The organism is Gordonia rhizosphera NBRC 16068, assembly GCF_000298195.1.
In the GTDB taxonomy this organism is placed as follows: Bacteria; Actinomycetota; Actinomycetes; order Mycobacteriales; family Mycobacteriaceae; genus Gordonia; species Gordonia rhizosphera.
The window spans coordinates 1-48271 of record NZ_BAHC01000073.1; the positions used below are offsets into that span (position 1 = coordinate 1).

Consider the following 48271-nt stretch of genomic DNA (forward strand, 5'->3'; position numbering starts at 1 on the left):
CGTGTCTCCCATATGGGTTAGCCAGTTCAGGATGGCGTTGAGCACGACTCCGGCCCGGTAGGTGATGGCGAGCTTGTCGTAGCGGGTGGCCAGCGCGCGCCACTGCTTGGCCCACGCGAAGGAGCGTTCGACGACGTTGCGGTTCTTGTACGCCTCGGAGTCGAATGCTGGAGGCCGGCCACCGGTGCTTCCGCGGTTCTTGCGGACGGTGATCTGGGTGGACTTCTCCGGGATGACCGCACCGATCCCTCTGGTACGCAGCATGGTTCGGTTGACGCCGGTGGCATACGCCTTGTCGGCGAGCACGGTGTCGGGTCGGGTACGCGGGCGCCCGGCGCCGAGACGGGGAACATAGATGTCGGCGAGGACCTCTTCGAGCATCGCGCCGTCGTTGCGTTGTCCACCGGTGACGACCATCGCCAACGGGCGGCCTTTGCCGTCGACGGCGGCATGAATTTTCGTCGTCAAACCACCACGCGACCGGCCGATCCCGTGACCAGCAGGTTCTCCACCATCGGGCTGATCATTCTTGTAATTCGATGATGCCCCCTGTGTCCTGATCGGGGCGCTTCGTGTTCGTTGCGTGCTGATGCGCCCGGTTGATCGTGGCATCGACAGCGACGGTCCAATCGATCTTTCCCTGCGCGTCGGCGTCGGCCAGTATCGCAGCCAGTACCCGATCCCACGTCCCGTCCTGGGCGTATCGGCGGTGGCGTTTCCACACCGTCTGCCACGGTCCGAACACTTCACGAGGCAAGTCCCGCCACGGGATTCCGGTCCGGTACCGATACGCGATACCTTCCACGATCCGCCGATGCTCCCCAAACGGATGCGCCCGCTTACCTGCATTCGACGGCAGCAACGGTTCAACACGCGCCCACTGCTCGTCAGTGAAAACCTGATATCTCGACGTCGTCATCGCCACCGAAACAGAATGCTTGCATCACCCCGTCAGATATGGGAGACACGCCCTAGTTGTTGGAGCGCGCCGGTCCGCGACCCGAAGCTAGGCCGGCCCCTTAGACTCCTGTGATCGGATCCTCTGCACACCATGCCTGCGGCGGCAAGTTCCAACCATGATCAGGGCCGCCCCTGCCGGTCCATCGCCGATTCCCAAGGCACATCAAGAGTCGCGACCTCGTCAGCTGTCGAGCCCGCTTGGCGCAGGACAACGCTCGGCGGGTCGTTGCTCTGGTTGTCCCGCTTGTAGGTCAGCTCTAGCCGGAATGCTCCCCGCTTCACCGCCGTCCCCGCGGTGACTGCGGTGGGGATTACCAGCAGGAACGACGATCCGTCCCGCTGCCGGACGACCTTGGCCGCCACCGGTGAGTAGTCGGCGTCGGCCAGGAACCAGCGCTGGTGGAGCACCGTTCCCCGGGGTGACACCAGCCGCAACTCGACCCCGCTACTGAGGAAGCGGGTGGTGCCGGTCCCACCGGCGCCGGCTACAAACCGCTGCTCCATCCCGGCCTCGGGAAGCGGAGCGGTCGTGGGCGATCCGGCGTAGACCCGGACTCGGGTGCCGGCCGGGAGGCGGGGCTCGGCGCCGAACACATGGTACGGACTCCACTCCGGGTCAGCCACCCGGACTTCGGTGAAGATCGCCTTCATGTTGCCCCAGCAGTAGAGGGCAATCTTCCCCATCGACAGATCGTCGTCGCAGACGTCGAACAGTCCGACCCCGTCGAGATAGCCCCTGAGCCGGCTGCCCTGGCAGTCCACGGTCAGCAGGTAGTCCCGATCGAGCTCGTAGCGTGTGGCTTCCTCCCACAGGAGGGTGAACAAGCCGTTGACTTTCTTCACGAGCCGACGGTATGACCGTTCGCGATCCATCGAGAACCGGTAGTAGTTGTCCCCGTCCTGGTAGCGGAACATGACCCCGATGGCGTCGTCGTCCCCCGAGCGGAGCCGCGTCGAGAACCGGTAGTCCGACCACGAACTCTGGCCGGCCACGGCGTAGGTGCCGGGCTTGTCGATTGGCTTGGGTTGGATCTTGCCGCCGTAGATGTTGCTGGTCTGCCGCAGCTCGCCGCGACCGATGCGCCAGTTGGCCGGGCCCTGCTTCTTGCCGTCCTCGACGAAGGTCCAGCGGCCGGGGATCGCGTGGTCGAACGGCTCGTCGAGCCGCCACGCCGTTCGGGCCTTGGACGCTGGGTAGACCCGAACGGTGGAGAACCGAGCATCGGTGTTGGCCCAGCAGTAGAGGCCTATACGGCCCGCGGCGTGGGCATCATCCTCGACGACGAACATCGGCACACCGTCGAGATAGCCCCGCAGCGTCTTGCCGACGGCGATGATCGTGACCTCGTAGACCCGGTCGAGGTCGATTTCGTGGTCATCGTCCCACAGTTTGTGGAACTTTCCGCCGACATTCTTCACCAGCCGGCGGTAGCGGCGACCCCGGTCCATCGAGAACCGGTAGTAGTTGTCCTGGTCGCTGTACCGGAACATGAGGCCGATGGCGTAGTCGGTGCCCGATCGGAGGCGACTGCTGTAGACCACGTCACCCCAGGTCGGGTCGCCGGCCACCGCGTGGGTTCCTTGCTTGCTGAGAGTGGTGTGGTCGTTGGGCGGGCTGTAGAGGCTGCTGGTTTGGCGAAGGACCCCGTTGCCGACCTGCCACTGGGCCGGGCCCATGGCGGTACCGTCGCTGACGAAGGCGAAGCCCTTGGCGCTCCCCGCGTCGAAAGAGTCAGAGAACAGGGCGTACGCATCGATTGGCGGCCGGAGGACCTCGATCCGATCGAAGCGAACGCCACCATTTTTCCAGCAGTATAGTCCGATCTTGCCTCGCTGATGATCGTCGTCGGTCACGTCGAACAGGCGCTGGCCATTGAGGTAGCTGACGAGCCGGGAGCCGACAGCGTCCACGGTGAGCGTGACGGGTCGGCCGACGGGATAGCCGTCCTTCCGCTCCCACAGCTTGCTGACGACCCCATCGACGCACTTGACCAGCCGCCGGATCTTGCGGTCGGCATCGAGCGACAGGCGGTAGTAGTTGTCGGCGTCGATGTAGCGGAAGAGCAGTCCGACGGCATCGTCCTGGTCGGAGCAGAGCCGGACGGCCAGCCGGACGTCATCCCAGGTCTCGTCGCCGACGATGGCCCAGGTTCCCGGTTTGGGCAGGGCGGCGGCAGTGAGGCTGCCGCCCCAGATGTCGCTGCTCTGGAGCAGCTCCCCCTTGCGCAGTTGCCACACCGATGGACCCGACTCCGTGCCCTGGTCGCTGATCGTCCATCGGCCGACCCGCCTCGTCAGGTCGGTGACAAGAAGCCTATCGAAGTTTGCGCTGGGGTTGCCCCAGCAGTAGGCGGCGACGCGGCCTCGGCTGAGGCTGGAGTCGAAGACCCGGCACACCGGCGAGCCGTCGACGTAGACGGAAAGCTCCGGTCCAACCGCGGTGATCGTCAGGTCGTAGTGGCGGGCACGTTCGTAGAAGTCGCTGTCCTGCCACAGCACACTGACAACGCCACCCACCTTCTTGATCAGGCGCCGATACCGAAGGGTTCGGTCGGTGGAGAATCGGTAGTAGTTGTCCCCGTCCTGGTAGCGGACCATGAAGCCGATGGCGCCTTCGTCGTCGAACCGAAACCGGGTGGCGATCCGGACGTCGGTCCAGGTCGCACTGCCGCCGAGGGCATAGGTCCCCGGCTTGTTGGGAGAGGGGTCGGGGACGTGAGCGTAAGAGGCCTGGCTGAGCGTCCCGCCCTGGGCGGTCCAGTTGGCCGGGCCTTGGACTAGGCCGGTCTCCTGCTCGATCGCAAGGTCAGATAGATCGGTGAGGGGCGGTTGCCACAAGACGACCGGAGCTTCCAGGGCCTCCACGGAGAGGGCCTCGAAGTGGGCACCCTCGCAGGCCCAAGCGTAGAGGCCGACTCGGCCCCATCGCAGGGCGCCGTCCTCGACGTCGAGAAGGAGGATGTGATTCAGCCAGCCAAGAATCCGATCGGCGTGCGCTTCGATGATCAGGTCGTAGGAGAATCCCGAGACGTAGGCGACGTTGTCCTCCCACAGGATGGTTGTCGTCCCGTCGGCGCATTTCACCATCCGTCGGTAGGAGCGCTCCCTGTCCATCGAGAACCGGTAGTAGTTGTCGCTGTCTTGGTAGCGGAAGACCACGCCGATGGCGTCGTCGTCGTCGGAGCGCAGCCGCACTTGGAGGCGGATGTCGTCCCAAAGTCTGTCGCCCACAAGGGCCATCGTGCCCCGGTACTCTGGACCCTCAACTGCGTGGATGTTGGCGGTCTGGACTATGTGGCCGCCGGAGATCTCCCACTTCGATGGCGCAGCCCGATTTCCCTGGTCGACGATGGTGTACCGGCTAATCGTGTTCGCGTCGAAGGTCTCCCGGTACAGCAGGCCACCGACGCCGGTGAAGTCGTCCGTAAACAACACTGGGTCACCGGAGTCGATCGCCAGGGGACCGGGCATCGACCGGTAGGCGAGGCGGTGATTGGCCAGCGAGCCCCGATCCTGGACCAGGACTGTGACGTGCTCATCGTTAGGTGTCGCCGCTCCGACCGACGCGTCGGTCAGCTTAGGCACGCCGCGGCAACACGACCCGGTCGGCGGGGGCGTCGTCGATTCCGCCCGCAGCACCCGCAGAACGGTTCGGCTCCAGTCGATCGGCTCGGAGGCCCGGACAAGGAGCGCTAGCGACGTCTGAGGGCTCCCCCGCTGCAATCGGCTCACCTCGAGGTTCACCGGCATTGTGGTCTCGCGGCCCGACAGGAGCTTGGCTGCCAGGGTGGCGAAGCCCCGCTGCTCCGCCTCGGTCGGCGCCGCGGCCGGCGTCTGGGCCACGGCCATAACGTCGGCGAGGTCGGTGTCTGCCACCGCTCCGCCGCTCGCCGCGTCGAGATCGATGACCCAGATCTCGTCCCGATAGCTGTGCATGGCGTGGAAGAAGTTCGCGTACTGCGAGGTGATGAACTTGAAGCGGTAGACAATGGGGGCGGTCGGGCGATAGTCGTCGACTCGGGCGTCGGTGAAGCGGGCGTCCGTGTTGCCCCAGCAGTACAAGCCGACCCCGCCGTTGCGGAGCGCGCTATCGGTCACGTCGAAGACCAGCGATCGCGACTGGTGGATCCGGATCGAAGATCCGATCGCCTCCACCGTTACCGGGTAGTCGGTGTCGGTGATGTAGACGAAGGTGTCCTCAGCCAGGATCGTATGCACTCCTTTGACCACTCGCACCAGCCGCCGGTACTTGCGCTGCCGATCCATCGAGAACCGGTAGAAGTTCTTGGTGTCCTGGTACCGGAAGACGATCCCGATGGCGTCATCGTCTCCCGAGCCCGAGCGCATCGAGACGGTGAACCGGTAGTCGGTCCAGCCTGGCCCGGCGTGGATCAACATCGTGCCCGGTTTCACTGGATCGGAGCCGTCTAAGGTTCCGCCCCAGATGTTCGAGGTCTGTTGGACGTACCAGCTGGGCGCGCTCGCCCCCGAGATTTTGGTCGATCCGGTTGACCAGGCCGAGGGGACATTGACGGTTCCCTCTTCGACCACTTGCCAGGCCGACAATCCCTGGGAGAAGTCGTCGTGGAACAGAAGGGGGACGAGGCGGGCCTCGTGGACTTTGTCCGCTTCCAGCACCTGGCTTCGCTCGGCCAGAGCCATCGTCTTCGTCTTCGGGAACTCGTTCGCGTCCAGGGTCAGGCAGGTGCTGGCGTTGACGGTCGTGACCCAGAACTCGTCCTTGGCCTCCAGGGTCAGGGTCTCGCCGTCGCCCCAGTGGTTGACCGGTACGATCAGGCCTCCCTCGGCGTCGCGGGCTTGCTGGTTGTTGTTGTCGTAGAGGTAGAGGCCCAGGTCGCGTCCGTCGAGCCGGTACATCAGGTCGACATAGTCCTCATTGAAGTCGACGCCGACGTCGTAGGCCCGGAACACCGGGCGAGGCAGAACGGGCTTCTGGCCGGCCCCGACGACGGTGGCGGGGATCGTCTGAGCCACGTAGCGGCTCAGGGTGTCAAGGCCGCTGTCGAACTCCTGAGGCTTAGGGTGGTCCCGGGGAACAGAGAGCGTGGTCAGGCCCGGGGGCCCCTGGGTTTGGAAGTAGGCGAACTCGGTGTGTTCGTGATTGGCATCGAAGGTTCCTGCGTACTTGTCCCGGCCTACTGCCTTGATTTGGGTGACGATCTTCAACCGGTACTGGGTGTCGGGATCGAGAACGAATCCGGTCTGCTCCCACCGGGCCAACTCGTCGACCATGTGTTTGGTCATTAGCTCCCGCTCGACGGCGTCGGCGTCGGTCTCCTTGGTGACGAGACAGATGGCAGCCAGGCACAAGTGGTAGTTGCCGGTGATCTCGACCTTGGCGATCCGGTCGCCTTTGACCACGGTGCGGAGCTGGGTGGCCTTGCCGCCGGTGGTGGGGCTGAGGATGGCGCCGTCCGAGGTCCACGCTCGCACGGTGAGGCCTTCTTGGTCCCGGGCCACGATCTCGACCTCCTGGTACAGTCCGGGGAGATCGATCGTCACGGGCTGCTGGCCCGGGAAGCACAACGCCCGGCGGTAATGGCCGATCGGCGGGCTTGGTGAGGTTACCGTCTGGGAGGCGGGGCCGGTCCAGGTCAAGATCAGGCCCGATTGGTCGGGGTGGGCCCAGGGCACTGTCAGGGCCGCTCCCGGTGGCAGCTTCTCGAAGTCGTAGCAGACCCGGGTGGTTGGCGGTTGGGGAATGCAGGGGTAGTTGTCGAACCGGTCGGTGAACCACTCGTCCCACTCCCGGCCGGTGCTGCGGGTGTAGTCGAACGGATTCTTCGACCACAGCCATAGTTTGGTTTGGCCGGGGTTCTTGCCTGCACCGTCCGGCATCTGGGGCACCGGGGCCCAGGATCCCCACAGGATGGGGGTGTTCTTGGTCTTGATCGGATGAGCCGGCGACGCGCTGCGGGCCACGGTCTGCCACGTCTCGGACGATGATCGCCAGCGGTCGAGGGTGATCTCGTACAGGCTGAAGCGGACCTCGACTGGGCCGGCCCCGGCGGTCGTCCCCTGCTGGGGCCGTCCCACTACCTCGTATTCCGGCTTCTGGGGTTGTTGGTTGCCGCCGACCTTGGGGTCGTCCTGGACCTTGCGCCCGAACGTGATGTGGGGGCGGCTGTCCATTGGCACCACCGGGGACCCGGCAGGCGGGGGTTTGGCGTCCTGAGTAGCGACGGCCTTTTTGGACGGCCCCGGTTCGTCGCGGAAGCCGTCGCCGTCGGCGTCGTAGTTGGGTAAGAGCAGTGGTTGCTTGCCAGCCCGCTTCAGCGGCCAGCTGGCGGTGCTCTTGAAGTGCTCGATCGCCACCTCTTTCACCGGCACGGGCAGCGGAGGAGGATCCTCGTCACCCTCCCACTCCAGAGTCAGGTCGACGTCGAAATCGGGCAGTGGCCAGGGCAGGTTGATGCCGACGCTGAGCCGGGCCAGCAAATGGAAGGGGTCGAAAACATCGGCCGCGATTTCGGCGTCGGCGCTCAGCCCGATGCCGAAGCCGAACACCGAGAGCTCGGCCTTGCCGTGGAGCCACAGGTCGCCGTGGAGGTGGACCGGCTTCCAGCTAATCAGGGCGTTGTTCTCGATCCACGCTTCGAGTGTGACCCTGAGCGGTCCGAAGCTCCATCGTGCGTCGTAGCCGACCCGTCCCCCGAAGCCGATCGAGTAATAGTCGAGCATGAAGTAGCTGTCGGCATACCACAGGGATAGGATCTGGGCTCTGATCCGCTTCTCTCTAGGGGTCTTCTCACCGAGGTGGAGGTAGAACTTACTGGCATCGCTGAAGTCAAAGAAGGCCTTGGCCGAACCCCGGATGTCGAGCAGCTCACCGCCAGAGCCGTAGAGGTACTGGGCATCGATCCCGATAAGGATCGACCCGGCTTGGGCGTCGAGGACGAACAGGGCCCGGAAGTTCGGGTCGTCCTCCAGTTTGGCCCGTTCCTGGAGCAGGTTGGCCTTGCCCTCGATGAGCAGGATTGGGCCGGGAAACACGATCACGAACAGGAATTTGCCGTTGAAGGCGTAGCCGTTGTCGGCCACCGTTCCCAGGGTGATGCCCGCTCCCAGGGCCAAGCTGTCCTCCTCGTTTTTCCACTTGTTCTTGAGGTCGGTCACCCCGGGAGTCGATCGTTTGTACCAGCCTTCGAACCACTCCTCGTCGCTCTTCTTGTCAGGCTCCATCTGGATGGCGAACAGCCCGGCCAGGCCGTAGAGGCCGAGGCCGGTCGACCACAGCGGGATGCCGGCCGGTAGCTCGGCACCGACATAGATGGCGAAGAAAGTGTAGGAGGAGCCACCCTCGCTAGCGGTCCCCACCACCAGCTTGCCGTCGATTGTCATGTTGAGAGCGGTGAGCTGAAGCTTGATGTCGCCGTCGAAGCGGCGGACGGTCTGGGAGCCGACTGTGAGCTCCCGGTAGGACGCGAAGCCGTTAAACTGCAGCGCCCCGGGTACGGCGAACTCCACACCCACCCCGTTGAGGGTGATGCGGGGTGAGCCGGTGTCGTACCAGATGACTCGCAATCCCTCCACCGAGGCGCCGGCCGGGAGCCCCTCCACCAACTTCAAGCCGCCGGAGAAGCCGAGCCACTTCCCGCCGTCCTCGGTCTTGCCGAATCCGAGCTTGGAGATCTCGAGCGTAAAGCCGTAGAAGTCGAGTGAGTACTGCTCCTTGAGGTTCAGCCAACCGCCTTCAAGCCGGACGTTGCCATCGGAGTCGATCGACAGTTCCTTGACGTCGATGGTTGGCCAGTCCAGTCCCGCGTCCTTGCCGAACAGCGGGGTGAGCTTGCCGCTCATCTTGGCCGCGAACACCCCGCCGTTGTCGACGGCGAAGGCCAAGCTGTCGAGCGTGAACTCGAGCACATCCTTCTTCACCAGCTTGTGAAGCCCAGAGCCGTTCCCGAACTTGACCGAGAAGCTGCCGTCGTAGCCGAGGCCGACCGTCACCGCGACTGCTGCATCGAAGAACGGCAGCGTGAGCTTCCCGCCGATGGAGGCCTTCACTGGCACCGATTGGACGAACTCGATGGCAACCGAGGACACGGTGCCCTTCATGCCCAACACTTCACCAGCGAGAGCCGATCCGCTGTAGCCGATGGCTCCATAAACGCCGCCCGAACCGATCCCGAGATCACTCGCACCGATCGAACCGCTCAGCACGGCCGGGATGTAGACCTTCGCCGTTCCGAGATACAGGCCCTTCCAGCCGGCTGGGGCACTCGCCGGTTTTTTCCCCGATCCATCGAAGTTGAACGCAAGGCTCTTGATGTCGTCCAGCACGACGCCGGTGTCGCCGATCATGACCGGTTGGTCGAAGGCGATGCTCCCGTCGATGCCGAAGGTCGTCATGCCCTGCGAATCCAGGCTGGCGCGCAGCTTGGGGATCTGAACCTCGACCTTGGAACCGGTCGTGTCTGGCTTGAACGCATCGGCGCCCCCCTGCCCTGTGCGTTGCATTGGCTTGATGAGGCTCGAGTCGAGACGCAGGCTGCAGGCCAGGGCTGCCTCAAGACTGACGCCATCGTCGTCCACCGTCAACGTCACCGTGAGTGCACCCTTGGAGTTTGATCCGGCCGAGGCAATGACGAACTCCATGCCGTCGACTCCTGGAAGCTTGAACGAGATCTCGTCCGAGGCCGACAGCGAGAGCTCGACAGAGCCCTTGCGACTGACGTCGGCCTCGGTCCACGTTACGGTGACATCGGCACCTTCGAACTCGTCGTAGAACGTCTCGGTTTGCTCCTTCCCATCATTCACCTGTTCGTCGACCGTCACCTTGGTGCCGACGACACCGATTCGCTCGAGACTCTCGGCCGGGAGGGAAACGAAGCTCAATAACGCGGGGTCCAGATACTCACTGAGTGCGACGAAGCTGTCGGTGGTCATGGGGTCGCGCCCTTCAGGCAGTTGAGATCGAGCTGGCCCCACTTCTCGGTGGGGTCACCGCCGGGCCAGATTCGGACGATCACCGACTCGGACACCTTGGCCGTGTTCCAGCTATCGGAGTAGGAACTCCGGGAGAAGCCGACGTGCCACTGCTGGATAGTCTTCATCTTTCGGGTCGCGACTCCCCCTAGGACCTGACTGCAGCTCACGACCTGATCGATGACGGCGACGTGGCTTAAGCTGGCGATAACGTAGACTCCACCGCCCTGGTTGATGTGATCGTTGATCGCCTTGGCCGTGCATACCTCTTTCGAGCCGAAGACAGTGTAGATCTCGTGGGTGGGTGTCGAGCTACCGCTGCACTTGTCTTGGGACAAGCTGTCATGGTGAATCTTGCCCTTTACTTGAAGTTTTGTCTGGAAGTGCTTCGTCACCACTTTTGGCGAGCAGTACTTGATGAATCGAGGTAGGTGACCTGAGGAGCAGCCTGATATTCCCTGGCCATAGGCCAGGGTTCTTAGGCCGGCTCGGAACAGCATCTCGCCGGCGTAGACATTGCATTTCGCGGATGATTTGTATCCCTGAGCGCCGCCGTCGTAGACGTAGGGGTTCAGGATGCGTTTCTGCACGGATCCATCCGATCCGGTCCAGTTGCCACTGCCGTAGTCGTTGCGGAGGTGCTCCTTGATGTGTTCCCACTTGACCCGTTCGTAGATCCGGAGCGGCGGCCTGAGCCCGAGCCAGGCATCGGTGGGCTGGTTGATGAATGAGCTGGCGGGACCTCGTTTGCCGTCCTCGGCGGTCGACATCATGGACCGGAATAGCGGATGGTCATACGGTGTCGGGTTCGCCTGCAGGATCGGATCGTGTTCGGCCCGCCAGAACAGAAGGCTGAAAAACTCCCGGGGATGCATGGCCTTCGGTTGCTTGGCCGTGCTTCCCGCATATTCCATGGAGATGGTGAGGCGCCGCTTGGACGGATCGGTGGGATGGTTCCCTAGCGATCCAAGGACATCCCCGGCGTCGGCGGTTGTCGAGGTCTTGCTGGCCGTGATGTTCCCGAACACGATCGTCCTGGGGATGGTGCCGGAGGTCGCCCAGCTGTTGAACCAGTCGACCGGCCTCTGCACGGACTTCTTGAGCGTGCCGGACAATGCGTTTGAGGCCCCGAGGGTCGAAAGGAGGTCGGTCTGGAGCGTCAACGAAGTCCCAGAGGTCGAGACGACGCCGGGCATCACTGCCAGCGCGTTGACCTGCTGTCCGGTCTGGATGTCTATCACCAGTTTCTTGATGCCGTTGGCCGACGTATCGAGCGACAAGGAGTAGTTGTGGTCGGGAACCGTGAGCTTCTCGATCGGCGGCGAGAAGAGAACGGCGGGGAGTCCTGTCTTCGAGTCTCTGGGTTTGAGATGGTCGGGCCAGTCCTCGTCGAGATTCCACTTGGGTGCGGTCATGACTTGCTGGCTTCAATCTCGCCGGTGTGGGTCAGCGTTCCCGCCGACCCAGCCAACGTGAGCCGGTAGATGTAGTCCTCAGCAACGTCGATCGAGTAGTCGCGAAAGGACCACTGGTGAACATTGTCTTTCTCCACCCCATCGGCCGAGGTGAACCAGTTCGAGACAGGACTCCACTGCGACTGGCCCTTCGTCCGTCGCTCCACTAGACACATGAATCGAACGTGGGTGGCAGACCACGCCAGCTCGACCCCCGGTATCAGCTGGCCGCTAGATTGACTCCACGGCCAGGCCACCCCCGACTCATCTATCTTGATCCACTTGGCCTCTTCCCATTTCGGCGGAACGGGCGGGGACTCGTCGTAGGCACGGGCTGCCACCGGCTCGGTGGGCGGTGAGGCGTTCTGGGCGTCGTCGACGGCCACCAGACGGTAGTAGTAGGTGACCAGACCTGGGACCGGGTCGTCGCTCCAGGTGACCTCGCCCGGTCGGGTCGAGGGGTCGGTCTGGGTCACAGGCTCGGTATGCACGAGCGTCATCAGCCGGATATCGCGGCCGTCCTCCTCCGCGTCGGTACGGAACACCCGATACTCGGTGAGGTCGGCTTCTCGGTTCGAAGCCCACCCGAGGTTGATCTTGCGGTCACCGCTAGTGACTGAGGTGAGCACCGGTGTGCGGGGCGGAACGACGTTCGGCAGGTGGACGGGCGGGCTGGAGATGCTCAGCTCGCTCCGGTTGTTGGCCCCGTCCACGTAGGCGGCGCGGTAGAGGTAGCGGTTGGTCGACTCTCCGGGCAGCGTGTCGATGTAGGCCCGCAGCGATGGGGAGACAACGAAGGTCGCCGGGTTGTCGGGGCCGAGCCGGTTGGCGGTGGCCGGATCGTCGGGATTGAGGGGGGCGACGGTGATCTGGGAGAAGGCCGCCTCGTTGCTCGGCAGTCCGGCGAGAACCCGGAGGGCGTCGTTAGACAGGATCCGGTAGTACGCTTTGGCTGCGGTTGCCCCCGCCTTGGTCGTCTCGAACGTGTTGAGCTTGTTGAGCTCGGCCGCTACTTGCTTGCGCTTGGCCGCCGTCCATCGGGGTTCGTCGGCCGGGTCGGGAAAGATCGACTTGTCGGTGGCCGAGATTACCTTCCGGGGCCGGGGCCGAGCCCAGTCGGTGCGGAACACGCTGTCGTCCAGGGCCCGAAAGATATGGGTTCTCAGATTGGTCTTCGGCTTCCAACGGTAAGTGTAGAACGAGTCGCCATGGTAGTCGGCGGCGGTGGCGCAAACCTTCTCGGAATCGGCCGGGGCCTCAGGGCGATCTGGCGGGACTCGGCGGACCCGGGCGATCCGAACCGGCCCGGCCACCGGGCCTTCATTCCCGAACCGGGCCTCGCTCGTTCCCGACCACGGGGCCACATCCTGGGTGTGAGTCTTGTCGTCGGCAGCACTGACTCCGATAAGGGCGTAGACGATCGGCTGGGCCAGGGTGGTTGTGAGCGGCAAGCCGTTGCGATCGCTGTCGCTCTGCGTGGGGAAAAAGACTTCATAACGGCGGAGGGGTCGACCCTTCTGGTCCATGGTCACCGTCACGTGGTCGTTCCATCCCACTACAGACAACCGCTTATCCCACTGCCCCGCCCGGCTCAGATCAGGTAGCGCCGACGGCTGGGACGGCAGCGAGAAGTAGTAGATCCGGAACTCCTGGGTGTCCGGGGCCTGTCGCATGTGGGCGTCGGTCCAGTCCCAGCGGACCCGGAGGCCGATTACGGTAGATCGTTCAGGCTCGCTCAACGTCTTGAGCCACGCCTCGTGGGCCTCGTCTCGCACCACGGTCGGATCATCGGGGTCGAGGGCGTAGGCCTCGACCGAGGTCGGAGCCGGGGGCGGGATCTTGTCCAGCAGGCAGACCGCGTAGGGGTGGACCTGGTCGGCCCCGGGCGAGATCGTGTCGTACCACGGAGTAGGGGTCGGCGGCGGCTCCCAGCGCCGCCATGGCGCTGGAGCGCTGTCCATCGTGTGACGACCGAAGATGTCGACACCACTGACCCGGAAGCTGTACCAGCCATCGGCCAGACCACCATCGATGGCATGGAGGGGGAATGGCGGCCAGTCGGGGGCTCGCTCTGGCGTTTCCCCTGGTTCGAGATCTGGCTCCACGACAAGGACCGGGTTCTCGGTCACGAGCGAGAAGGCGTCCTCCTCCGGCACCGCCGACGGCTGGGCGTCACCTAGATCCGCTCGCCAAACGTGGTACATCAGCGGCTGCCCGGGCGGGAGCACACCAAAGGTGGTCGTTGCCAGGTCCCAGCTCAGACCGGCCACATTCTGGGCATCGATGGCCGCTCCGGTCAGATCTGGGTGGACGGCTCCCGGCAGGGCGTAGACGGCACAGTCGGCCGGCGGCGGGAGCGGAGGCTGCCTGACGGCTTCCAGATCGAAGGCGATGACGCCGGTTACGTTGAGTAAGCCCTCCTCTTGGATAAGGAGCAGCAACTGGTGGGGGTCGCTGGGGAGGAGGCCACTCCAGTCACCGACCAAGAGGTAGTCGTACGCCACACCAGGCTCGGCCCTCTCGTCGATCCAATAGAGGCCGAGCATCTGAGCCATGGCCGGATGGAGCGCGGCCAACATCACCAGATCGAGAGGGTGCTGGCGAGGCATCTCTAGGGGTCTCGCTGCCGGATCGCCGCGGAGGTTGACACCCTTCACTGCAGCCGAGACGTCGGCCATCTGGGGCCCTTGCGGCCCTCCCCCCACTAGCAGCTCGAGCTGGTCATGCAGAGCACTGAAGTTGGAGCCCGCCCATCGGGCACGTAGCCCGTATCGCACACGGTCCAGAGCCATGGTCTCGGCGGCGGCGCGGCTGGCTGGGGCGGTAGGGCATGGATACCCCGGGTTTGCGACTGGCAGACAGAGAGAGTAGGGGAAGTCGGGGATGATTTGCCACCCTTGGGTCGCGTCCTGAGCAACCGGGACGTAGCAGAGGTCGACGACCGCTGCTTGTGCGCCCGTCAGTTCCACCCGGTCGATGCGGTCGAACTCGAGCTCGACGTCGACGAGTTCGCCAGATCGCCCAGAGATCTGCTTCAGACAAACCGGCACATCCCGAAAGAATGCTCGCAACTCGATGTCGAAGTCCTCCCGAAACCCAATGGTGACGATTATGTGGCGCACCGGCTCCAGCGGCTCAAAATCGACTCGCACGTTCGTCCGCTCACGGAGATCCAACTCGGCACCAGGCGGTGGGAAGTCGTCCGTGAGCAAGAGTTCGCTGTCACTGCTGATCTTCAGACCAGCGAAGGCGAACTCCATGGCTCCAGCCGCACCCAATGGCATCCCGGCGATATCGGTCTTTAAGCATGTCGGGGCGCCCTCTCGATGATGCCGTCGGAAGAGATGAAAGCCGTACCAGGGAAACCCGAGGTCAGGGCCAAACCCCCAACGTAGATGGATGCCGTCGCACAACGGCGGTTGAAGCGTGCTTGGTGGCTGGTTCGCGAGGATTCCCAGACCGACCAGCGCTAGGTCAGAGCTTTGTAGACCACCCATTGAGCCCGCCATCCAAGTTGCGTCGTAGTACTGCCCCCGTCTCGCTCGTATGCGGGAAGGGGCCGTTGCGCCTCCATGATCGGTCCTTCGCAGCCGGAGCTTTCGCAGTCCGACCGTCCAAGTTAAACACCCTGGACGCACGCGGCATCCTCGAACTGGCATTTTGGCGTGGCTGTTTTCGCGTCCTCTGTGGGCCGAAGTCGGCTTGCACCTTACCGCCCGGCTCACAGTCGGCTACCGGCACCGTGGCCTGGCGGCGACCGAAGTCCAATTCGGTTGTGGCGTAACGATTCAGCGTTCGCGACGACACCACCAAACCCCGTCGCCCCAACAGGGTGTGGATCTCGGTCAACGGCCACACGCCCAAGTCCAGTGAGCGGAGTCCGCGGTGGCCACTGCGGAGCGAATCGCGGCGTCGTCGGTGTCGAGGTAGGGCCAGTGCGCGAAGGCGCCTCTTTGGCTATCGCGATCAGGGCAGTTTCGGAGATCGGATCGGGGCGGCCCACGCGCGCCCAGTCGATGACCACCCCACGACGGCACGCCGAAGTGGATCGGCATGTTCGGCGTCGTCGTATTGCCGCAGCAACTCGGGCGCTCCGGCTAGCTCCGCGCCCAGTCCGGCGCCGAGGTTCATATCGGAGTATGTCTCTCGCGCCGCAGGGGTCTCGGTTGCGTCGTCACTGGTGGAGCCGAGCGGTATCTCACATCTGCCCTCCAACCCGGCCTACGGCATCGAGCTTCCGCGCAGGCACGAGGTCGAGCAGCACTACCTACCCATGAGCAGCTGCATCGGCTCGCAGTCGCGTCGGGACAATTTCGGACGTTGTGCTCATGCTCGGCTACTGCGGCTTGCGGTTCGGTGAGGCTGCCGCGCTGCGTGTCGGTGACGTGGATCTAAGCCTCGATCCACCGATTTGCGTGGAAGCGGGCGGTGCGGGAGACGAAATGCCCTGTCTGAGTGACAGAATGGGACTTCTCTAGGGTTCCATCCGCACGCTCAGAAGGGCATCTCGTAGATGCGATTGTCTCACAGTCATCCGGTCAGGTCTGCATCCTGTGATGACCCGAATCTGCTCGGCGCGGCCGGGTTGGTACCGGTGATGAGCCTGGCGGAGCAGTGTGGGATCTCGGAGCTGGCCCACGAGCATCTGGCGGTGCCGACCGAGAGGGGTTCGAATCCGGATCGGAAGGTGTTCTCGCTGGTCGCGGGGATGGTCGCCGGCGCGGACAGCATCGATGACATGGCGGTGTTGCGACACGGGGCGATGGGCCGGGTGTTCGATCACCCGTATGCCCCGTCGACGTTGGGGTCGTTTCTGCGGGAGTTCTCCTTCGGGCATGTCCGCCAGCTCGATGCGATCGCCGCTCGCCTGTTGTCAGGGCTGCATGCCCGGACCCCGGTCCTGGCCGGGATCGACGGGCCGGTGATGGTCGACATCGACGACTCGATCATCGAAGTGCACGGCCCGGCCAAACAGGGCGCCGGGTTCGGCTACACCCGGGTCCGCGGCCTGAACTCGGCGATCACCACCATCACCACCGCGCAGGTGCACCGGTGATCGCCGCGCAGCGTCTGCGCAAAGGAACCTGTAATTCCGCGCGCGGGGCACACCGGCTCATCGGCGACACCCTGGCCACCCTGCGCCGGCTGCGCTCCGCGGACGCCTCCGGCGCGGTGTTGCTGCGCGCGGACTCGGCGTTCTATGGCCACCGTGCCATCTCCACCGCGATCCGTGCCGGCGCCCAGGTGTCGGTCACCCTCCGTCAGGATTCGCACGTGCGCGCGGCGATCAGCGTGATCGCCGACGATGCCTGGACGGCGATCGAGTACACCGATGCCGTCTTCGACGAGGACAGCGGGCGGTGGGTGTCGCGTTCGAGGTCGCCGAGATCGAGTTCACCGCGTTCACCTCCAAAGCCAAAGCTCTGCAGATTCCCGGGCGGCTGGTGGTGCGCCGCATCCCCGACTTTCAGCCCGACGGGGACGGATTGTTCGAGGTGTGGCGGTTCCATGCGTTCTTCACCACCAGCAACCTCGACACCGTCACCGCCGACACGACGCATCGCGGACACGCGATCATCGAACAGGTCCACGCCGACCTGAAAGGCTCCGCGCTCGCGCATCTGCCATCAGGGAAGTTCTGCGCGAACGCCGCCTGGCTGGTCTGTGCGGTCATCGCGTTCAACCTCACCCGAGCTGCGGCAACCCTCGGCGGGCAACGCCTGGCCAAGGCCACCACGTCCACGATCCGCCGCACCTTGATCTGCATACCGGCCCGTATCGCGTCCTCGGCCCGACGCGTCACGATGCACCTACCGGCCAGGTGGCCCTGGGAACACGAGTGGAACCTGTTGTTCTGCAGCACGATCGGCCGACACGAGCCAGCCTGACCCCTAACCCGCCCGGCTCACCAGCCCTGAACCCGAAATCCAGTGAAACATGCCGAAATCAGAGATCGGCGACTCCCGCACGCCCGCCGCCGGCCCGAACGTGCTCAACACCTTTCACGACACTCCAGAAAGCCGATCGGTGGATCGAGGTTAAAACGTACTTCAGCCAATCGCTGTCAACACAAGAACAGGACGGTTCGAACCGACGCCCTACCCGTGATACAGGAATAAATTGCGAATCCGTGCCTCTCGGAAGCGCACCTGAGACAATGTGACTCGCAAGTCGGACGCATGCTTTCGAGGCCGTCGGCGATGCTGTCTTTCTCGAAGAGGCGCCTCACCGGGAGCTGACTTCTCTCTGCCTGAAAGGCTGAACCATGACCGGATCCGTCGCGGTCGAGCAACGCGGCAATGTCTTGATCGCTACCCTGTCCAATCCGCCGACCGCCCTGATGGACGGCGAGATCGTCGTGGGTCTGCTCGCGCTCGCGCGCCGCGCTGATGCGGACTCCGATGTCGGCGCGGTGGTGCTGACGGGAGACCACCCGACTCGTTTCGTCGCCCACTTCAACGTCGCAGAGATCCTTTCGGGCGCCGAACAGGCGCCGCGCTTGTCGAAGCAGATGTTGCGTGCCGGACTGCGGGCGACAGGGGCGGCGCTGCGTGTGCCCGGCGCCGCCAAGCTCCTGATGCGCGGCCCGTTCATAGGAGCTATCGCCCTGGAGACTTTCACGCAGACTCTGCTCGCCATCGAGTCGTGCTCCGCCGTCTGGGTAGCGGCGCTGAACGGTGACACCGGTGGCGGCGGGTGCGAGCTCGCCCTCGCCTGCGACTACCGGTTCATGGCCGACGGCCCGTACAGCATCGCGCAACCGGAAATCTTCCTCGGATTCCCGCCCGGCGGCGGCGGGACCCAGCGCCTAACCCGGCTGCTCGGTGCAGGCAGGGCCCTCCACATGTGCCTTGAAGGCACCCCGAAGACCCCGGCGGACGCGCTCGCGTACGGCCTTGTGGACCGCGTCGTAGCTCCCGAACGTCTACTCGAGGAAGCCGTGGAACACGCGAGCCGATTGGGTCGACGGCCGAAGACCGGCATCGGCGCCGTCAAGCGCGCGGTTCGCTTCGGTGGCTCGCTACCGCTCGAGGACGGACTGCGCCTAGAGGCTGGAGAATTCCTCGCTGCCATAAGCACGCCGGATTCGATCGAAGCCCAGCGCGCATACGTCGACCGCACTAACGAACTCGGCGACGTGCCGATCGCCAACCCCGACATCCGCGCGGCCGTCATAGAGCGCGGAAGGTTCGTCTGATCGCAAGCCAGCTTCCCGCTTATTGCACGTAACAACACGAACAGCAGTTAATCCCCTAAATGCGCATCGGAGATGTTCGCGTTACTGAGATTGAACTTGGAAACGAAGTGTCCTTCGCGCATCGCCGACAGCCGTTCATGCAGCTAAGAGCTTCCCCTAGAACGTACTTCAGCAATTCGCTGGCATCATCGGATGAAAACGTTTGGCACGGGCTGGCGCGATTACCAGGATGAACTCGGCACGGTGTTCTTCCAGTCCCCGACCGGTCACATGTACCTCGGGAACGCCTACACCGGCCACGACCTGTTCACAGGCCTCAGACCACCACCCGCCGATCCTGACAGCCTCTCCCGAGCGCGCATCGACGACATCCGCGCCTGCCACGCCGGAACGATCAAGCGGGCCGCACGACGCGCCGAAGAGCGGTGGAACGTCGAGAACCCACCGCCGTTCTGACGGGTGCGCCGTCGCGGACGTCCGCCGTACCACCCATAGAATCAACGCCATGTCCACGTCTCCGTCTGCCGCCGACTCCAACGCATCGGCATCCGACGGGGCCCACTCCGAGGTGCGCGTCGAGGTTCTGACCGCGGTTTTCCAGATCCGCGAACTCGAGGCCCGGGAACCCGACGCGGCGCCCGCACTCTGCGTGCTGCTGGACGGCGGCGACGCAGACCGGTGGCACCTTCCAGGGGGCAACGTCGTGCCCGACGAGACACTCGAGGCGAGCGGGCGTCGTCTGCTGGCCGAGAAACTCGACGTCGACAACCTGGCACACCTCGAACAATTGTCGGTGTTCTCGGCTCCGGATCGGGTACCCGACGTCCGGACGATCGCGTCAACCTACCTCGGGCTGATACGCAGCGACGCGGCCAATGCACTGCCGGACACCGCGGCGTGGCATCCGGTCGACGCGCTGCCGCAGCTCGCGTTCGACCACGGCGACATCGTCGCCAAGGCCCGACACCGCTTGGCGGCCAAACTCTCCTACACCAACATCGCCTTTGCGCTCGCGCCGGCGCGGTTCCCGATGTCGCAGCTGTCCGAGATTTATTGCGCCGCTTTGGGTTATCCGGTCGATACGACGAACCTGCTGCGTATCCTGAGCCGGCGCGCCGTCGTGGTGGCCACCGGCACGGTCGGCAAGACGGGCCGATCCGGGGGACGTCCGCCCGCCCTTTATGCGTTCGCGGAGTCGTCGCTGCGTGTCACCGACGAATTCGCGACGCTGCGCCCGCCGATGTGATCTCGATCAGGATCGGCGACCGCGATCGATCTCGCGCTGGATCCGCTCCTCGCTCGGCGGCGACACTCCGACGAACACCCCGAAACCGTGCGCGGCGAGACCGATTCCCCAGCCCAGCAGCGGCCACACCGGCCAGAAGTATCCGCCGGAACCGAGGTACCAAATCAACACCAGGCCGGCGTTCACGACCAGGTAGACGGTCAGGTGCACCCAGAAGCCGCGTCTCGCCCGTATTCGTTCTATTGCCTCGCGTCGCTCTGCATCGGTCATCTCGTCGCTTTCGACCGGCGGTCTCGAACGGCACCTAGTTTACGCGCCACCTGGTCGGGCCGTGTCGGGTCCGGCAATCTGCGTCGGTGCCGGGATATTCGGCGGCTGCTCCCCGCCGAGGTCCCCGCCGAGGTCGCCGACACCGAGGTCGGCGGTCCGGGACGCGAGTGCCAATCCGAGGTAGGCCAGCGCCGCGGCCAGCGGCGCACATACGAAGAGGACCCATTCGCCCCCGGTTCCGCCGCGGACGGCGCCGTCGAGCCAGAGGTCGGGCACCATCTCGAAGGTGGCGCCGATCGGCGTCGACCGCGGATCGGCGAATCGCGCGTCCGCGATCCAGGTTCCCACCAGGGCACCCAGCAGGGAGCCCAGGCCCGTCGCGACCGCGACGGCCACGAAGCCGAACGGACCGCGCTGCCGGCGACACACCATCCAGGTGATCACCACGGCGATCACCCCGTAAGCGAACGCCAGCAGGGCGAAGGTCGCGACGCCGGCGTACTCCTCGGGGAACTGGTCGGCGGGGATGACCGCCGAGTCGTCGCCGGTCACTCGGCCGGACATCGCCGGGGTGATCGCGGCCCAGACCGCACCCACGACCGCACCGAGCAGGATCACCGCACCGACGACGGCGACGAACGGGCCGGCGGGCGGCCGGGCGACCGACCCCCGATCCGTCGTCGGTCCGGTCGTCTCAGGGGTTCCCACCGTCGGTGGGAGGGTCATCGTTGCCCCAGTTCGGCCGAGTCGACCGTGCCGTGACGCGAGCAACGGGCATCCCAGCCGTCGGGCCGTACCTGGACGACCATCCGCCGGCCGCACTGGCCGCAGAACCGCGGCGGTTCCAGCCCCATCCGCGCGGCGGTCGGCACCGCGTCGGGAGACTGCAACTCGAGTTCGAGGCCGGTGTACACGCCGAACCGCATCGGCTGCGCCAACGGACCCGGAATCGGTGTCGTCATCGAGTAGCTCACCTCGTCGAGACTAGATGTCGGGATCAGATGCTGTCGTTGAGTGCCTTGATCGGCATCGACAGATCGGCCAGCAGGTCGAGGTCGTCCTCGGCGGGGCGACCCAGCGTGGTCAGGTAGTTGCCGACGATGACGGCGTTGATGCCGCCCAGGATGCCCTGCTTGGCACCGAGGTCGCCCAGGGTGATCTCGCGGCCACCCGCGAAGCGCAGGATGGTGCGCGGCAGCGCCAGACGGAATGCCGCGACGGCCTTGAGCGCTTCGGACGCGGGCAGCACGTCGAGGTCACCGAACGGGGTGCCCGGGCGCGGGTTGAGGAAGTTCAGCGGAACCTCGTCGGGGTCGAGGGCCGCGAGGTCCGCGGCGAATTCGGCCCGCTGCTCGAGGGTCTCCCCCATGCCGAGGATGCCGCCGCAGCAGACCTCCATGCCGGCCTCGCGCACCATGCGCAGGGTGTCCCAGCGCTCTTCCCAGGTGTGGGTGGTGACCACGTTCGGGAAGTGGCTGCGGGCGGTCTCCAGGTTGTGGTTGTAGCGGTGCACGCCCATGTCGCGCAGCTGGTCGACCTGCTCCTGGGTGAGCATGCCGAGGCTGCAGGCGACCTGGATGTCGACCTCGTTGCGGATCGCCTCGACACCTGCGGCGACCTGGCTCATCAGCCGCTTGTCCGGGCCGCGGACAGCGGCGACGATACAGAACTCGGTGGCACCGGTCTTGGCGGTCTGCTTGGCCGCCTCGACGAGCGACGGGATGTCGATCCACGCGCTGCGTACCGGGGAGGCGAACAGTCCGGACTGCGAGCAGAAGTGGCAGTCCTCGGGGCATCCGCCGGTCTTGAGCGAGATGATGCCCTCGACCTCGACCTCGGGGCCGCACCAGCGCATCCGCACGTCGTGCGCGAGCTGCAGCAGCTCGGTGAGCCGGTCATCGGGCAGTCGCAGCACCTCGAGCACCTGCTCACGGTCGAGGGCCTCGCCGCGGTCGAGGACTTGCGAGCGGGCGATATCGAGGATGTCGGTCGTGGCGGGGGCCTGGGTCACGAGAGAACTCCTTGTGTGGACTGTCCGATGCGGACGGATTCGGTTGCTGTCGGCGGGATTTCGGTTGCTGTCGGCGGGATTTCGGTTGCTGTCGGCGGGATTTCGGTTGCCGTCGGCGGGAATTTGGTTGCTGTCGGCGGGAATTTGGTTGCCGTCGGCGGGGCGGTGGTGGGTGTGCATTCGCGGCGGAGCCACTCCGGGTCGATCCAGGACGGTGCGCAGCGACGGAATACGTCGGGCGCGAGCGCACCGGCGCCGGCAGGGATGACCCCGACGACAGGGAGTCCGGTGACGCGTGGCAGGTCGGTGCGGTTGCAGGTCATCGCCAGATCGGGGGCGGTGGGCCAGGCGCCGATGATCAGGCCGGCGGGGCGCACACCGGCGGCGCGGATCGCCGCGACGGTGAGTTCGGCATGGTTGAGGGCGCCGAGGCCGGCCGGGACGACGACGACCGTGGCCGCATCCGTTGCCCGTGCCACGTCGAGCAGCGTGAGGTCGTCGGCGAGCCGGACCAGGATCCCGCCGGCGCCCTCGACAAAGGTGATGTCATGTCGGGCGGCGAGGCCGTGCACCGCGGAGGTGATGGTGGGCAGGTCGACGGCGGCCATGCCGGCACGGCGCGCGGCGGTGTCGGGGGCCAGCGGCTCGGGATACCGGGCGCACTCGGCAGTGTCGACGGGCCCGGCGAGCGCTTCGACGACGGCGAGATCGCCGGGCTCACCCGGACCGACCCCGGTCTGCGCCGGTTTGCACACCGCGGCCGACCGGCCGGCATCGCGTGCCGCGGCGACGAGGGCGGCGGTGACGATGGTCTTGCCGACGTCGGTGGACGTGCCGGTGACCGCGAGGACCCGTCCCGGGTGGCGGCTCATCGCACACCCACCCGGCGCAGCGAGGCGTTGATGATGTCGGCGACGTGGTCGACGGTCGCGATGTCGAGGTCGGCGCGCACGGTCAGTCGCAGGCGAGACGTGCCCGCCGGTACCGAGGGCGGGCGGAAGCAGCCGACGAAGACGCCGTGCTCGCGGCAGTCGGCCGCAGCGGCCACGGCCGGCTGCGGTTCCCCGACGATCTTCGAGATGACCGCGGCCGCAGGCGCGGGCGCCCCCACCGCGGCGGCCAGCCGATGCGCGTTGTCGCGGAGGCGTTGCGGCAGAGACGGGTCGGCGCGCAGCAGACCGAGCGCGGCGTGGGCGGCGCCGACCGCGGCCGGATTGAGACCGGTGTCGAAGATGAAGGTGCGCGCCCGGTCGATGAGGTGTGAGCGCAGCACCGGCGGTCCCAGCACGACCCCGCCCTGCGCACCGAGCGATTTCGACAACACGGTGGTGACGACCAGGTCCGGTGCACCCGACAATCCCAGTTCGGCGACCAGACCGCGACCGCCCGGACCACGGACGCCCAATGCGTGGGCCTCGTCGACCAGCAGCGCCGCGCGGTGGTCGCGGGCCGCCGCGTACAGTTCCGCGATCGGCGCCGGTTCACCGTCGATGCTGTAGACCGAGTCGGTGACCACCAGCGCCCGCTCCTCGGTGCGCTCACGCAGGGCGTTGCGGACCGCGGCGTGATCGCCCCGCTCGACCACGACGACCCGGGCGCGGGAGAGACGGCATCCGTCGATGAGCGAGGCATGGGTGCCGGTGTCGCTGACGATCAGGTCACCGCGGCCCGCGAGCGCGGTGATCGCCCCGACATTGGCCAGATACCCCGACGAGAACGCCAGGGCGGCGGGGAACCCGAGGAAGTCGGCGAGGTCGTCTTCGAGGTCGATGTGCGCCACAGTGGTGCCGGTGACCAGACGCGACCCGGTCGAGCCCGTACCCCAGGCCTCCACCGCTGCCTGTGCCCCGGTCATCACTGCCGAGTGTGTCGACAGACCGAGGTAGTCGTTGGAGGCCAGGTTGACGGTCGTGGCCTCGGGTCGCCGGACGACCGGGTCACGGTGCAGCCCGAGCTCGCGGAGTGCGACCGCCTCGTCGTTGAGCCAGGCCAACGCGTCGTCCGTGCCGACCGGCGCGGAGATCGGGTGCAGTGTGGTCATCGTGTCGCTCCCGTCAGCTGGTTCGCGGACAGACAGGCGGTAGCCGCCGCCCGCACGCCGCCGACGATCGTCTCGATGTCCTCATCGGTACACACGAACGGCGGCATCACATAGATGAGGTCCCGGAACGGCCGCAGCCACACGCCGGCCTCGACGGCGGCGGCCGTGGCCACCGCGACGTCGACGGGCCGGTCGAGTTGAACCACGCCGATGGCTCCACGGACGCGGACGTCGACCACGCCGCGACGATCGTCGAGGTCGGCGAGGCCGCGGCGCAGCCCCTGCTCGATCCGCGTCACCCGCTCGCGCCACGGCGAGTCGAGCAGCAGCTCGATCGAGGCGACGGCGACTGCGCAGGCGAGCGGGTTGGCCATGAAGGTGGGACCGTGCGCGAGGCCGCCCGCCTCGCCGCGGCTGATCACCTCGGCGATCTCGGTCGTGCACAGGGTGGCCGCCAGGCTCAGATAACCGCCGGTCAGGGCCTTGCCGACACACATGATGTCCGGCGCGACGCCGACGTGGTCGGCGGCGAAGAGCTCACCGGTGCGACCGAAACCGGTGGCGATCTCGTCGAAGATCAGCAGCACACCGGCGTCGTCGCAGATGCGGCGCAGTTCGGTGAGGTAGCGCGGGTCATGGAAGCGCATCCCGCCGGCACCCTGCACGACCGGTTCCACGATGACCGCGGCGAGCCGGTCACGGTGTTCGCGGACCGAGGCCTCGAGCGAGGCGACGTAGTCGGGGTCGAGCTCGGCCGGCGGCGCCGGCACGAAGACCTGCTCGGTGAGGACGTCGGTCCACATCGAATGCATGCCGCCGTCGGGGTCGCAGACACTCATCGGGGTGAACGTGTCGCCGTGATAGCCGCCGCGCCAGGTCAGCAGCCGGGTGCGCGCGGTCTCGCCGCGGCTGCGCCAGTACTGCAGGGCCATCTTCACCGCGACCTCCACCGACACCGATCCCGAGTCGGAGAAGAACACCTTCTCCAGCGGTTCCGGGGTCAACCCCACGAGCAGCTGCGCGAGCCTGGCCGCCGGCTCGTGGGTCAGTCCGCCGAACATCACGTGCGACATCGAACCTAGTTGCGCGCAGGCCGCGGCGTCGAGAATCGGGTGGCGGTAGCCGTGGATGGCGGCCCACCACGAACTCATCCCGTCGACGACGCGGCGTCCATCGCCGAGTTCGATCCGCACCCCCTCGGCCCCGCGCACCACCAGCGGCGACGATCCGGACTCGGCCCGGTCGCGAGCCGGTCGCATCGCACTGTAGGGATGCCAGATGTGCTCGGCGTCGATCCGACTGATGGTGGCGTCGTCCACGATGGCAGTCCTTCGTCTCGGGGCGTCGTCGGGTGAAGTCCTGAACACTGTACAGGGCAATCCTGGACGCTGTACAGGACCGGATCCCCGCCGCCGATCGGGGCCGTCTACGCTGGCGTCGTGAGCAACACCCGAGCCGACGTCCTGCGGGCGGCCCGCGACATCCTCACCGAGCACAGCCTCGCCGACCTCTCCATGCGACGGCTCGCGGCCGACCTCGGGGTCCGGCCAAATGCGCTGTACTGGCATTTCCCGAACAAGCAGACTCTGCTGGCCGCCCTGTCGGACGAGATCCTCAGCTCGGTGGGCGCACCTCCGGACGCTCTGGACTGGGACGACCGGCTGGCCCACCTCGCGGCCGGGATGCGCGGGGCGTTACTCGATGTGCCCGACAGCGCCGAGGTCGTGTCGTCGAGCTGGGCCAGCGGGCTGTCGCCCAAGACGATCGCCGACGAGATCGCCGACGCCGCACGCGGTGGCGGGCTCGGCGAGCGCGACGCCTCGGCCGTCGCGACGGCGATCTGCCAGCTCGTCATCGGCCTCACCATCGAGGAGCAGACCCGCGCCCAGATGGAACGACTGCAGGTGACCGGCCCGTCGGGACGAGACTTCACCGCCGAGTTCACCGACGGGCTCAACGTGATCCTCGACGGGGCCCGGATGCGGGCGCGCCGAGTCACCGCGACCGGTGCCATGACCGACCCGGGGTAGATTTCATCGCGACAGACGCCTCGAGACAGGAAGACCCACCGAGCCCGTGGCAGCCCCGACCCACACCGTTCCCGCCGCGTTACGACCGGCGCCGAGCACCGTGCCTCCCTACCGCACCGACCTCGACGGTCTACGCGGCATCGCCATCACGCTCGTCGCATGCTTCCACATCTGGTTCGGCCGGGTCTCCGGCGGCGTCGACGTGTTCCTGACCCTGTCGGGCTACTTCTTCATCGGCTCCCTGCTGCGCCACGCCATCCACAGTCAGGCCCCGCACGTGACCCTGCGGGACACCATCGACCCGTGGCCCCGGCTCAAACGACTGCTGCGCCGGTTGCTCCCGGCGCTGTTCACGGTGCTCCTCGCGGTCGCCGCCCTCACCGTGGTCGTGATGCCACAGACACGGTGGCTCAACATCGGCAACGAACTGATCGCGAGCGCGCTGTACTACCAGAACTGGCATCTGGCCTTCAATTCGCAGGACTACCTGGCCGCAAGTTCGGCGAACAGCCCGTTGCAGCACATCTGGTCGATGTCGGTGCAGGGTCAGTTCTTCCTCGGCATGCTCCTGATCGCGCTGATCGTCACCGCGATGATCCGGCTCATCGCCCGCGTCGTCCCCGCCGCCGGCGATCCCCGCACGGTTCGCGTCGTCGTCGCGACCGGGGTGCTGGGGCTGGCCGCGGTGTCGTTCTACTGGGCGCACATGCGGATGTCGGTCAATCAGGAGTTCAATTACTACGACACGCTGGCCCGGCTGTGGGAACCGCTTGTCGGAGGCCTGCTCGCCATCTGGCTGCCGACCTGGCGGGTGCCGCGATGGATACGCAACACCCTCGCCTTGGTCGCCCTGGGGTTGATCATCACCTGCGGATGGTGGATCGACGGGGTGGCGTCCTACCCGGGCCCCAAGGCGCTCGTGCCGGTGCTGTCGACGGTGGTGATCATCTGGGCCGGGGCCACCGCCCTGCAGAAGCCCCGTCCCGGTCACGACGATCCGCAGTCGCTGCCCGCGGTCAACCGGGCGCTGGCGTCGGCCGCCCCGGTGTGGCTGGGCACCATCGCCTACTCGCTGTACCTGTGGCACTGGCCGCTGCTGATCTTCTATCTGACCTGGCGCGGTAAGAACCACGCCTCGGTGGTCGAGGGCGTCGCGCTCATCGCGGCGTCGCTGGCCCTGGCGTGGCTGACCAAGCTCTACATCGAGGATCCGCTGCGCGGCGGGAGCCGCCCGAAACACGCCCGCGGTACCCGCGACGGGCATGCGCGCCGGCTCGGCTACGTGTCGGTGATGACGACGGTGCTGGTCGTGGCGACGCTGGCGACCGGTGTCGGTATCAAACTGTGGGATCGGCACGTCGGCAACATCGTGGTGGACACCACGAACCTCGATCCGCGCCTCTACCCCGGAGCCCGCGCCCTGCTCGACGGCGCCCCCGTGCCGGCCCTGGACCCGCAGCCGACACCGCTGATGGTCCTGCAGGACTTCCCGGAGACCTCCACCGACGGCTACATGAGCGACTTCACCGACCCCGCCATCCACGTCGGCGTCTACGGGGACCCCGACGCGACCCGCACGATCGCCCTCATCGGTGGATCGCACGCGGAGATGTGGATCAGCGCGCTGAACACCCTGGGATTGCGCAACCACTTCCGGGTCACCACCTATCTGAAGATGGGGTGCCCGATGTCGACCGAGCTGGTGCCCAAGCAGCAGGGCGTACCGTACCCGCAATGCCACGACTGGGTCATGCGGGTCAAGGAAAAGGTGATCGCCGACAAACCCGACGCCGTGTTCACCAACTCCACCCGCCCGCGCGACGATGAGCCGGGTGACTGGGTGCCCCCGACCTACACGCCGATCTTCGACGAGTTCATCGACGCCGGGATCGCCGTCTTCGGCATCCGCGACACTCCGTGGCCGAAGAACCGCAAGGGCCTCATCGACACCCCGACCTGCCTGGCCGACGGCGGCACCGCCGAGAGCTGCGGCTCGCCTCGCGCGCTGGTGCTGGCCCCGACCGACCCGGCGCAGGCCCTGGCCACGACACGTCCGGATTTCCATCCGCTCGACATGTCCGACGGGATCTGCACGGCCACGCTGTGCCCGGCGATCGTCGGCAATGTCATCGTCTACAAGGACTGGCACCACCTCAGCGCCACCTATGTCCGCAGCCTGACCGACGAGCTCGGCCGACAGATGGCGCTGGCCGTGCCGTGGACGGGTCCGCCGAGTAGCTGACGCCACATCTCGAGAAGGTCTCTCCGAGATGAAGGCAGCGCGGTTCACCGCTAGTGTCATCACATGGAATCGCCGAAGGAAAAGGCGACGTCGTCGCCGGCCGTAATCGCCGGAGATCCGGTCACGGTGCAGCCTGTAGGAGCGACCGACGTCCCCATTCCCACCGATGTGCCCGTTCCCACCGACATCACCGCACCACCGCCCGACCGCACGCCGTTCGTCGTGTGGCCGGGCAACCCATACCCGCTGGGCGCGACGTATGACGGTGTGGGAACAAACTTCTCGTTGTTCTCCGAGGTGGCCACCGCCGTCGATCTGTGCCTGATCGACGGCGCCGGTACCGAGCGGCGCATCCGCCTCGAGGAGGTCGACGGCCACTGCTGGCACTGTTACCTGCCGAATATCGGGCCGGGTCAGTATTACGGCTACCGCGTACACGGCCCGTATGACCCGTCCCGCGGTCTGCGCTGCGATCCCAGCAAACTGCTCCTCGACCCCTACGGCAAGGCCTTCCACGGGGATTTCGACGGCGACCCGTCACTCTTCTCCTACCCGATGGCCGTCGACGACCCGGCCGAGGAGGAGGCAGCGGAGAAGGAGTCAGCGGTCATCCACACGCCGCCGGAAACGGGCACCGCATCGTCGGTGGTGGCACCCACGACGGCCGGGGGGTCGGCCGTGGGAGTCACGACGACCGCAACGGAGACCGCGTCGGTGGCGGCGAACGCCGTCGAGGCTGTGCCGGCCGGGCCGGTCGTGGATCTTCCCCTCACGCCGCCGCACCCCGAAAACATGCCGCACCTCGACTCGCTCGGCCACACCGTGCTCTCGGTGGTCATCAATCCGTACTTCGACTGGCAGAACGACCGGCAGCCGCGTCGTCCATATCACAAGACGGTGATCTACGAGGCCCACGTCAAGGGCATGACGGCCACGCACCCCGACGTGCCGGAGCACCTGCGCGGCACCTATGCGGGGCTCGCCCACCCGGTCATCATCGACTATCTGAAATCGCTGGGAGTGACCGCGATCGAGCTGATGCCCGTCCATCAGTTCATGCAGGATTTCGTGCTGCGCGACCAGGGACTGCGTAACTACTGGGGCTACAACAGCTACGGCTTCCTCGCCCCGCACTCGGAGTACGCCTCCAAGCCCGATCAACCGGCCAGCGCGGTGACCGAGTTCAAGGCGATGGTGCGCGCATTCCACCGCGCCGACATCGAGGTCATCCTCGACGTCGTCTACAACCACACGGCCGAGGGCAACCATCTCGGGCCGACGATCTGCTTCCGCGGTATCGACAACACCGCCTATTACCGGGTCGTCGACGGCAACCCCGAGATGTACATGGACTACACGGGTACCGGCAACAGCCTCAACGGCCGACACCCGCACACCCTGCAGCTGATCATGGATTCGCTGCGCTACTGGGTGACGGAAATGCACGTCGACGGCTTCCGCTTCGACCTCGCCTCCACACTCGCTCGCGAACTCCATGACGTGGACCGACTGTCCGCATTCTTCGATCTGGTGCAGCAGGACCCGGTCGTCAGCCAGGTCAAGCTCATCGCCGAGCCCTGGGACGTCGGCGAGGGCGGGTATCAGGTCGGCAACTTCCCGCCACTGTGGACAGAGTGGAACGGCAAGTACCGCGACACCGTCCGTGACTACTGGCGAGGTGAGCCGTCCACACTGGGCGAGTTCGCGTCCCGGCTGACCGGGTCTTCGGATCTCTACGAGGCCACCGGCCGCCGGCCCCTGGCGAGTATCAACTTCGTCATCGCCCATGACGGTTTCACACTGCGGGACCTGGTGTCCTACAACGAGAAACACAACATGGCCAACGGTGAGGACAACCGCGACGGGGAGAGCCACAACCGGTCCTGGAACTGCGGGGTCGAGGGTCCGACCGACGATCCGGAGATCCTCGAGCTGCGCGCCCGCCAGCAACGCAACGTCCTCGCCACCCTGTTCCTGTCCCAGGGCACGCCGATGCTGGCACACGGGGACGAGATGGGGCGGACCCAACAGGGCAACAACAACGTCTACTGCCAGGATTCGGAACTGGCCTGGATGGACTGGGCGCTGGCCGAGAAGAACTCCGACCTGCTGGAGTTCACCCGCAAGGCCATCGCGTTGCGGACCCGTCATCCGGTGTTCCGTCGGCGCAGGTTCTTCGCGGGCAAACCGATCCGGTGGGGCGATCAGGCTCTCGACATCGTGTGGCTGACCCCGGCGGGCGAGGCGATGACCTCCGAGGACTGGGACAACTGGTTCGGCAAGAGCCTGGCGGTCTTCCTCAACGGCCACGGCATCGGCGAGAAGGACGAGCGTGGTGAGAAGATCACCGACGACAGCTTCCTGATCTGCTTCAACGCACACCACGGCGACATCGATTTCCGACTCCCACCCACCCTGGGCGACGAGTGGACCGGCGTCCTCGACACCACGCATCCGACCGGCGACAGCGATGTCACCGCCCTGACCGACACCGACGTGACCGTCGGTGCCCGGTCGGTCCTGGTCCTGCGCAAGACGGCGTGAGCGGCGAGCAGGTGCCGGTGGGCGGCCTCCGCACGCCGGTCGCCACCTACCGTGTGCAGCTGACCCCCGACTTCGCGTTCGCCGACCTGATCGACGTGCTGGAGCGCATCGCCGAGCTGGGTGTCAGCCACCTGTACCTCTCGCCGGTCGGACGCGCGGTGTCGGGGTCGACCCACGGCTACGACTGGGTGCCGCCGCCGCAGGTGTCCCCGGAGCTCGGAGGACTCGACGGCCTCCGCGAGTTGCGGCGCGCCGCGAGAGAACTCGGGCTGGGCCTGATCGTCGACATCGTCCCCAACCACACCGGGGTCGCCGATCCGCTGCAGAATCCGTGGTTCGCCGATCTGCTCCGGTACGGCTCCACATCGCGATACGCCGGCTGGTTCGACGTCGACTTCTCCACCGACAACGGCGCCGACGGCAAGATCGCGTTGCCGGTCCTCGCCGCGGACGGTGACCTGTCGCCCCTCGTCGTCGACGACGGACATCTGCGTTACCACGACCACGTGTTCCCGACGGCTCCGGGCACCGCGATCACCGGCACCCCGATCGAGGTACATGAGCGCCAGCACTATCGGCTGGTGGCCTGGAACAGCGGTCTGATCGGGTACCGGCGCTTCTTCACCGTCAACGAGCTCGCCGGTCTGCGGCAGGAGGACCCGACGGTGTACGAGGCCACCCACCGGTGGCTCATCGACCTCGTCGACGCCGATCTGATCGACGGGGTGCGGGTCGACCATCCCGACGGACTCTGGGATCCCCAGACCTACCTGCGCCGTCTGCGCGGCGACACCGGCGAGCAGCGGCTCGTCTACGTGGAGAAGATTCTCGCCCCCGATGAGGACCTCGAGCCGACCCTGCCCGTGCAGGGCACGACCGGGTACGAGCAGATGCGCATCATCGATGCCGTGTTCGTCGCGCCGACGGGGCTCGTCGAACTCGGTGAGATCCACGAACGCGTCACCGGAAGGCCCGGGGATTCGGCCTGGTTGCACGCAGGTGAGCGGGAGCGCAAACTCGTCACCCTGCGGGAGATGTTCCCGAGCGAACATCGCCGGATGGTCCGCGCGATCACCCACTCCGACCCGTCGGCCGACGTCACCGCGGTCACCGAGGCGACCGCCGAACTCATCGCCGAACTCGGTGTCTACCGTGCCGACTACCCGTCGCTGCGCACCCGCCTGATCGACACCGCCGCCCGGATCGCGCAATGCATTCCGCAACTGTCGGCCGCCCTGGACCTCGTCGTCCACGAGACCGCGACCCCCGGTGCCGCCACCTCCCGGCTCGCCCAGACATGTGGTGCGGTGACCGCCAAGAGCGTCGAGGACAGCCTGTTCTACCGCACCGCCCGCCTGGTGTCAGCGCAGGAGGTGGGCGGCGATCCGGCCGATCCGGCTATGTCGCTGCACGAGTTCCATACCCGCAACGCCCGTCGCGTGCACGACTGGCCGTGGGCCATGACCGCGATGTCGACCCACGACACCAAACGTGGCGAGGACGTGCGGGCCCGGATCGCGCTGCTCACGCAGGTGCCGGAACGATGGTCGATGCTCGTGAGCGGGATCTGGGCGCAGACACCGCCGCCGGACGACCTCACCGGCTACTTCCTGCTGCAGAACATCGTCGGGGTCTGGCCGGACGACACCGCGGTCGACGACGACCTGCGCGCACGCCTGTGCGCCTATGCACGCAAGGCCGCTCGCGAGGCCGGGCTGTGCACCACCTGGACCGAGGTGGACGAGACGTTCGAGGCCGCTCTCGACGCCTGGATCGACGATGTCACCACCGGACAGACGGCGGCCGCGATCACGGCCTTCGTCGACGCGATCGCACCCGCCTGGCGTGCGGAGACGTTGGCCCGCAAGGCGATCGCGTTGCTGGGCCCGGGCGTGGGCGACATCTATCAGGGCACGCAGTGGTGGGACGACTCGCTGGTCGACCCCGACAATCGGCGGCCGGTGGACTACGCGCGCTCGCTCGATCACCCCAAGACGACGCTGATCCGGGTTGCGCTGCGCACGCGGGCGGCCCACGCGGAGGCATTCGGGGCCGCCGGCACCTACGCGGCCCTGCAGACCGACGGTCCCGCGGGCGACCATGTGATCGCGTTCGTCCGTGGGGTCGCCGACGATCCACGGGTGGTCGTGGTGACCGCCCGGTACACCCACAGCCTCACCACGGGTCTTGCCTCCGCCACCATGATCGAACTGCCTGCCGGCCGCTGGCACGACGCTGCGACCGGCGAGGTGTTCCATGGCAGTCCCACGCTGGCGGAGCTACGCCACTCGGGTCCCGTGGCAATCCTGACGCGCGACGCCTGAAGACCTCACATCACCGGGCCTTCATCGACACAGTGTCCCTGAGCACGCGCGACGTTTTCAGGGACCGCCCGGTGTCGAGGGCGCCGCGGGAGCCGACTGGCCCTGTGACTGGTTCTGTTCGCCCTGCGGAGTGCCGATGCCGGCCTGCGCTCCGTCGAGCTTCTCGACGAGCCAGCGACCGTCCTCCTTGCGGAGGTTGAGCCAGATCAGCATCAGCTCCTTGCCACCGTCGGGCGCGAGAGTGCTGGTGCCGGTGACCTCCATCAGCACACTCGTCTTGGCGGTGTCGGCGTCGAAGGTCTCCACGGACACTGACTTCACCGACGGGGTGGCCTTGACGTTCAGGTCCTGCACGGCCTTGGAGCCGTCGGCCTGCTCCTGCTCGAGATGCTTGCGGAACTCGCCGGTGGACAGTGGGCCGAGGAGTTCCTTCATGTTGCCGACGTTGTCGGAATTCATCGTGCTCACCAGCTTGATGGCGAACTGTTCGGAGGCCGCCTTGCTGTCGTCGAACGCGGCGAGCCGCTCTCGTTGCTGGAGGTAACCCCAACCGAGCAGCGCCACTCCCACGACGAGCGCCACGGCCACGGTCCCGGCGGCCACATTCATCAGGCCCCGAGCGCTGATGGTCACCGAGATCTGTCGGCCGGCCGTCTTCGATTCGGCAGTCGTTGATTCGGCAGTCGTTGATTCGGCAGTCGTTGATTCGGCAGTCGTTGATTCGGCAGTCGTTGATTCGGTAGTCGCCGGCTCCGGCTCGGAGACGGCGTCCGCCGACGTCCTCGCGCGTCGGGCGGCCTTGGTCCGCGGCCGCGGGGCCGAGTCCGGTGTATCCGTGTCCGTTGTGTCCGTGTCCGTCGTGTCCGTGTCCGTGTCCGTTGTGTCTGTGTCCGTTGTGTCAGTGTCCTGCGTATCCGTGTCGGGGGTGTCGGTCTTCTGGTCCTGCTCGGTCATTCCTACTCACTTGTCCAACGGCACGGTTCGCGCATTCGGGTCGTAGTCGGGTGGCGGTCCCGCGGTGTCGTCACCGGCCGGACGGGGAGCGTTCGCCGACCCGCGGATCTGCTGGTTCGGATCCTCGGTCACACAGTACAGATTGGTCGGAATGGTCAGCTCCAAGATCTTCGTGGGGCGCTCCGGGGTCACGGCGTAGTTGCAACTCGGCCGGGGAAAGATCGCCCCGAACGCCCACCAGGCCCCGTCGTGGAACATCGACAGACTCTTGATCGACGCATCCCGGATCGACGGCAGGAGATTGGCGATCGCCGGCGCGCGCAGTGCACCCTGCCGGGCCACGTCCGCGAACTGCGCGAGCACATCGGTGAGCGGACTACTGATCTGGCTGAGTGAGCCGGTCAGACTGGTCAGCTGGGATGGCCCGCGCCCGAGCAAAGTCCGCAACTCCTTGTCGGCGGCCACTGCTTGGTTCACCAGCGTACTGAGGGCGTCCACCGTGGTCCCCAGATCGGGCTGGATCTCGGCGGTGGTCTTGAGGATCGTGCCGGTGTCAGAGATCAGCTTCGTGGTCTGCGGCAGGACCAGGGCGAGGTCGACGGCGATGGAGCCGCCCGCATTGAGGAGTGCCCGCAGATCGCTCTTGCCGGTCTCGTCAGACCCGAGCGCGATGTTCAGCTCGTCGACGGCCGTACGCAGCTTGACCGGGTCGATCTGTTCGATGACGTTCAGCGACGACTCCAGCATGGTGGGGAACGGTGCGGTGACCCGCGTCTGGTTCACGTCGATGACGTCACCGTCGGTGAAGTAGGGGCCGTCGGCGGTCGATGGTTCGAAGTCGACGTACTGCTCCCCCGCTGCGGACAGCCCCAGCGCGGCGACGACCGCGTTGCGGTTGATCTTCACGTCGTCCTCGATGCGGACCGTGACGTCGACCGACTTCGGTTGAACCCGAATGGTTTCCACCTCACCGATCCGCGCTCCGCGCAGCGTCACGATGGAGGTGTCCTGCAGGCCGCCGGAGATCGGGAAATGCACCAGCAGGGTGTAGGTACCGCGAAGCGGTTCCCACCGCAGCACACCCAACGACAGATAGGCCAGACCGACCAGCATCACCAGAACGAGACCGATGTTGCCGACGAGGATCGAGTGCTTGCGCACCCAGGTGAACGGCCCGGACAGGATTCTCATCCGCAGCACCCCTTCGTCCCGGTCAGGCGCGCCAGCAGGCGGGTGAGTGTCTGTTGCAGCGACTGCGACGCCGCATCCACGTCGCCGACGTCGGGCAGCTGGCTGGCCGAGTCGAACCCGACGCCCGGGTTGAGGTAGAAGACCTTTGCCGACAGTGCGGCCGCGCTACCGGGCGTGGACTTCACCCACTTCGGCGTCAGTTCGGCCATGTTGTCCGCCAAGAGACCGAGGGTCCCGGACGCGTCACTCAGGCCCGCCAGCACCGTCGACAGGTTCCCGAAGAGCTCGACCAGATTGTCCCCCTCGGAGTTGAGGAAGTCGTTCGTGGCCGCAGTCACCTCGTTGGTCTTGCCCAGCATCGTCAGGATCGTCCCGATCTGGCCGTTGACCGCTTCCACCGCGGGGGCGAGTTTGTTGATCGACGCCATGATCTGAGCCCGCCCGGCCGCCAGGTCGTCGGTTAGCGTCCGGGTGTTACGCATCGCCTCGTCCACCGCCGCGGCGTTCTGGTTGAACTTGGTGAGGCCCGTGGTCAGCCCCTCGATCGCACCGGCCAGTTCATCCGGATTCGCCGACACCGCCTTGCTGAGCTCGGTGACGATGATCGTCAGGGAATTGAGCGATCCGCTGTCCACCAGGCCCGACGTGCTCACCAGGAGGTCCTCGACCGTCGCCGCCGCGGAGGTCGGCCCGGTCAGGGTGTCACCGTCGCCGAGGTATTCGGTCGGCTGTCCCGGCGGCGGCAGCAGCGCCACGAACACGTCACCGAGCGGTGTCGCCTGACGCAACTCCGCCCCGGTGCCGACCGGGAGTCGGGACGATTTGCCGACCCGCATGGTCACGACCGCCGTGTAGTCCTCGGCGACGATGGCGGTGACCTGTCCGACGTCGGTGCCGTAGAGCTTGACCTTCGCCCGGGTGGGCAGGTTGAGCGCATTGTCGAAATTGGCTGTGAGCTGGATCGATTCACCGATCCCGCCGGGTATCGGCAACGGGATCTGCTCGACGGTCAGACCGGGCAGCACGCCGCAGCCCGACAGGCCCAGGATCGAGGCGAGTGCGACGGCCAGAACCAGAACGGAGTGGCGGCGCAGGCGACGGCGGCGATCGCCGGGCGCGCGCTGAATCCGGAAGGGAGCGATCGGTTCTCGGTTCATTTCGTCAGCTCCAGCAGTGCCGAGAAGACACCCAGGTCCGGTCCGAAATCCTCGAGTTGTCCGGTGCGGCAGCCGTTCTCCTGCAGGTTCAGAGCCTGACAAAAGGTGGACAGCGCCTCGGAGTCGATCAACGACTTGTCCAGCAGGACCTGCGCCCGCCAGGCACCCTGCTCCACGGAGACGGAGTTGGCCAGATTCTGGAACAGCAGCGGACCGACGTCGATCGTCTCGACGACCTGGCGCGAGAAGTCGCTCAGGTTGGCCACCAGGGCCGCGAGACGGCTCGTGGATGCGCTGATCGTTCCGACGTTGTTCTGCAGGAAGGCCGTGGTGTTCGCCAGGGCGACGTTCAGGTCGGCCAGGGTTGCCTGGAGACCTGGTGCCTGGACCTGCAACATCCTGGCGACCTCGTTGATCGACCGGGACAGCGCGGTCATCTTGGGGTAGTTGTCCACCAGCGTCGTGGTCAGGGACTGCACGGTCTTGATGAGGCTCACCAGGGTGTCACCGTTGTCCGAGACCAGCGACGCGGCCTGGCCCAGTTCCGAAATCGCATCGCGGATGGCCTCACCGTTGCCGCTGGCAATACCCGACGTGATGTCGACCAGGTCGGCGACCGGCCCACCACCCGAGGAGTCGCCCGACAACGCCTTCACCAGACCGTCGATCGAGTCGTACAGTTCGCCCGCCGAGACCGGGCTCTTCGTCTCCTGGATGACGGCCCCGTCGGTCAGCTTGGCTCCTTCGGTGTAGGCCGGCGTCAGCTCGATATGGCGGGTGGTCACGATCGAGGTGTTGACGATCGCCGCGGTCGCATCGGCCGGGACCGGAACGTCCTTGTCGACGGTGAAGGTGACCTTCACCCGGTTGCCCTCCTCCTGCACGCCCGTCACCTGACCGACGGGCATGCCGAGCACGTCGACATCGTTGCTCTCGTACAGACCGGCGACGTCGTCGAAATACGCGGTGACCTCGATCGCGGAACCGATCACCACCGACCACCCGGCCGGGATCAGCGAGCAACCGGAGAGCCCGAGCACGGCGACGACGGTCGCGATGGCGACCGCGAACGGCCTGCGCCTGTTCGGTCGGTTCGGCGTGTTCGTTCGGTTCGAGTGGGTCAGCATCCGTCCACCACCCGAGCCACGCACAGCCAGTTGTCCGGGAAGATGCCCCAGGGCAGATAGCCGTTCACGTAGGGACCGTCGCCGATCGCGTTGTTGGTCGTGCGCGCGGTGATCGGCAGGATCTCGAGGAGCTTGCGCAGGTTGGCCTGGTTCTTCTCCAGCCCCTGCGACATGGTGTTGAGGTTCGCCATGATCGGCGCGAACTGGTCGCCGTTCTCGCGGGCGACGGCGCGCGCCTGCTCGGTGAGTGCCGCGATCCCGTCGAGCATCCGGGTCACCAGCGCCTCGCGGGCCGCGATCTTCTCGGCCAGCTGCCGTCCCTGCCCGACGATGATCGACAGCTGCTTCTGGCTGTCATTGACGATGCCGGTCACGGTGTCGGTGTCGGCGATCAGCTGGTTGATCTGGTCACGCCGATTGTTGATGACCTTCGACATCGCGGTGAGCGCATCGATCGTCGGCCTGGTAACCGCCGGCGCGCCGGCGAGTTGTCGGTTGAGCGTGCGGAGACCGTCGGCGAACGCATCGTCGTCGATGCCCGCGATGATCGGGGTCCCCGCCTCGATGGTCTTCTGCAGATCGTAGGGCACGCGGGTCTCCGGAATCCGACCGTCCGGTGCCGGTGACGGCGCATCCCCCAGGGAGACATCGACATACCGTTGCCCCAGCAGCGTCGACATCTTGATCTCCGCGGAGCCGTTGGCGGTGACGTTGACGTCGCGATCCACCTTCATCGTCACGGTGACGTGATCACCGTTGAGTTCGGTCGCACTGACCTCGCCCTTGTCGATACCTGCCACACGCACCTTGTCGCCCGGCCGGATCCCCCCGGCCTGCGCGAAGTCTCCGAAGTAGGTCTTCTTGCCGATGTGCGCCTGCGCCAGACCGGTCACGGCGAGGACGATCAGGACGGTCATCGCGGCACCGGCAATGCCATACCAGACCCGCCGATTCTCGTCGAAGTGTCTCTTCCACCGGCTCATCGGCACACCTCCGAGTGCTTGGTACCACCGATCTTGTTGATCACGCCGGGGGGGAAGAGGACATCCCCGATCGCGATGTCCAGGTCGCAGGCATAGATGTTCAAGTAGGCGCCCTGCCCGAGGACCAGGGGAAAGTGTCCCAGGAAGACGGGCAGTTCGACAGCCAACTTGTCGAGTTTCGCGCCGTTGGCGATCAGGGTGTCGGTGGCCGACAACGCATTGGAGGCGGCAGTCTGCAGCGACGTCCGGCTGTTCCCCAGCACGTCGGCGAACCCGCTCGCGGTCTCACCGAGCTGTGACACCGACTTGCCGAAGGCCGCCGAATTGCTGTTGAGGTTCTCGATCAGGTCCGCGATGCTGTCCACCAGGGTGCCCACCTGGTTGCCCTGACGGGCGAGGTCGCGCAGGACACCACTCAGGTCGTCGACGATCGCGCCGATGACCTCGTCGCGGTTGGCCATGTCATTGGCGAGCTTCCCGACCTGGGCGACCGTGTAGCTCAACGACACGTCGTCGCCCTGGAACGCCTGCACCAGACCCTCCGACAGTGCGTTGACCTCCTCGGGCGACAAGGTTTCGAATACCGGCTGGAACCCGGCGAGCAATCTGGTCACGTCGAAGGAGTCCTCAGAGGGCTGCTGCAACGTCGACCCCGGCGACAGCGGTGTGCTGTCGGCGTTCTCGACGAGGGTCAATGACAGGTACCGTTGCCCGATGAGGTTCTGGTAGCGGATGGCGGCCTTCGTGTTGGAGAAGACCGTCTGGTCGGTCTGGACGTCGAAGACCACCCGGGCCCGGCCGTCATCGAGCGCGACGTTGCCGACCCGACCGACGCGCACACCCGCCATCCGGACGTCGTCACCCGGCAACAGTCCGGACGCGTCGTTGAAGTAGGTGGTGTAGGAGTCGGTGTCGCCGGGGACCGACCGCTCGAGCGTCGACCAGATGATATAGGTCAGCAGTAGGGCGATGACCGCGAACAGGGAGAACCCGATCAGCGGCTTGCGAACACTCGCGCCTCCTTTACTCATCGCCCACCTCCTGACAGTCCGGTATCCGGGGTGATCGTCGAGGACTGCACCAGCGGGCCGAGCATCAGAGTGTCGGCGGCGTTCGGCTTGCGTTTCAAGGCGGTTCCCAAGGTCTCGTTGTCCGACGACGTGGTGACCGCGCCGAAGGCCGCGGCGTTACGACGCATGCCGTCGGACGGGTAGATCATCAACGGCCCGGAGCTCGTCGGTCCCGTACCGGTGCCCGGACCGACGCATCCGGGGCCGCGCAGCTGCCCGTACGGTCCGCCGTTGTAGACCGGACAGTTCTGCCGGGTGTAGCGCATGAACGATCCAAAGCCGACGCCGATGTTCAGCTGGGCGTGCCCGTTCACGCCTGTGAACACCGTCAGCACCTTGGCCGCCAGGTTGTTCAGCGCGGTGACCGCCTCGGGCAGCGAGTTCGGCTCGAGCACCGCGGCCCCGACCATGGTGTTGAGATCGCCGATGAGGTATTTGCCCCGGTCACCGTTGGCGGCGAACAGGGCCTGGCTGGCGTCGAGGAGCCCCTGCCCGGCCGAGAGCAGTGCGGTCAGATCATCTTGTTTCTCGGCGATCGTCATCGCCGGGATCACGCTGCGGCCAAGCGCATCGAGCAGTTGCGGGGTGGACTGCGCGAGGCCGCGGATCGCGTTGTCGAAGTTGTCGAAGCCCGACGGCGCGCCTGGCGGGAACTGCGCGTTGAGGGTCTTCCAGTAGTTGTCGAGCAACGGCACGAACGCACCGAACACCGCTCCGCCGCCCTTGAGCGCGTCGGCGAGGGTGCCGAGCACGGCTGCGAGGTCCTCGGGCGGGACCGCGTCCAGCAGGGTGCTCAGCTCGTTCTGCGCATCCTGCAGCCGGAGGGTCGGCAGTGACGTGTCCGCGGGGATCGTCGCACCTGAGGCCAGTGATTGGTCGGCCGGCTTGGCAGGCTGAACGAGTTCGACAGTGTTGACGCCGAACAGGTTGGCGGGCACGGTACGCGCGGTGACGTTGGCCGGGATACCCGGCGCCTGGTCGGGATCGACGTCGATCGCGACATCCTTGAAGGCCACATTTCCCGGGCCCGTCTCATCGGTGACGGTGATGGACTGCACCGACCCCACGATCATGCCGTTGTAGCGGACGTCGGCGCCGTCCAGCAGACCGTCGCCGACGTCGGTCAGCTTCGCGGTCACGGGCACGCTCGAGGAGAACGCGCCGTCGTAGCGCAGGAACAGGATCACGAACAGGATGACCAGCGCGATGGCGAAGGACACTCCGCGGAAGACGTATTGCCGGAGAGATGGGTTGCGACCACCGGTATCGATGTTCATCGGAGTCCTTCCCTAGCCCGAGATCTTGATCCCGGGGGTGGTGCCCCAGAACGCCAACGTCATGACCAGATTCGCGAAGATGATCACGATGATCGCCATCCGGATCGCGTGACCGGCCGCGACACCGACGCCCTCCGGCCCGCCGGACGCGAAGTAACCGTAATAGCACTGGATGAAGGTCGTCAGGAGCACGAACACGATCACCTTCACGAAGGAGAGCACCATGTCCGTCGACACCAGGAACTGGTTGAAGTAGTACAGGTAGGTACCGGCACCCTCTCCGCTCTGCAGCTGGAACATGACCTGGCACGCCACATAGTTGGCCGCCAGCGACACGGCGTAGAGCGGCACGATCGCCAGGACTGCGGCCGACATCCGCGTGGTGACGAGGTAGGGCAACGGGCGGATCGCAATGGCCTCGAGTGCGTCGATCTCCTCGGCGATGCGCATCGACCCGAGCTGGGCGGTGAACCGGCAGCCCGACTGCGCGGTGAACGCCGTGGCCGCCAGCAACGGCGCGAGTTCCCGCGTCGTCGCGAAGGCCGACAGGCCACCGGTGACCGGCGACATGCCCAGAATGCTCAGTGCGGTGTACGCCTCGATGCCGACCGTCGCGCCACCCATGATGCCGAGGATCACCATGACGCCGACCGTGCCGCCACCCACCACCAGTGCCCCGTTGCCCCAGGCCACGTCGGAGAGGAGCCGCCACACCTCCTTGCGGTAGTGCGTGAACGTGATCGGCACGGACCCGATCGAACGCACCAGGAAGGTGATCAGGTGCCCCATTGCCGCGAGCGCATCGCGCGGCCCGGTGTAGATGACCTTGGCCCCCGCGAGCGGCCGCAGCATCGGCGGGACATAGCGTGACGCCGCCACCTCACACCACCTTCGTCGGCACGAGCATGGCGAACAGCTGGGTGAGCACCACGTTGACGGTGAACAGCAACAGCACCGAGTTGACGACCGCGGCGTTCACCGAGTTGGCGACACCGGCGGGGCCACCCTTGGTGGTGAGGCCGCGGTCGCACGCGACGACGGCGACGATGGCACCGAAAATGACGGCTTTGATGAGCGCGAAGGCGAGGTCGGTGGTCGAGGCGAAGGACGCGAAGGTCCCGGTGTAGCTGCCCGGGGTTCCGCCCTGGAAGTAGACGTTGAACATGTAGCCGGTGATGAACCCGACGAAGCAGACGAAGCCGCAGAGCAGGAAGCTGACCACCATGGTCGCCAGCAGGCGCGGAGAGATCAGCCGCTGGATCGGGTTGACACCCATCACCTTCATCGCGTCGATCTCGTCGCGGATGGTGCGTGATCCCAGGTCGGCAGCGATCGCCGACCCGACTGCGCCGGCGAGCAGCAGCGACGTCACCAGCGGTGCGCCCTGCCGGATGACGCCGAGGCCGGTCGCGGCGCCCGAGAACGACGTCGCACCGATCTGACCGGCGATGTTGGAGACCTGGATGGACACGATCACCCCGATCGGGATCGCGACCAGCAACGTCGGAAACACCGAGGTACCCGACATGAAGGCGCACTGCCGGATGAACTCACCGAACGGGAATCGTCGCTTGACGATGTCCACGATGAGCACCTTGAACACCTCAACGAACATGCCCATCTGACGGCCGAACGTGTCGAACGAGGCCATGACGTGCTCACGGAACCAGCGGCGCACCGCACCCGAGCCCGTGCGTGCCGCCTCCCCTCCGGAGGTCACCGCGTCAGTACCCAATCCCCCACCCTTGCGTGTCGGCCGCCCGATTCCCCAGGCACTTTGCTATCACATATATGTTGCGTGGCGAGCAATCTGCTCAACCACGACCTCACTTCACGGATTGCGTCCCCCCACATGGACCGACCCGGTGGGCACTATACCCAACACCCCTCACCTCCTGTGCCACGGGTCACACTACCGAGATCTGCGCCTCCCCGGGGTGCGACATACCTTGGGTGACGTGACCGATGCTTCGAAGGTTCTCTGCGCACACCTTAACTGGGGCGAGTGACCGAATGGCCGATAACCCGACCCTTCCCGTCCCGGCGCGCCCCTTCGTGCCGCCTCGCACTCTCGATGAGATCCGGCTGTGGGCGCCCGTGGCGACGACCGTGACGATGCTCGCCGCAGCACCGGCGGACCCGGACGCCGCGGCCACCCCGATCCCCATGGGCCGGGTACCCGGGGACCCGGAATGGTGGGCGCCGTCGTCGGCCGACCTGCCCGCCACCGTGCCGGGGATGCGGTACCGGTTCGTCGTCGACGATGGCGAACCGACCCCGGACCCGCGGTCGGTACGGCTGCCCGACGGTGTGCACGGTCCGTCGGCGCTGTACACGATCGACGAGTCGCGCTGGACCGACGCCGCCTGGGGCGGCATCGACATCGGCGGCGCGGTTCTCTACGAACTCCACATCGGCACCTTCACCCCGGCCGGGACCTTCGACGCCGCGATCGAACGGCTCGACCATCTGGTCGGGCTCGGAGTCGACGTCGTCGAGGTGATGCCCGTCAACGCCTTCAACGGCACCCACGGATGGGGGTACGACGGCGTCGCATGGTATGCGGTGCATGAGCCCTACGGCGGCCCCGACGGGTTCGCCCGGTTCGTGAACGCCTGCCATGAGCGCGGCCTCGGCGTGGTGCTCGACGTCGTCTACAACCACCTCGGACCGTCCGGGAACTACCTGCCGCGCTTCGGGCCGTACCTCTCCGAGGGCACCACCAGCTGGGGATCATCGGTGAACCTGTCCGGGCCGGGCTCCGACGAGGTGCGGTCGTTCATCCTGGCGAACGCGTTGTGGTGGTTGCGCGACTTCCATGTCGACGGTCTGCGCCTCGACGCGGTCCACGCGCTGGTCGACCATCGGGCCGTCCATCTACTCGAGGAGCTCGCGCTCCGCGTCGACGAGCTGTCGGCGGAACTGGGACGGCCGCTGTCGCTGATCGCCGAGAGCGACCTCAACGACCCGCGGTTGATCATGCCGCGGGGACTCGGCGGCTACGGACTGACCGCGCAGTGGGACGACGACATCCACCATGCGATCCACACCGCGGTCTCCGGGGAACGTCAGGGTTACTACGCCGATTTCGGCGACTTCGACGGGCTCGCCAAGGTGTTGCGGCACGGATACTTCCACGACGGCACATTCTCGTCATTCCGGGGACGCCGGCACGGTCGCCCCATCCCCACCGACGTCGTCTCCGCCCGCGCCCTGCTCGCCTACACCTGCGACCACGATCAGGTCGGGAACCGGGCGGTCGGGGACCGTCCGTCGGCCTACCTCGACGGCGGCCGGCTCGCGTGCAAGGCCGCGTTGGTGCTCCTGGCGCCGTTCACGCCGATGCTGTTCATGGGTGAGGAGTGGGCGGCGGATACCCCGTTCGCCTACTTCACCTCCCATCCCGAGCCCGAACTGGGCCGGGCGACCGCGGAGGGGCGTAGGTCCGAGTTCGCCGACCACGGTTGGGATCGCGACGACGTCCCCGACCCGCAGGACCCGGCGACGTTCGAGAACTCGAAGCTCGACTGGACCGAACCCGACGCACCCCAACACCGCCGCATGCTGGACTTCTATACCGCTCTCATCGCGCTCCGCAAACGCGAACCTGAGCTGAGCCGGGGCGAATTCGATTCCGTCTCCACGGCATACGACGAACACGCCGGCTGGTTCGCGATGTTCCGCGACGGGTGGGCCGTGGTCTGCATCCTCACCGGGGATGAGACGGTCGTACCGATCAACATGCGACCCGAGTTGTGGTGGACGAAACCGGCCGGCTCGAACGGCAGTCTGCGCAGCGCCGGTCACAACGTGGTGATCGGTCGCGTCCGCTGATCGGTCAGGTCAGGCAGTCGTCAGGTCAGGTAGTCATAGGCCGGCGTGCCCGGTTCGAGGCGTTCGCAGTGCAGGTGCGAGTGGGCCATCCGGTCCATCAGTCCCGCAAGCCCTTCCGGCTCGCCGAGCTCGATACCGACGAGCGCCGCACCGGTCTCGCGGTTGTTACGTTTGACGTATTCGAACAGGGTGATGTCGTCGTCGGGGCCGAGCACCTCGTCGAGGAACCGGCGCAACGCGCCCGGCTCCTGCGGGAAGTCCACCAGGAAGTAGTGTTTCAGACCCTGATGGACGAGGGAGCGCTCGATGATCTCGCCGTAGCGCGAGACATCGTTGTTGCCTCCGGAGATCAGGCACACCACCGTGGGTCCGCCCGGACGGTCGAGTGCCCGCAGGTCGAGCCCGGAGAGTGCCGCGACGGCGAGGGCCCCCGCGGGTTCGGCGATGATCCCCTCGTTCTGGTAGAGCCCGAGCATTGTCGAACAGATCGCGCCCTCGTCCACATGCGTGACGTGGGCAGCACCGGGCCGCGGCACGTAGGCGACCGCCGGGAGCACCGGCGCCGCGGGCTGCGACGCGAGAGCGCCGAGCACCGGGTGCGCGGTCACCGAGGCGCCGAGTTCGGACATCACGCGATATCCGATACCGCCGATGCGCTTGACCGCGGCTCCGTCGACGAACGGGTCGATCGTGTCGAGGGTGACCGGACCGCCCGACACCAGCGCGGCGGCCAGCGAGACCGCGCCGGTGGGCTCGACCCCGACGATCGACACGTCGTCGCTGCGGGCGCGTAGATAGGTGGCGATGCCGGCCAGACACCCGCCGCCGCCGACCGGGGCGACGACGACGTCGGGCACCCGACCCAGTTGTTCGACGATCTCGTAGGCGATGGTCCCCTGACCGGCCGCGGTGCGCGGGTCGTCGAAGGCGTGGATCCAGGACGCCCCGGTCCGCATGACGTCGGCCTGTGCGGCGGCCGCGGCCGCGTCGTAGGTGTCCCCCACTGCCAGGAGTTCCACGAACTCTCCACCGTGCCAACGGATTCGATCACGCTTCTGCTTCGGGGTCGTCGTCGGGACGTAGATCCGGCCGGACACCCGCATCGAGCGGCACGCATAGGCGACACCCTGGGCGTGGTTGCCGGCGCTGGCCGCGACGACACCACGCGCGCGCTCCTGCTCGGACAGCTGCGCCATCACGTTGTAGGCACCGCGGATCTTGTAGGACCGAACCGTCTGGAGGTCCTCGCGCTTGAGATAGACCTGCGCCCCGACCGCGGCCGAGATCCGTGGCGCCTCCTCGAGCGGGGTGCAGGCGACGGCGTCGGCGATCCTCGGAACGGCAGCGGAGATCGCGTCCGCCGTCAACGCGGGGCCGTGCTGGTGAACCGGTGCCTGCTGCGTACTCACGACGTCCATGCTCTCACCTGGCCCGACCGCGCCCGCAGCGGCCTACACTCGCATCAGGGTCACTGGACAGTCCGAGGGTGGGAGATCACGATGAGCTCGATGAGAACGCTCAGCCGGTTCGGCGTGACCGCGGTCCTGGTGCTCGTGTGGGCCCTGTGCACCACCGTGGTCCCTGCGACCGCCTCCGGCGCGCCGATGTGTCCCGGGGCCGGTGCACCGCCACGCCTGGTCGGGTCGGTTCCTTCGGCGGCGCTCGAGGGTCTGACGGTCGATGCCCGTGGCCGGCTCTACACCACGGATCTGTTCTCCGGACGGGTCTTTCGTCTGAATACTCCCGGGGCCCCGGCGGTACCGATCGCCCGGGTGCCCGACGGCGGCGCGGGTGCGTTGGCCTGGACTCCCGACGGCACGCTGCTGGTCGGATACGGCTCGGATGCCCGGGTCGTGGTCGGTGACGCGCTCCGGCACGCGGGCATCGCCGCGCTCGACGTGAACCGCCTCACCCTGCTCCCGGGGGTGCACGGGCTGTCGGCGGCGAACGGCATGGATACCGCGGACAACGGAATCGTATACGCCACCAACGATTTCGGCAGTCTGATCGGTCGCGTGTTACCCGATGGCACGGTGCAGGCGAACTGGGGATCGCTGCCGAGCGCCAACGGCGCGGTCCTCGACAAGGGTGACCGGTTCCTGTACGTGTCACGGACCTTCGTCAACCCCGGGGTCAGCCGGATCTCGACCGCGAACCCGCGGTTCATCCAGAGCCTGCTCGACCTCGGCGGCAACATCACGATCGGACCGGACGGGTTGACGCTCGATTCACAGGACCGCCCGGTCGTGCCCTTCAACGGCTCCGGTCAGATCGTCCGGATCACCGCACCGGGACGCTACTGCGTGCTGGCGTCGGGTCTCCCGACATCGAGTGTGCTCTCCTACGGTCGCGGTGACCGTGGATTCTCGACGGGACATCTCTACCGCGCGGGTTTCGACGGGAAGATCTACGAGATCCCCGGCGGATTCGACCGCACCGCTACCGCGGCCTTCCCCCGCTGAGAAGCCGCTCGGTCCACCAGACGACGACCAGCGCGACACCCGACGCCCACGCGGCGGCCTGACCGGACCCGGTGAGGACGACGGTGAACATGGCCACGATCAGCGCGGCCAGCAGCGCATGCACCTTGTAGAGCGGCCACCGTGCGCCGGCGATCTCGACCACCGGGCGCGACGAGCGCACCACGGCACGTCCCTCGACCATCGCGGATGGATTCGCTGCGGTCATGCTCGCTCCTCGGGCTCGGTGGCGATCGTGGATCGTTCGATCGCCACTGCCCGAGTGTAGCTCAGTCGGAACTAAAATGTTCGGGACGCCGAAAACTTGTGTTCGTGACGACGTCCCAGTGGTGTGTCTCGGAAATAGGTGACCCGTCTCCGGTGGAGCGATCGGCGATCTGGCAAGGCGGAGGAGGGAGCGATAGCGGCGCTATCGTGACCGACGACAACGCCGCCAGGCGTCGATCGAACGCCGGAGACGAGTTGCCTATTTCCGAGACACACCGCTAGCCGGTCAGCCGCCCAGACAGCTCGGTCCGAGCAGCGCCTTCAGATCGCCCATCAACGCCGAGCTCGGTGTGACCCGCAACGCCTCGGTCAGCCGCAGCACCGTCTGCCGCTGCTCGCTGACCAGCGTGACGTGCACATCGGCGGTGCCGGGATGGCGGGTGAGGACCTGTTTGAGCGCCTGCACCCGGTCCGGGGTGCACGAGCGTGCGGTCAGGGTCAGCGCCACCGGCTTGGCGGTGCCGACCGCCGCCAGGTCGGGCACGGCGAGGTCGTTGGCGCTGATCATCGTGGAATCGTCACGCGCGTTGACCCGCGCCTTGATGAGCACGATGTTGTCGGCGACGATGTCGAGGCCGAAGGCCTGGAAGGCCCGCGGGAAGAAGTAGACCTCCACGCCACCGACCATGTCCTCGAGGGTGACGACCGCGTACGGTTCACCC

30 protein-coding genes and 3 pseudogenes are annotated in these 48271 nt (G+C 66.5%); 10 read left to right on the forward strand and 23 right to left on the reverse strand.

Annotation, left to right across the window (positions count from 1 at the left end; all coding sequences use genetic code 11):
- From GORHZ_RS29930 to GORHZ_RS08920, 4 genes and pseudogenes are all read right to left on the reverse strand, one after another.
- A pseudogene (locus GORHZ_RS29930) lies at nucleotides 1–919 on the reverse strand (IS5 family transposase); the annotation flags it as partial.
- Nucleotides 920–1080: 161 nt separating this feature from the next.
- On the reverse strand, nucleotides 1081–9870 hold the full coding sequence (locus GORHZ_RS08910; protein ID WP_006332259.1) for a LamG domain-containing protein: 8790 nt from the start codon (nucleotides 9868–9870) through the stop codon (nucleotides 1081–1083).
- Nucleotides 9867–11324 (reverse strand): hypothetical protein, encoded by a 1458-nt coding sequence (locus GORHZ_RS08915; protein ID WP_006332260.1) that lies wholly within the window; start codon nucleotides 11322–11324, stop codon nucleotides 9867–9869. Before GORHZ_RS08915 ends, GORHZ_RS08910 begins: the two co-directional genes overlap by 4 nt.
- A complete protein-coding gene (locus tag GORHZ_RS08920; protein ID WP_040530913.1) occupies nucleotides 11321–14623 on the reverse strand; it encodes a fibronectin type III domain-containing protein in 3303 nt (1100 codons plus the stop codon). The genes GORHZ_RS08915 and GORHZ_RS08920 overlap by 4 nt, the downstream gene beginning before the upstream one ends.
- A 1253-nt stretch (nucleotides 14624–15876) precedes the next feature.
- On the opposite strand from GORHZ_RS08920, the pseudogene GORHZ_RS08925 reads away from it, so the two are divergent.
- The 4 genes and pseudogenes from GORHZ_RS08925 (at nucleotide 15877) to GORHZ_RS08935 (ending at nucleotide 19807) form a co-directional block, all read left to right on the forward strand.
- A pseudogene (locus GORHZ_RS08925) lies at nucleotides 15877–17251 on the forward strand (IS1380 family transposase).
- Nucleotides 17252–17628: 377 nt separating this feature from the next.
- A complete protein-coding gene (locus tag GORHZ_RS08930; RefSeq protein ID WP_006332264.1) occupies nucleotides 17629–18561 on the forward strand; it encodes an enoyl-CoA hydratase/isomerase family protein in 933 nt (310 codons plus the stop codon).
- A gap of 192 nt (nucleotides 18562–18753) precedes the next feature.
- Complete coding sequence (locus GORHZ_RS31235) at nucleotides 18754–19017, forward strand: hypothetical protein (RefSeq protein ID WP_006332266.1); 264 nt, start codon at nucleotides 18754–18756, stop codon at nucleotides 19015–19017.
- 49 nt (nucleotides 19018–19066) lie between these two features.
- On the forward strand, nucleotides 19067–19807 hold the full coding sequence (locus GORHZ_RS08935; protein ID WP_006332268.1) for an NUDIX hydrolase: 741 nt from the start codon (nucleotides 19067–19069) through the stop codon (nucleotides 19805–19807).
- Nucleotides 19808–19813: 6 nt separating this feature from the next.
- Here the strand turns inward: GORHZ_RS08935 and GORHZ_RS08940 are convergent, their stop codons facing one another.
- The 7 genes from GORHZ_RS08940 to GORHZ_RS08970 are packed head-to-tail and all read right to left on the reverse strand — an operon-like array spanning nucleotide 19814 to nucleotide 25448.
- The gene (locus GORHZ_RS08940) at nucleotides 19814–20077 is read right to left on the reverse strand and encodes a 2TM domain-containing protein (RefSeq protein WP_006332270.1); all 264 of its coding nucleotides are present in this window, start codon (nucleotides 20075–20077) and stop codon (nucleotides 19814–19816) included.
- Between the two features lie 39 nt (nucleotides 20078–20116).
- Complete coding sequence (locus GORHZ_RS08945; protein ID WP_006332272.1) at nucleotides 20117–20803, reverse strand: DUF2567 domain-containing protein; 687 nt, start codon at nucleotides 20801–20803, stop codon at nucleotides 20117–20119.
- Nucleotides 20800–21039, reverse strand: a complete 240-nt coding sequence (gene bsaP, locus GORHZ_RS08950) for a biotin synthase auxiliary protein BsaP (protein WP_006332273.1) — start codon at nucleotides 21037–21039, stop codon at nucleotides 20800–20802. Before bsaP ends, GORHZ_RS08945 begins: the two co-directional genes overlap by 4 nt.
- Before the next feature lie 35 nt (nucleotides 21040–21074).
- Nucleotides 21075–22088: a biotin synthase BioB gene (gene bioB / locus GORHZ_RS08955; RefSeq protein ID WP_006332274.1), complete on the reverse strand. Its 1014-nt coding sequence runs from the start codon at nucleotides 22086–22088 to the stop codon at nucleotides 21075–21077.
- On the reverse strand, nucleotides 22085–22960 hold the full coding sequence (gene bioD, locus GORHZ_RS08960; protein WP_006332275.1) for a dethiobiotin synthase: 876 nt from the start codon (nucleotides 22958–22960) through the stop codon (nucleotides 22085–22087). The genes bioB and bioD overlap by 4 nt, the downstream gene beginning before the upstream one ends.
- Nucleotides 22957–24129, reverse strand: a complete 1173-nt coding sequence (locus tag GORHZ_RS08965; protein WP_006332276.1) for an 8-amino-7-oxononanoate synthase — start codon at nucleotides 24127–24129, stop codon at nucleotides 22957–22959. The genes bioD and GORHZ_RS08965 overlap by 4 nt, the downstream gene beginning before the upstream one ends.
- A complete protein-coding gene (locus tag GORHZ_RS08970; RefSeq protein WP_040530917.1) occupies nucleotides 24126–25448 on the reverse strand; it encodes an adenosylmethionine--8-amino-7-oxononanoate transaminase in 1323 nt (440 codons plus the stop codon). Before GORHZ_RS08970 ends, GORHZ_RS08965 begins: the two co-directional genes overlap by 4 nt.
- A gap of 120 nt (nucleotides 25449–25568) precedes the next feature.
- On the opposite strand from GORHZ_RS08970, the gene GORHZ_RS08975 reads away from it, so the two are divergent.
- The 4 genes from GORHZ_RS08975 (at nucleotide 25569) to treY (ending at nucleotide 33269) form a co-directional block, all read left to right on the forward strand.
- Entirely contained in the window at nucleotides 25569–26159 is a 591-nt protein-coding gene (locus tag GORHZ_RS08975) for a TetR/AcrR family transcriptional regulator (protein WP_006332278.1), read from the forward strand.
- Between the two features lie 46 nt (nucleotides 26160–26205).
- A complete protein-coding gene (locus GORHZ_RS08980) occupies nucleotides 26206–28401 on the forward strand; it encodes an acyltransferase family protein (RefSeq protein ID WP_006332279.1) in 2196 nt (731 codons plus the stop codon).
- Between the two features lie 63 nt (nucleotides 28402–28464).
- Nucleotides 28465–30945: a glycogen debranching protein GlgX gene (gene glgX, locus GORHZ_RS08985; RefSeq protein ID WP_006332280.1), complete on the forward strand. Its 2481-nt coding sequence runs from the start codon at nucleotides 28465–28467 to the stop codon at nucleotides 30943–30945.
- On the forward strand, nucleotides 30942–33269 hold the full coding sequence (gene treY / locus GORHZ_RS08990; RefSeq protein WP_006332281.1) for a malto-oligosyltrehalose synthase: 2328 nt from the start codon (nucleotides 30942–30944) through the stop codon (nucleotides 33267–33269). The genes glgX and treY overlap by 4 nt, the downstream gene beginning before the upstream one ends.
- A gap of 57 nt (nucleotides 33270–33326) precedes the next feature.
- Here the strand turns inward: treY and GORHZ_RS30770 are convergent, their stop codons facing one another.
- From GORHZ_RS30770 to GORHZ_RS09035, 9 genes are all read right to left on the reverse strand, one after another.
- Nucleotides 33327–33902 (reverse strand): hypothetical protein, encoded by a 576-nt coding sequence (locus GORHZ_RS30770; protein ID WP_157205117.1) that lies wholly within the window; start codon nucleotides 33900–33902, stop codon nucleotides 33327–33329.
- 327 nt (nucleotides 33903–34229) lie between these two features.
- Nucleotides 34230–35414, reverse strand: coding sequence for an MlaD family protein (locus GORHZ_RS09000; RefSeq protein WP_006332283.1), 1185 nt, complete (start codon nucleotides 35412–35414; stop codon nucleotides 34230–34232).
- Nucleotides 35411–36571: an MlaD family protein gene (locus tag GORHZ_RS09005; protein WP_006332284.1), complete on the reverse strand. Its 1161-nt coding sequence runs from the start codon at nucleotides 36569–36571 to the stop codon at nucleotides 35411–35413. The genes GORHZ_RS09000 and GORHZ_RS09005 overlap by 4 nt, the downstream gene beginning before the upstream one ends.
- Nucleotides 36568–37698, reverse strand: a complete 1131-nt coding sequence (locus tag GORHZ_RS09010) for an MCE family protein (protein WP_006332285.1) — start codon at nucleotides 37696–37698, stop codon at nucleotides 36568–36570. Before GORHZ_RS09010 ends, GORHZ_RS09005 begins: the two co-directional genes overlap by 4 nt.
- A complete protein-coding gene (locus tag GORHZ_RS09015) occupies nucleotides 37692–38681 on the reverse strand; it encodes an MCE family protein (protein ID WP_006332286.1) in 990 nt (329 codons plus the stop codon). Before GORHZ_RS09015 ends, GORHZ_RS09010 begins: the two co-directional genes overlap by 7 nt.
- Nucleotides 38678–39712: an MCE family protein gene (locus GORHZ_RS09020; RefSeq protein ID WP_006332287.1), complete on the reverse strand. Its 1035-nt coding sequence runs from the start codon at nucleotides 39710–39712 to the stop codon at nucleotides 38678–38680. The genes GORHZ_RS09015 and GORHZ_RS09020 overlap by 4 nt, the downstream gene beginning before the upstream one ends.
- A complete protein-coding gene (locus tag GORHZ_RS09025) occupies nucleotides 39709–41028 on the reverse strand; it encodes an MlaD family protein (protein ID WP_006332288.1) in 1320 nt (439 codons plus the stop codon). The genes GORHZ_RS09020 and GORHZ_RS09025 overlap by 4 nt, the downstream gene beginning before the upstream one ends.
- 12 nt (nucleotides 41029–41040) lie before the next feature.
- A complete protein-coding gene (locus tag GORHZ_RS09030; RefSeq protein WP_006332289.1) occupies nucleotides 41041–41907 on the reverse strand; it encodes an MlaE family ABC transporter permease in 867 nt (288 codons plus the stop codon).
- A gap of 1 nt (nucleotide 41908) precedes the next feature.
- Nucleotides 41909–42763 (reverse strand): MlaE family ABC transporter permease, encoded by an 855-nt coding sequence (locus tag GORHZ_RS09035; protein ID WP_006332290.1) that lies wholly within the window; start codon nucleotides 42761–42763, stop codon nucleotides 41909–41911.
- A gap of 278 nt (nucleotides 42764–43041) precedes the next feature.
- Between GORHZ_RS09035 and treZ the strand changes: the two genes are divergently transcribed.
- Entirely contained in the window at nucleotides 43042–44862 is a 1821-nt protein-coding gene (gene treZ, locus GORHZ_RS09040) for a malto-oligosyltrehalose trehalohydrolase (protein WP_006332291.1), read from the forward strand.
- A 20-nt stretch (nucleotides 44863–44882) separates the two neighbouring features.
- Here the strand turns inward: treZ and ilvA are convergent, their stop codons facing one another.
- Nucleotides 44883–46280, reverse strand: coding sequence for a threonine ammonia-lyase IlvA (gene ilvA / locus GORHZ_RS09045; RefSeq protein ID WP_006332292.1), 1398 nt, complete (start codon nucleotides 46278–46280; stop codon nucleotides 44883–44885).
- 90 nt (nucleotides 46281–46370) lie between these two features.
- Here ilvA and GORHZ_RS09050 point away from each other — a divergent pair, with 90 nt between their 5' ends.
- Entirely contained in the window at nucleotides 46371–47324 is a 954-nt protein-coding gene (locus tag GORHZ_RS09050) for an SMP-30/gluconolactonase/LRE family protein (protein WP_083877233.1), read from the forward strand.
- On the opposite strand, the gene GORHZ_RS09055 is transcribed toward GORHZ_RS09050, so the two are convergent.
- Together GORHZ_RS09055 and GORHZ_RS09060 are read right to left on the reverse strand one after the other, a co-directional pair.
- The gene (locus tag GORHZ_RS09055) at nucleotides 47302–47550 is read right to left on the reverse strand and encodes a hypothetical protein (RefSeq protein WP_006332294.1); all 249 of its coding nucleotides are present in this window, start codon (nucleotides 47548–47550) and stop codon (nucleotides 47302–47304) included. The genes GORHZ_RS09050 and GORHZ_RS09055 overlap by 23 nt on opposite strands.
- A 285-nt stretch (nucleotides 47551–47835) precedes the next feature.
- Nucleotides 47836–48271, reverse strand: a pseudogene (locus GORHZ_RS09060) (DNA polymerase III subunit alpha); the annotation flags it as partial.

What these genes read in the sequence shown, in the direction of transcription:
- GORHZ_RS08910 (WP_006332259.1), bottom strand. Translation starts at nt 9,870, where the DNA reads ATGACCACCGACAGCTTCGTCGCACTCAGTGAGTATCTGGACCCCGCG.
- GORHZ_RS08915 (WP_006332260.1), bottom strand. Translation starts at nt 11,324, where the DNA reads ATGACCGCACCCAAGTGGAATCTCGACGAGGACTGGCCCGACCATCTC.
- GORHZ_RS08920 (WP_040530913.1), bottom strand. Translation starts at nt 14,623, where the DNA reads ATGGAGTTCGCCTTCGCTGGTCTGAAGATCAGCAGTGACAGCGAACTC.
- GORHZ_RS08930 (WP_006332264.1), top strand. Translation starts at nt 17,629, where the DNA reads ATGACCGGATCCGTCGCGGTCGAGCAACGCGGCAATGTCTTGATCGCT.
- GORHZ_RS31235 (WP_006332266.1), top strand. Translation starts at nt 18,754, where the DNA reads ATGAAAACGTTTGGCACGGGCTGGCGCGATTACCAGGATGAACTCGGC.
- GORHZ_RS08935 (WP_006332268.1), top strand. Translation starts at nt 19,067, where the DNA reads ATGTCCACGTCTCCGTCTGCCGCCGACTCCAACGCATCGGCATCCGAC.
- GORHZ_RS08940 (WP_006332270.1), bottom strand. Translation starts at nt 20,077, where the DNA reads ATGACCGATGCAGAGCGACGCGAGGCAATAGAACGAATACGGGCGAGA.
- GORHZ_RS08945 (WP_006332272.1), bottom strand. Translation starts at nt 20,803, where the DNA reads ATGACCCTCCCACCGACGGTGGGAACCCCTGAGACGACCGGACCGACG.
- bsaP (WP_006332273.1), bottom strand. Translation starts at nt 21,039, where the DNA reads ATGACGACACCGATTCCGGGTCCGTTGGCGCAGCCGATGCGGTTCGGC.
- bioD (WP_006332275.1), bottom strand. Translation starts at nt 22,960, where the DNA reads ATGAGCCGCCACCCGGGACGGGTCCTCGCGGTCACCGGCACGTCCACC.
- GORHZ_RS08965 (WP_006332276.1), bottom strand. Translation starts at nt 24,129, where the DNA reads ATGACCACACTGCACCCGATCTCCGCGCCGGTCGGCACGGACGACGCG.
- glgX (WP_006332280.1), top strand. Translation starts at nt 28,465, where the DNA reads ATGGAATCGCCGAAGGAAAAGGCGACGTCGTCGCCGGCCGTAATCGCC.
- GORHZ_RS09000 (WP_006332283.1), bottom strand. Translation starts at nt 35,414, where the DNA reads ATGAGAATCCTGTCCGGGCCGTTCACCTGGGTGCGCAAGCACTCGATC.
- GORHZ_RS09005 (WP_006332284.1), bottom strand. Translation starts at nt 36,571, where the DNA reads ATGAACCGAGAACCGATCGCTCCCTTCCGGATTCAGCGCGCGCCCGGC.
- GORHZ_RS09010 (WP_006332285.1), bottom strand. Translation starts at nt 37,698, where the DNA reads ATGCTGACCCACTCGAACCGAACGAACACGCCGAACCGACCGAACAGG.
- GORHZ_RS09015 (WP_006332286.1), bottom strand. Translation starts at nt 38,681, where the DNA reads ATGAGCCGGTGGAAGAGACACTTCGACGAGAATCGGCGGGTCTGGTAT.
- GORHZ_RS09020 (WP_006332287.1), bottom strand. Translation starts at nt 39,712, where the DNA reads ATGAGTAAAGGAGGCGCGAGTGTTCGCAAGCCGCTGATCGGGTTCTCC.
- GORHZ_RS09025 (WP_006332288.1), bottom strand. Translation starts at nt 41,028, where the DNA reads ATGAACATCGATACCGGTGGTCGCAACCCATCTCTCCGGCAATACGTC.
- treZ (WP_006332291.1), top strand. Translation starts at nt 43,042, where the DNA reads ATGGCCGATAACCCGACCCTTCCCGTCCCGGCGCGCCCCTTCGTGCCG.
- ilvA (WP_006332292.1), bottom strand. Translation starts at nt 46,280, where the DNA reads ATGGACGTCGTGAGTACGCAGCAGGCACCGGTTCACCAGCACGGCCCC.
- GORHZ_RS09050 (WP_083877233.1), top strand. Translation starts at nt 46,371, where the DNA reads ATGAGAACGCTCAGCCGGTTCGGCGTGACCGCGGTCCTGGTGCTCGTG.
- GORHZ_RS09055 (WP_006332294.1), bottom strand. Translation starts at nt 47,550, where the DNA reads ATGACCGCAGCGAATCCATCCGCGATGGTCGAGGGACGTGCCGTGGTG.